Source organism: Flavobacterium branchiarum (assembly GCF_030409845.1).
Taxonomy (GTDB): domain Bacteria; phylum Bacteroidota; class Bacteroidia; order Flavobacteriales; family Flavobacteriaceae; genus Flavobacterium; species Flavobacterium branchiarum.
The window spans coordinates 2,191,514-2,249,184 of the sequence record NZ_JAUFQQ010000005.1 but is presented as its reverse complement, the minus strand read 5'-3'; the positions used below and the strand labels follow the sequence as shown (position 1 = coordinate 2,249,184).

Genomic DNA, 57,671 nt, shown 5'->3' with positions numbered 1-57,671 from the left:
TCTTTTATACTCTACTTTAAAAGAAAAACAACAGGAACAAACTTCAAAGGAATTGATTTATCGCTCTATTTTAAACAATATAGATACCGCTACTTTGATTCTAGAAAGAGACAACAACGATTGGAACATTTTCCTGATGAATGATTATTTCTCCTCCTTGTTTAATGTCCCTAAAGTAAGTCATTGGAATTACCTTAAAAATCACCTTCCATCACTTTGTGATGAGATTGAGAGTACTCATTTTAGCGAAATAAAAACAGCAATTAGTGTCAAAATTGAACAACAAGATTTGCAAACTTTCACGCTACAAACTTCGCTCACAAAATCATTAAACAAAGAATACTATATCATTTTACTAGATAGCATTCAGCGTGTTATTGACAAAAAAGAAAAAGAAGCTTGGATTACTTTAATGAAAGTTATATCTCATGAGTTGATGAATTCTTTAACTCCGATTCGCTCACTCTCGCAAAATTTACTTCAAATAATCGGTCAAGAAAAACTAGAAGAGGACGACTTTGACGATATTAAAAATAGCATATCTACTATCATAAACCGAAGCGATCATTTACAAGTATTCGTAGAAAACTACCGAAAACTAACCATGTTACCTACTCCAAACAAACTGCCTACATCTATCAATTCTCTTTTTGGCGATTGCATAAAAATCATGTCACCAATTTTAAAAGAACAAGGAATTGAATTAATAAACGATATCGACAGTTCCCGTAATATTCTGATTGATAAAAGTCAGATGGAGCAAGTAATCATCAACTTGATTACCAATAGTATTTTTGCTTTAAAAGAAAGACAGGAGAAAAAAATATTCTTATCAGCATTAACAGAGAACAATCGTTTTTTCATTACAATTTCCGATACCGGAAAAGGAATTGATCCTGAAATAAGAAATAAAATATTCCTTCCATTTTTCACAACCCGAAAAGAAGGGGCTGGTATCGGTCTGACACTTTCAAAGAATATTATTGAAGCTCACGGTGGCTACTTAAGTTATCAAACCGATGAGAATAGAACAAATTTTGTGATTTGCCTTATTTAGACTTCTTAGATTTTTAGACATACTTAGACTTCTTAGCTTCTTCAGTTTGCAGTAATCCTCAGCAGTGACAGCAGAGAACTTGAAAACTCAAACTGAATACTGAGACTGAATACTGAGACTGAATACTGAGACTGAATACTGAATACTGAGACTGAATACTGAGACTGAATACTGAGACTAAATACTGAGACTAAATACTGAAAACTGCGACTGAAAACCGAGACTAAATACTGAGACTAAATACTGAGACTGAAAACTGAAGACTAAAAATCCGGTTTCCAAAAGTGTTTTTCGAAATCGACTATTTGGTTGTCAACGACTTCAATGCCTTCGCTTTCGAGTAATTGTTGCATTAAGTTTGTTCCGTCAAAATGATGTTTACCACTAAGTAAGCCTTTTCTATTTACAACACGATGTGCAGGAACATCGTCCCTATTATGACAAGCATTCATTGCCCAACCCACCATTCTTGCTGAACGTGCTGTTCCCAATGCTTTTGCTATAGCGCCATACGAAGTTACTTTTCCGTAAGGAATCTGCCTTACTATCACATATACCCTTTCGAAAAAATTATCCTCTGCCATGGCTTTATTTTAAGTGAAATCTAAGCGAAATAATATCGTACGATATTGAAAAGTGTAATTATCGAAATTACACCTGTGATGCTTCCGATAATGATATTCATGTTTTTAAGTATATAATCTGTTTTCTGCTCTATCTTTTGGAAGAAAGCAATATAACAGTAAAAAACGGTAAACGATCCCAAAACGGATCCCGTTACAAACACCGATATAAAATAGTTTTCGAACACAAACAATTTATACGAAGCCAGTGTAACACTAACAAATACATAATACGGAATTGGGAAAAAATTAAGCGCTGAAAGTAACATTCCTAAAAAGAAACGGCTTTTCTTACTGTTATTTTTAATCTTATTTTTTTTCTTTTTAGGCTCTTTTGCAATCCAAAGAAAGTAGATTGTCAAAATAGCAAAGATTATAAATCCAATTTCGCGCAATAACAGTACAACATCAGGTCGCTGATCAATAATCCTTGCCGATAAAATCGCCAAATAAACTTGACAGAAGATAATAAGCACTGCGCCTACAACAAACCACAAGGCATTTTTTTTCCCTTCTTTTAAATTCACTTTGGCTGCCGTCATGTTTATTAATCCTGGCGGAATAATACCAATAAAAGCCGTAATAAAACCTAAAATTAAGGGAATAATAAATGTCATGCGCTACGTATCATGTATTAAAAAATGGGCATTGGGGAATGTAAAAAAGAACTACGCTTTAATTTTAAAACGAATATACGTAATTGCCTTATTAATTTCTAAGTATTGCTTCTCATAAAATGTTTGAAAAGCAGTTACCTCTTCTGGGCTTCCCTCGTTTACATACACATTATGGTTGGCATACAAAACCTCATGTCCTTCTCCATGTAACAACCCTAAGGTGTAACCATGCATAAATTCACTATCGGTTTTTAAATTTACAACACCATCTTTTTTAAGGATTTTTTTATACAACTGTAAAAATTCCGAATTAGTCATTCGGTGCTTTGTACGTTTGTATTTTATTTGTGGATCTGGAAAAGTAATCCAGATTTCATCTACTTCATTTTCGGCAAAAATATGGTTTATCAATTCGATTTGAGTACGGATAAAAGCAACATTATGCAAACCTGTTTCTACAGCAGTTTTTGCACCACGCCAGAAACGAGCTCCTTTTATATCGATTCCAATAAAATTCTTATTTGGATATCTCTCTGCTAATCCTACTGAATATTCTCCTTTTCCACAACCTAACTCAAGTACCAACGGATTATCATTCTTAAAGAAGTCTTTGTTCCATTTCCCTTTGTGAGGAAATAAATCGCCTACAACTTCTTCTCTCGTTGGTTGAAAAACGTTATCAAATGTTTCGTTTTCCTTGAATCTCTTTAGTTTATTTTTACTTCCCACTTTTTTACAAATATTTCGGCAAAATTAAGGAATATAAACGAATGAATCGCATCTGATTTCAAAAATGAAAAAAACCACATCAAATCCCTCTTTCTTGAACATCTAAAAACAAACTCTTTATTTACTTTTTCTTTAATTTAGTAATTAGAACATCTTCAATAGGAGCCTTAATTTTAATAATTTCATCCACATTATCATTCGGAATAGTCATAGACAGGACATAATGCTTTACTTTCCATTCTTTTCCTTCTTTTACCATAACTCCAGATCCACGACAAATTTTCATTTGAGTATCAAGTAACTCATCAAACCAAGCCGTTTTTCCTGTTGCATCAAAAAACACATGACGTTCTAATGCTGTAAAATTCCAAGCTTTGCCTTTATCAAAAAAAGGCTTCGCCCAAACTTTAAAATCGGCTTTGTTCCAATTCTCGGTAGCATCTGTACCTATAAAAATTGCATCATTTGCCATCAAAGCAAAATAAGGTTCAAAACTAGCATCTCCCGCAGCTTTGTGCCAAGCATCGAGCGTTTTATTAATTTTATCAGTGTCTGATGTTTGTGCTTCCGCAAAAGATGTAACGAATAACAGTAGAACGATTAATTTTTTCATAGTATTTAGTATAATTAGTTTTTAGTTTCTCTTTAGACTTCTTAGATACCTAAGCAGTCGCAGTATTCAGTTTTCAGTCACAGCCCAGAACTTGAAACAAAATAGCAGTCGCAGTATTCAGTCTCAGTTTCAGTTTGCAGTCACAGCCCAGAACTTGAAACAAAAATAAACAATATCAGTATTCAGTCTCAGTTTGCAGTCACAGCCCAGAACTTGAAACAAAATAGCAGTCGCAGTAATCAGTCTCAGTCTCAGTCACAGTTTGCAGTCACAGTCGAGAACCTGAAACAAATAGCAGTCGCAGTATTCAGTCTCAGTCTCAGTTTGCAGTCACAGTATAAAACCTTAAACTTAAATATTTTTACATTACCTACAATAATTTAATCACATAAAAAAAAATCATTCTAATCCTTTTAATCTGTGGCTAAACTTCTTTTTAACAAAGAGCTATTACAAAATTTATTAAAAAAACGAGTATATTTGAGAACTTTAAAATTACTTACTCATGAATTCGAAAATCTTTATAAGCTCGTTAATCATTTCTTCATTTCTTTTTGCTTCTTGCAAAAAAGAGTTAGAACCTCAAGAAAGCACTCCTGCTTCTGAATTGGTAAAATTAGGATTGGCTCAAGACACGACTAAAGCAAATTCGGTAGTTCAAGCTCCGGCACCAACAGCAAACCCAAACACCGTTATGGGTGCTACAGGAGGACTTAATCCTGCTCACGGGCAACCGGGTCACCGTTGCGACATTGAAGTTGGAGCTCCTTTAAATTCTGCTGCTCCAGCACAAGCAACACAGCAAATGACAACTACAACTCAAACTGCTCCTACAGCAGTAGTAACAAATACAGCAACTGCGCAACCAACAACAACTACTGCCAAAGGAATGAATCCTCCGCATGGACAAAAAGGACACCGTTGTGATATTGCTGTTGGCGCACCATTAAATTCCGTTGCTGCTACTCCAAAAGCAACAACACAATCTGAATCGGGTACGGTAAGTCAACAAATGGCTGTTCCACTTCCTGCACCAAATAGCGAGCCAACCGCACCAGGAATGAATCCACCACACGGACAAGAAGGTCACCGTTGTGATATTGCAGTAGGTGCAGCGCTACCAAAATCATAAACTAGCGATTTTAATCGGCTTAACATAAAACAAAAACCCGAATACACTTAAATGATGTATTCGGGTTTTGTCTTTTTATTCTGAAAGATATCCTTATTCGATTTCGAAAATAGCTTGAATTTCTACTGCTGAATTTACTGGTAAAGAACCTGCACCAATTGTTGCTCTTGCATGTTTTCCTTTTTCTCCAAAAACTAATGCTGTTAAATTAGAAGCCGAATTCATAATTCCTGCATGTCCTGTATATTCTGGAGTTGTATTAAAATATCCTGTTAACTGCACACATTGTTTTACTTTATTCAAATCGCCTCCACAAGCTACTTTCAATACTGCAATAACATTTAGCATTGTTTGATATGTTGCTTCCTTAGCTTGCTCATCGGTAACTGTTGTACCAATTCTACCCGGATGTAATATCTTTCCATCTTTTAACGCAACTTGGTTGATGTAAACTTTATTGTTCGAAATTGTATATGGAACATAATTTCCAACTGGCATTGGAGCTTCTGGAATCACGATATTATTATCTTTTAATACTTTATTGACATCAAAACCTACTTTAGTTTCTGCCGAAGTCCCTTTTAGCATTTTAGCACTTTCTGTATTTTTCAATCCCGAAGCAACTCTTGCCAAAGCTTTACCTTGTTCTTTAGCCAAATTCAATTCGCTAGCAGAAGGTCTTGTTCCTGTTGATCCAGCCAATGAAGTTGCTCCAAAAGGCGTGTTTCCTTGTGGAACTGTTTTATCCAAAGTTGCTGTTCCCATAATTCCTGTTGGTACAATTACCATTCCGTGTGATGCAAGGATGTTCCAAAAAGACAAAATCGCTGCTTCTTTTCCTGCTCCTGATCCAGCCGACATAAAAACTGTTGCTGGTTTTCCTTCTAAAACTCTTGATGTCCAAATCGGAATACTTTTACTGAAAAAGTAACTCATATCGGCACTGATATTAGCAAAGTGAACCGGACTTCCAAAAGCTATTCCGTCGTAATTAGCCAATTCTTCGATTGTTGCAATTGGCAATTTCTCAACCTCAGCTGTCAATTTTTCCTTTGGATTGATTGAAGGAACTCTTTTTATTGTTGCTTTTGTATTTGGATACTCCTGAATTCCCTCTGCCATTGCTTTTGCCATTTTATACGTTCCTCCACTTTGTGAATGTATAAGAACCAAAACGTTTGTATCTGGTGTTTTAACTTGTGCATTTGCACCAAAACCTATAAAAATTAGGGTTAACAATGCTAGTAATTGCTTTTTCATGAATTTATTTTAAATGATTTATTATTCGATATCTCAAAATTAAGTCGCTTATATCTTACATATAATACACTTCCTTTTTGGGACTACAAAATTACTTCTTACAATCACGAAAAGCGTTATTATTTTCTTAATTGATTTATAAAGTTTTGTTTTAGAAGATTAAAAACCTAACAAAGTCGTTTCAATCCTAAATATTAAAATACTAGGTTGTTGTTTTTGCCACTGATTAAAGGTTTAAAAAAGATTAATCAATCTAATCTGTGAAATCTGTGGCAAAAATTTATAACTTCGAAAAACAAATTTATCTATTATGAAAAAAGCGATTTTATACGGAGCAAGCGGATTAGTTGGATCTTATATTCTTGAGGATCTTCTTAAGAGTCCCAATTATGAGCAGATAACAATTGTTGTAAGGAAAGATTTAAACATTCAACATCCGAAACTAAAAACGCTTATAGCAGATTTTCATTCCTTACCCGAAGTTGCAAAAGATATCGCAGTAGATGAAATTTTTATTGCTCTTGGAAGTACCCAAAAGAAAACTCCCGATAAAAAAATCTATTATCAGATTGATCATGATTACCCTTTACTATCAGCAAAACTAGCAAAAGAGAATGGTGCAAAAGCTGTTTTTCTAGTTTCAGCAGTTGGAGCAAATCCTAATTCATCTGTTTTTTACACTAAACTAAAGGGAGAAACGGAACAAGATATTATTAGTTTAGATTTTGATCATACATTTATCTTTCGACCATCTATGATTTTAGGTAATAGAAAAGAGAATCGCCCTCTTGAAAAGGTTTTCATAACGCTATTTAAATTCATCAATCCTTTGTTCATGGGCAACCTAAGTAAATACAAAGGCATTGAAGCAAGTGATATAGCCAAAGCGATGGTAAATAGTATTAATCATCATGATGACAAGGTTAAAATTTTTCATTGGAAAGACATGAACGCTTTATTAAAATAAAAAATGGCATTATCTAAATTTAAGATAATGCCATTTTTAAATTATTGTAACCGTTATTTTAACACATAGGAACATAGCTTAACAAAGTCTAAAAAAAGACGTTTCACTTAAAATAAATACACATAAGCTATGCGAAAAAAATATTTTTCTTAAATCATCTTTGATTATCAATTCTATTCCAATACCTATCAGAACTATGTCTCTATGTGTTAAATAACATTTTTTAATTATTGTATATAAATTAATACTCTTTCATTTTTTCGAAAGCTGTAGTAAGTGATTTTTTAACTTTACTCAAAGCACCGTTAAAAGCTTTTTCAAGCGTATCGGCATGCTCAGTAGCTGTAATAGGCTGTAATTTTACTGGACGAACTTCAATCACACATTTTTTATCGTTCAGACTAAATTTCTCTCCGTTTTCGTCTCCAAAATGCACTTCGATGCGTGTAACCTTGTCTTCAAAACGTGCTAACGATTTATTTAATTCGCCAGAGAAATAAGCTTCTAATCTCTCGTGTCCTTCTATGTTTTTGTCGGTGTTGATTTGAATTTTCATCTTACTATATATTTAATGTTTGTTTCTCAAAGCTATCAAAATTTGAACAAAAAAACGAAGAAGTTAATAAAACATTAAGAAAATAATTCCATTTTTTTTCGCCCAATATTATCATTCCGACGAAGGAGAAATCACACAAGAAATGCTACAATAATAGATCTACTAAATTGTAAGAAATACATTTAATTGGCTCCCCTTTTTTTGATACCTTTGCAGTCCTAAACACAAAGATCATGAACTCAGAAAAACTTTTGCCCGTGCGGTACGGTGGCAGTATTGGAAACAACTGCAACGCTCTTTGTGGCGTAGGACATCTAACCTGTGCGGGTTTTATATTTCCTAAATACAAAGATTATGAGTACAAACACCCTTTCAAAAGAAACAGAATTGAGGTTAACTGAGTTTTTCAACAATTCAATTGCCCCTCAAGACATGGCAAAAACAATTAGACAAATAAATCACATGCTTTCGCTAAGTCTAATGCGAGAATGCGAAACCCTTCAACTCGAAAAATCAACCCTCGAAAATAGTTTCTATTGGTTAAATGAACTAGCCGAAATTTTAAATCCTTATCTGGATACCGAATAACAAAAAAAGCCACTGTGAAGTGGCTTTTTTTGCTTTATAATATTTTTCGTGTATTTTGTTATTCTGATATATAAAGATTTTCTCTTAGTAACTCCACAAAGATTGTGGAATTTCTTGTGGAGATTTCTCCTGCGTCGAAAAGACAAGATTGGGGAAGTATTTTGTAGAGTTAGTTGCTTGCAAATCTGCGCAGAATTGTCATTTCGAAGAATGAGAAATCTTCGCGAGTAACTCCGTAATAATTATCAAACCAAAGAATTAAAAATCGTATCAAGATGATATTCAAGAAATTCTTTTCGCGGTGTAATATGAGCAGATATTATTTTTTGATTTTCGATTTTACTAAAATATCTATCAAAAAATTCTGTTCCTTTTTTCTTTTTAATTCTATCAGAGAATATTATTTCGTGATTTAAATCTATCGCAATTAATCCTTTATCAAAAGCTTTATCATAAAGTGCCGAAAAACAAATTCCGTTTTCAGGATTTAACCGATGCTCTTCATTTTTAGACCAAGGTATTATATGACTAGCTAACAAAAGCTCTGGAACATCAATTCCTGTAATTGCACATTTATTATTGTAATTAGATAAAACCATTTGCCTAAAAACAGATTGATTTACTCTCGTCTTTACTACTCTAGTAACATCTTCTCCTTTTAAGTCTTTTACATCAAAAAGTATCTCTTCAAATTTCTTTTCGATTGTAACATTCTCTTTTTTGGCAAGAATTTGTTCACTCAAGAAAACCAATTCCTCTTGATTATTAAAAAATTCATTCCAAATAGGCTGTACTTGATTCATTCCGTTTTTCAAACCAGTAATTCCTCTATTAATATGAAAAGGGTCAATACTAGCAAAATTACCTAATCTCATTACAATTGAGGCAGGAGTTCTATTAATAAGATTTGCTAATTCAATTATTCGGGGATTACTTGAATGTGTTTTTCCAAAAGCAATTTTCAAGTATAAATTGAAAGCTAATATTAATTCTTCGCGTGTCCACAATTTTTTTGGATCCATTTTTTATTATGATGATTGCATTCAAATATAGATTTTATTATTCTTATTTGAAGTTGTTTTTTCATTTATAAAATACCCTTACTTATCTTTCCTCCCCCATTTTATTTTTATTTTCCCTCCTTCGTCTACGGCTAGTAAATGCAAAACGATTCCTCGGTTGCGAATGGCATCTCGCTCTTCTTTGGTAGCTAGTTTGGTATCATTTTTAGAATTTCGGAGTGGAACTGTCATCGCTAGCTTGGTATTGTTTCCGATGGAATAAACTCCTTCGACATCGAAATTTAAAACACTCGAACTCACTCTTAAATCTACCACATCAATATCATGTCCTCTAACAACTAGGTTTCCTGCCAAATCACTGAATGTAATATTTTTTACATCTCGAAACGGAAATGCAAACTTTCCAATTTTTACAATTGGTTCAAAGTTTACCAAAGCACCATTATTGACATTAAAACTAACATTTCCTGTTGCCGATTTTGGTACTAAATCTCCTTTAGCATCCATTAGCCCATCAATATTTGCTTTGGTTGTTAATTTTCCTTTTATATCATTTGCCTCAAATGACTTGATATCGAAGTTATTGAATGAAGTCAGAAAACTGGTAATATCTACATTATTTACCTGTGCATTTGACTGTAGCTTATACTTATTCCCGATTGGATTCAAGACTCCCGAGAAAGCAACCGTTCCTCCTGATGTTTTCAAAAATCCATTTTGGACTGTTACATTTGAATTGGTTAGTTTTATTGTTGCCTTGGCATTTGAAGCCGTTAGTTTTCCGTAAACCAACTTATCTAAATTTAGTTGCAATGCAACTTGACATTTATTTATAACTGTATGTAGCTGATCTGAAAAATTCTGATGATTGGCTGTGCTTTTTGCAACTTGTTTCTTTTGTTGCGTTGCAGCAATCACTCCTATAAACTGTTTTATATCGATACTTGGACTAGAAATCTTCCAATCGATTAACATCTTTTCGGGAGCATCATAATACAGATTCAAGAAGTTATCGACTCTTCCTTCTACATAAACGGTATTGTGTCGGTCTTTGAATGCAAATTTTTTAATTAAAAGTGCTTGTTCCGTAAAGTCCAACTGTATGTTTGTTTTTTCAAAATTAAGTCCTTTCGGAATATACTTTAAACTGGCATTGGCTACTCGAACGCTTCCTATAAATTTGGGTTTTCTAAAGTACAAATCGACGATATCACATTCGAATTTAAAATCGACTTTGGCTTGACCGTTTGAAAAACGCATTAAATTACTATCGATTATACTATTGAGATTTGTAACATCAAAATTGGCTTTTAATATCCCTGTTCCAACTGGTTTATCCAGATTATGTATCATTGCATCTGAAATCACAAAAGCCATTTTGTTATAGGCTCCTTTAAAATCTTTTATTATTATAGCCGAATTAGCATCTTCACAACCCAATTCTTCTTTGAATATATTCGTGAATTTTCCGTTGAAGCTACAATCTGAAATAGAACCATCTGGAATATGCAGTTCATTATTTTCTACTACAGCTGTTACATTAATTTTGGGATCTCCTTCAGAATCAAAATCTCCATCAAGAATACATCTTACATCAATTGGCTTTTTTAAATCGTAAAAAATTAGTTTTGAACTAATATTATTGACCAATAAATTGGTGGCATCTTTCCAAAGAATCTTTGTTTTTATGTCAATCAAGAAATTAGAAGTTCCCTTACCTACATCAAAACTGGATTTAACATCAAATTTATCTCCTCCTATTGCTAATCCATCAACATTGGCTGTGATTTTATTTTGATCTAATTTATAATCAACTGCTATGATTCCTCTAATTCGTTTGTCTTTGGCAAAGCTTCCTTTTTCTGTATTAAACGCCATGCTTTTTACATTTGTATCTACAAAAACATTGGTTTGCCAATTGTCGCCATCATAATTAATTTTGGCTTTTAGTGCCATTACCTCAAAATCAAACAACTTATTTCGCGGTTTGTTTTCGGAAATAAAATGCACATTGGTCATACTAATTTCATCGACCAATGTTGTTTTTGTACTTTCGTTTGTTTCTTTTTTCGGCTTCTTCCTAAAAATATCTGTGTTTGTTATTCCGTTTGGACCATTGTATAAATCGAGTGTTGCGCTATTTATTTCGATTTTATGAAAGTCAATTTTATCAGATAGCAAACTCATGACATTTAATCGTACTTCTATTTCTTTTGCTACTAGAAATGTTCTCTTGTGCTCTGCCCACAAACTGTCTTTTAGCTCAACATCTTTTAAGGCTAAAGTAAGATTTGGAAACCCCGTGAGAAACTTGTACTGAATATCTCCAATATGAATTTTCCCGCTGATGTTATCATTTATCTTATTGTTTATTTTAGAGACAATTTCGGCTTTGTTATTACTAAAGTAAAATGCTAATCCGCCTGACGCTATTAGCACCAAACCAATAAGTCCCAAGAAAAACAAAGCAACACGCTTGGCATACTTTTTAAAAGAGGCTGACTGAAGAAATTGTTTCATTGATATGTGGATTTGTAAAGTAGTATTAAAGATAACCTAAAACGGAAGAAACAACACTATTTACTTACATATATTGTGAGAAGAAAGAAGAAAGAGGAAAGAGAATAGAAAAAAGAGTAAAGAGGAAAGAGTAAAGAGGAAAGAGGAAAGAGAACTGATAATAGAAAAAAGAATAAAGATTCAAGATGTGAGATGAAAGATGAAAGATGTGAAAAGTAAGACGTGTGATGTGAGGTACAGAAGTCAGAAGAAAAATGAAATGTAAAATGGGAGATTGAGAGATGCAAACCTCAACATTCCACTCTTCTGTTTCAACCTCTACATACTACCCTTCTGTTTTAACATCTCATCTTTCTTCTTGCTTCTTTTCTCTTTTTTCTATTTTCTATTCTCTATTTTCTTTTCTCTATTTTCTTTTCTCTATTTTCTTTTCTCTTTTCTCTAAATTCTTTTAAAACTTCATCCATCACCCAATTAGTTCTTGAAGCCGAAACTCCATTAGACGGGCAACCCGGATTACCTAATAATTCTTGTACTACTGTTTCGATAAGTGGTTGCTGAATATGTATTGGGTTTTCTATCGGGAAGCTTTCAATTTTTCCATCTTTATCCTCGAATACTACTGGATCAGTACCAAAGGTTGAAAAGGAGATCTTTCCTTTATCGCCTACAATTTCGACTTTATCTTCTCGTTTGTAACTGGCAAAATTCCACAAACCAGTACCGTGAATTCCGTTTTCGAACAAAAACGACATTGAGACACTATCTTCGGCTGGATACGCCAAAAGTTGCGATGTAGCATGACCACGAACTGACTTAATTGGACCGAAAACAAAATCTAGAAAATCTAATGTGTGACACGCTAAGTCAACAAATATTCCTCCACCAGAAATATGCGGTAAAACTGTCCAAGGCAAATTAATTTCATCGTCGTATCTTGCTTCAAAAGAATGATATAAAACACAATTTACATGTCTTGGTGTTCCAATTGCTCCAGTATCGATTAGCTCTTTGATTTTTAAAAAACGGGGCAAACATCTGCGATAATAAGCCACAAACAAAGGCACATTGTTTTCTTTGCAAGCTTGTATCATTTCGTTGCATTCTTCAAAATTCATTGCCATTGGTTTTTCGACATATACAGGTTTTCCCACTTTGGCACATAAAAGCGTATATTCTTTATGCGATGATGGTGGTGTTGCAATATAAACAGCATCTACCTCTGGATCATTTATTAAATCTATTGCATCCGAATACCATTTGACTACATTATGACGCTTTGCATAGTCCTCGGCCAATTTTGCATCCCGACGCATTACTGCAACCAAAGCGGAGTTTTTTACTTTCTGAAATGCTGGCCCACTCTTAACTTCGGTCACATTACCACAGCCTATAATTCCCCATCTGATAATTTCCATTCTTTGTTTTTTTAGTTAATTCAAATTTAAGCGAAAAAGGTTTATTTAAAAAAGTTAGCCACTAATTCCCGAATTATTTTTTGCCACAGATTAAAGGATTAAATGAATTAATCTTTGAAAACCATCTTAATCTGTGGCAAGAAAAAAACTTTTTACAGAATTCTTTAAATCAAATATTGTACAAAAAAACACTCGAATTGACTCGAATTAAAACTTTACGAGTTTACCGGCTAATTTTTTGCCACAGATTAAAGTATTAAATGGATTAATCTGTGAAAATCATATTAATCTGTGAAAACCATATTAATCTGTGGCTGAAAAATAACTTTTTACAGAATTCTATAAATCCAATATTGCACAAAAAAACACTCGAATTGACTCGAATTAAAACTTCACGAGTTTAGCTGCTGAATTTTTTGCCACAGATTAAAGTATTAAATGGATTAATCTGTGAAAATCATATTAATCTGTGGCAAGAAAAAAACTTTTTATAGAATTCTTTAAATCCAATATTGCACAAAAAAAACACGGATCTCTCTAATTACTGCTAATTAGTGAAATCCGTGTTAGTATTAAATTAACCACAAATAAATTAATCTGTGAAAATCATCTTAACCTATGGCTAAAAATTATTTTTTAGGTAATTCTTTGAATCCCATATTGTACAATGTAAATGCCTGAATATCGACATTTTCTTGAATTGTAGCTGCTACAGATTTTCCTGCTCCATGTCCTGCTTTTACATCGATACGAATTAAAACTGGATTGTCTCCTGTTTGTTTTTCTTGTAATTCGGCTGCAAATTTAAAACTATGTGCTGGCACTACTCTATCATCATGATCTCCTGTAGTTACCATAGTTGCTGGGTAATGAACTCCTTTTTTTACAGTATGAACTGGTGAATATCCTTTGATATATTCAAACATTTCTTTGCTATCTTGAGATGTTCCGTAATCGTATGCCCATCCTGCTCCTGCTGTAAATGTATGGTAACGTAACATATCCATAACTCCTACTGCTGGTAAAGCCACTTTCATTAATTCTGGACGTTGTGTCATTGTTGCTCCTACTAATAATCCTCCGTTTGAACCTCCGCGAATTGCTAAGAAATCTGAAGATGTATATTTTTGAGCGATAAGATATTCAGCTGCTGCAATGAAATCATCAAATACATTTTGCTTTTGCATTTTTGTTCCTGCATCATGCCATTTTTTACCGTATTCTCCTCCTCCACGAAGATTTGGAACTGCATAAACTCCACCGTTTTCCATCCAAACTGCGTTAGCAATATTAAATGATGGCGTTAAGCTTGCATTAAACCCTCCGTAACCATATAAAATGGTTGGGTTTTTACCGTTTAATTTTAATCCTTTTTTATAAGTGATAATCATTGGAACTTTTGTTCCGTCTTTTGAAGTATAAAATACTTGTTTTGATTCGTAATCAGCGCTTTTGAAATCAACTTTAGGTTGCTGATAAACTACTGATTTTCCTGTTTTAACATCCAAAGAATAAATAGTTCCTGGAATTGTGTAATTGGTAAATGAGTAGTACACAACTTTATCGTCTTTTTCTCCACTAAAACCACCTGCTGTTCCTACCGCTGGCAATTTGATCTCACGGATTAATTTTCCTGTGTAGTCATATTGTTTTACTACAGAAACGGCATCTTTCATGTATTTTGCAAAGAAATAGCCTCCTCCTGTTGATGGTGACAATACATTATCTGTTTCTGCAATAAAGTTTTTCCAGTTTTCTGGTTTTGCATTATTTGCATCAACTGTTACAATACGTTTGTTTGGTGCATTTAAATCAGTTTCGATAAACAATTTTGATCCTTCGTTTTCGATTACTGAATTAGCGCTTTTAAAATTATCTACAATAGTAACAATTGGACTATTTTCTTTAGTTAAATCTTTAATGTACAACTCATTTCCGTAAGTAGAATTCGCCGCTGTGATAATTAAATATTTCATATCATCGGTTACAGAACCTCCAACATATCTTCTTTTTTGATCTGCTCCAAAAATAACTTTATCGTCTTTTTGAGGTGTTCCTAGTTTATGGAAGTACAATTTATGTTGATCTGTTTTAGCAGACAATTCACTTCCTTTTGGTTTCTCATAACTAGAATAGTAAAATCCTTCGTTTCCTTTCCAAGAGATACCACTAAACTTTACGTCTACCAAAGTATCTTCTAGAATTTTACGTGTTTGTGCGTTTATGATAATTACTTTTCTCCAATCGCTTCCTCCCTCAGAAATAGAGTATGCTGCGATGGTTCCGTCTTTAGTAAAATCTAATCCTCCTAACGATGTGGTTCCGTCTTTTGAGAATGTATTTGGATCTAAGAAAACCTCATCTTTACCATTTTCTCCTTTTCTATAAACTACAGATTGATTTTGCAAACCGTTATTTTTAGAATAATAAGTAGCTTTTCCTTTTACAGAAGGTGCTCCAATTTTTTCATAGTTCCATAGTTTCTCCATTCGTTTTTTTAATTCATCACGAAAAGGAATTTGGTCTAAATACGCATAGGTAACTTTATTCTGTGCTTTTACCCAAGCAGCTGTTTCTTCAGATTTATCATCTTCTAACCAACGATATGGATCGCTAATTTTTGCATCAAAATAAGTATCAACAACATCTCCCTTTTTTGTTTCAGGATATTTAATTGAACTTGATTTTTGACTTTGTCCAAACGCCACTGTAGTTGCGGTTATAGCCATTAGAATACTAATTTTTTTCATTTTTATACAATTTGGTTTTTAACAAAAATAGCTAATTTTTCTATCTAATTAATATAAAAAGCGCCAACTATATCGTTAGCGCTTTCAGTGTTCCTTTTTACAATTTATTCTCTTACAAATTAAAGTTAACTCCTAAAACAATGTTACGTCCTATATTAGGAATTCCGTCTGTTTTTAGTCGAGATAGGTGTGCGATGTATTTTTTATCGAATAGGTTATTTCCGTTTATATTCACATCAAAAGCAGTTTTACCAAATTTCACTTTTCCTCCAAAACCTAGATTAACTAATGAATATGATTTAGATGCTGTTTCAAAACCACTTACATTATCCTGATTAAATGTTGAACTCACATTTAAAGTTGCAAAACCATCTTGAAACCAGTTCTTGATATTAAACTCTGTTCTTATGGTATTGTTCCAATTGTTTGCAGGAATTAATGGTAGGTAATCTCCATTTTGTTTTTTTCCAGTAACCGTTTCAAAACTTGTTTCAAAATGCAACCAATCTAAAGGATGTGGATGAAAATGCAATCCTATTTCTCCACCATACAATTTGGCATTGTCCTGAATATAAGCAAAAACAGCATTGTCTTCAATAACTTCACCTGTTGGCGAAGTATAAATATAATTGTTTACGTGGTTATAAAATCCATTTACGAAAAACTCAAAATGGCTGTTTTTATATTCTAAGTTCAAATCGGTTTGTACGTTTTGTTCCGTTTTCAAGGCTGCGTTTCCAATTTCGTAACGATTTGTTCCTTCATGAACTCCGTTAGATGTTAGCTCAGCCAAGTTTGGCGCTCTAAATCCTGAAGCAACATTTAAACGCAAGGTTAAGTCATCGGCAAGATTAGTCTTGTAACCCAACGATGCATTAAAACTATCAAACGATTTGTCTAATGCCTGAAAATAGCCTTCTTCTCCTTCTATTCCGTGAGCAATCGAAGTAATCTTTCGGTTATCAAAACGCAAACCTGCTTGGATCACATTTGTTTTCCACTCATAATTTGCCGTTCCAAAAACACCAAAATCATTTGTAGTAGCATCTGGAATTAAAAATTCTTCCCCCGAATTTTTATTCGTTTGGTGCATTCCTTGAACCCCAACAATAGTTTCAATTTTACCCATTTTAGGCAAATGGTATTTTGCATTGTAATTAAATGTTTTCAATTTCATGCGCAATGAAGCATCATTACTATCTTCAAACTCACTTCTATCATTTGTGATATAACCCAAATCAACATCTAGTTTTGAATTTTGAAAAAAGAAAACGTTGTTTAAACTCAACAAATGGTTAAAAACTCCTTGTCTAGGAAACTCGGTATTCTTGGTAGTTGTTTGTTCTCCAAAACCTTCTTCGGGAATTCCTAAATCCAACTTATTGTAGTTGTAACGCAAAACACTTGAGAAACTTGAATTGCTATATCCTATTCCGGTTTTAAAATCGGTTTCGTTGTAACGCGTGTTTGTTACACGATCACTATCGCCAGCTTTATAATCAGAATGCGAATTAAAACTTCCGCGTGCTAAAAACTTCCAATTTTCTGTAGATGTTTTTAATCCTATCGAAGAGTTAGTTCCTTGTGTATTGGTGAAATATTTCTGATTGAAATTTGCTTTAAATTCGCCTGCATCTGCAAATTTTTCAGGGTTAAAATACAATACACCTCCCAAAGCATCTGAACCATATAATAAAGATGCTGGTCCTTTTATAACCTCAACACTCTCTACTCCTGAATCATTTAAGCCTAATCCGTGCTCGTCTCCAAATTGTTGATTTTCTAATCGAACCCCTTGTGAATATACTAAAACACGATTCCCACTTAATCCTCTAATTACTGGTTTACCAATAGAAGTTCCTGTAGAAATTTGAGAAACTCCTGGTATTGTTGCCAATCCTTCTATTAATGTTGAAGTCCCTTTTTGCTGTAATGTTTTAATCGTTTCATGCTCAACTTTCATTACATTTTGAGATTGTAATTTGCTAAATGCTGTTGATACAATTACTTCATCCATTTCAAAAGCGGCTTGCGTAAGCAAAATATCTAGTGTATTCTCTTTTAATAATTTTTCGATATTTTTATTCTGAGTTGTATAACCTACAAACGTAAATGCGATACGCAACGCTCCTTTTGGAAGATTATTTAAGCTGTACTTTCCGTTTTCGTCTGTTGTAGTTCCTTTATGTAATTCTGCTACATAAACCGAAACTCCAGGAACGGGTTGATTTTGTAAATCGGTTACGGTTCCTGAAACTGTATTTTGGGCATTAATCAAGCCCGAGAACCCTAAAATTAGGGCAATTATTATTTTTTTCATTGAAAATGATGCTATAGTTTAGATGATTTCTTCTTTTAAAAAACTCAAAAAAATGTATCAATACGCTCATTAACTCCGACAACTATCAGAATTAGTGAACCATTAGTACCATTCGAATTTATAAACAAAGACTTTGTTTGATTGTATGAAAATCAAAACTGGGTAAATACATAGTATTCCGTGAATATCGGATACAAAAAACTAAACTACGGGTGGACCTCGAAGAGAATATAAACTTCCAGAAAACAAAACAGGTTTTTCTGAAAAGGGAAAGAAATAAGGAATTTCATCCTGAAAAAAGGGCACCTGAAAAGTAAATTTTTCAGGAGTAATATAACTACTTAAAGCAAAATGACATACATAACAAAAATCGAAATTATGATGCTGATGCGTTATTTCGGTATTTGTTACGTTATATTCATGATGACATTGCTTTTCTGAAAATTCTTGTACAATATGCTCATAACTATGTACTGACTGAAACAACATTGAGAACAATATTGTCATAGCCAAAGAAAAACTAATTATGAATTGCTTCTTTTTCATGCACCACAAAGGTATAAAAAACATGTCACAGAAATAGAAACCATATTAATTTCATTAAAATATAGCGTTAATACACAAATAGTAATAAATGCATGTACGCAGAATAGCATCGGCTTGTATGCCCCTAAAATTTAAGAAAGCAGAATAATCACGATCAAATCACAACCGAAACGCTCAAAATCTTATATTTGTATGGTTTATATCAAAATGCAAAAATCACTCCTACTCTTGGAACAATCATTAAAACCAAAATCCAACATGCGATTATTTTTTAGTTGTTTATTTTTAATATCGTTTCTAAATGTTTTTTCTCAAGAAGAGAAAGCACCTGCTACCGAAGCGCCAAAAGTAAAAATTGATTCTCTGTACCGAGAAGATCAGTTTTATTTTGCTGTTACTTATAATGCATTGAACAATGCTCCTGAGGGATTATCACAGAAGAAGTTTTCTGCGGGAATAAACTTTGGTTTCCTGAGAGATATGCCTATTAACAAAAACCGAAACGTTGCCATTGCTACTGGTTTAGGTTTCAGTTACAAAAATTACTTTCAGAATATTGCTATTACTGGAACAAAGGATGCTCCTATATACAATGTGATAAATTACTCTAATGTAAACTCGAACAAATTCACTCAATATTTAGTAGAAGTTCCTCTTGAATTTAGATGGCGAACTTCGACTTTCGAAAGCTATAAATTTTGGAGAATATATGGTGGAATAAAATTCAGTTATGTTCTTTTTGACCAATCTGTTTACAAAGACTCCGAACAAAAAGTAACCATTAAGAACAATTCCGATTTCGAAAAGTTTCAATATGGCGTATATATGTCTGCAGGATTCAATACTTGGAATGTCTATGCTTATTATGGTTTAAAACCTTTATTTAAATCAGCAAAAGCAGGCACTGAGGATATCGATATGAGAACAATGAATATTGGTGTTATCTTCTATATTCTATAGCCAAAAAACCAAAAAAAGCAATTGCGGAATTATTCCTATTAGTAGCCCGATAAGGAGTTCCTTATTGGTATGCGCATTCATTTCTAGACGAGAAGAAGCAACAAATCCATTCATCAATATAAAAAACGCAACCCAATACAGCATACTCGGCAACTCAAGATGACGACTCAATCCTATTGCAAAAATTGTTAATCCGCTAATAGCCATCATGTGCAAACTAGCTTTTATCTTAAAAAAAGACAGTACTAGTGCAATTATAGTACTAAACAATACGCCTAAAAAGAAGAAATGCAACTCTGGATATCGCATATATACCACACTGCGCTTGACTAACAAAATAATCAGAAAGCAATGAAGCACCAGCGGAATCCTACGTTGTGATGTTTCATGAATCATAATCGAATCTGCATTTCCTGTTGAGCGAAGCAGTAAGAAAAACAATATCGGCACCAAAACCGTGATAATTACTATCTGAAAAAGAATAAAAAATTTCTCTTCATTGGCAAACGCATCTTCTTTAAAAAAAAGATAAAATACACTCGCATACATCGATATAAATAAAGGATGGAATAGATAAGAAATTATTGGAAGAATCTTTTTCAACTGCTTGATTTTATTGTCTTCAACAAATATAAAAAAATATATGGCTGTGTATAATATGTTCTAAAAATTAACAGTTCTTAAGATAGAATACGGATAACGCAGATTTAACGCACAGTTTCGATAACTATAGAGACATCGATTTCTTGCCACAGATTAAAGGATTAAAAAAGATTAAAAAACGTTGAGAGTAATTATTTTAACACATAGAGACATAGCTATCGGAACATAGTTTTTTTTGCCACAGATTAAAGGATTAAAAAGATTAAAAAACGTTGAGAGTAATTATTTTAACACATAGAGACATAGCTATCGGAACATAACTTAACAAAGTCTAAAAAAGACGTTTCACTTAAAATAAATCACATAGCCTATGTGGAAAAAAACTTTTTTCTCTTAAATCACCTTTGTTCATCAATTCTTATTCCGATAGCTATCATAACTATGTCTCTATGTGTTAAATGCTATTTTTGCAAATTTTACCCAACAAGTTAAATAAGTAAGATTTATAGAATCTTGCTCATTTTTAAGAAAATATTAAAAACTCTTTTTCTACCTTTAATGCTTCAAATTACGTCATGGTTTTCTAATTCATCACAACCACCATTTCATTTTTTTAATAAAACATTTTACACAAAATATCCAACATAAAATAGTTCCCAACGCAATGCCTATAAATCTTAAAAATATAATTCAAACGCTTCATGCAAAATGGTTTGGAGGCAACTCCGACATCAACATCGACCATATTTCTATTGATAGTCGTTCTTTACAAAACGGACCTAAAACATTGTTTTTTGCTTTAAGCGGGCCTAACAATAATGCTCACGATTATATTCCTGACTTGATCGAAAAAGGCGTTCATAATTTTGTGGTAACCGAAATTCCTGAAAAATATACCCAAAGGGCTAATTATATAGTTGTCGAAAATCCGCTAGCAGCTTTACAAGAAGTTGCAGCATATTATCGTGGTCTTTTTAATTTTCCTATTATCGGATTGACCGGTAGTAATGGTAAAACGATAGTAAAAGAATGGCTTAATTTCTTGCTAAGTCCCGATTATAATATAATCAGAAGCCCTAAGAGTTACAACTCACAAGTTGGCGTTCCGTTATCGGTTATCGCAATTAACGAAAAACACAATCTGGGTATTTTTGAAGCTGGAATTTCTACCGTTGCTGAAATGGACAAGCTAGAAAAAATTATAAAACCCACTATCGGATTGCTTACCAATATTGGATCAGCACACGATGAAGGCTTTTTAAATCTGGTTCAAAAAATAGACGAAAAACTACTTCTATTTAAAGAATGCCCTGTAATTATTTATCAGAAAAATGAGGTTGTGCATTCTTGCTTGACTCAATTTGCTGCTGAATATATGCTGGAGTCAAGACAGTTATTTTCTTGGAGTTTTACAGATAAAAAAGCTGATGTTTTAGTTTCGACAAAAGAATCTCATAACGAAAGTACCGCAATACAATACCAATATGAGAACGAAATAAACGATTTTACTATTCCGCTTCAAGATGATGCCTCTATAGAAAATGCCATTTCTTGTCTGATGGTTTTATTGTATTTAAAATACGATTCGGCTACAATTCAAAACAGAATGCATTTATTGTATCCTGTAGAAATGCGTTTGGAAGTAAAAACCGGAATCAATAATTGTAGTATCATCGACGATAGTTACAGCTCCGATTTCCAATCCTTAAAAATTGCATTGGATTTCTTGGAAAGCCAACATAAATTCAAAAAGAAAACGGTCATTTTATCTGACATTCTCCAGAGTGGTTTTTCTAATGACGAATTATACACAAAAGTAGCCCAACTTATCGAATCTAATAAAATAAGTCGCGTAATTGGTATTGGCTCTACGATTTCAAAATTTGCCGATAAATTTTCTAATTGCATTACTTTTCCTGATACTGCCGAGTTCATTGCTCACTATGAATCATTAGATTTTGCAAACGAAACCATTCTTATAAAAGGCGCACGCACATTCCATTTTGAAGAAATTGTTGCGCTACTTGAGGAGAAAACGCACGAGACAATTCTTGAGATTAACCTCAACGCAATTGGACATAATCTTAATTTCTTTAAATCCAAAATAAATCCAAACACCAAAATGATGGTGATGGTAAAAGCATATAGCTATGGAAATGGAGGACTTGAAATTGCCAAATTACTCGAACACCACAAAGTAGATTATCTAGGTGTGGCTTTCGCCGATGAAGGAATAGTTCTTAAAAACGGAGGTATAAAATTACCTATTATGGTACTTAATCCCGAAACCACGACTTTTTCGGCTATTATTCAGCACCAATTAGAACCAGAAATTTATAGTTTAAAAGGATTAAATGCCTTTTTAAAAATTGCCAAAGAGAAAAAGTTACATCATTTCCCTATTCATATAAAACTAGATACGGGAATGCATCGATTGGGGTTTGAAGCCAATACACTCGATGAATTAATTGCTACGCTAAAAGGCAATTCAACTGTTGAAGTAAAAAGTATATTATCTCATTTGGCAACTAGCGATGAAGAAAAACATTTTGACTTTGTGCTTTCGCAAATTGATTTATTCGAAAAGCTATCTTCTAAATTAATGACTGAGTTAGCTATTAATCCCATTCGTCATATTTTGAATACTTCAGGAATTAGCAATTTCCCGCAAGCACAATATAATATGGTGCGTTTAGGAATTGGTTTATACGGCGTTTCTAATGATCCAGCTGAACAAAAATACCTAGAGAACGTAAGCACATTAAAATCAATTATATCTCAGGTAAGAACCATTCCTGCTAATGATAGTGTAGGTTATGGACGCAAATTTATGGCAGAAAAAGAAACTCGAATTGCTACAATTCCTATTGGATACGCCGACGGAATTGCCCGACTTTGGGGTAACGGAGTTGGTTTTGTAACCATAAAAGGAAAAAAAGCACGAATTGTTGGAAATGTTTGCATGGACATGCTCATGGTCGATGTAAGTGCTATAGATTGCAAAGAAGGTGACGATGTGGTAATCTTTGGCGAAAGCCCAACTGTAATAGAAATAGCTCAGGAATTACGCACTATTCCTTATGAAATCCTTACCAGTATATCGCAACGTGTGAAACGCGTATTTTTCCGTCAATAATATTTTAGTCGCTATTTGGTTAAAATATCCGAAATATTACTTATTTTCGAGTAAGAAAAAATTTTAAACTAAAACAAAATCAAATATGGGAATGTTATCTGAATTTAAGGAATTTGCAATGAAGGGCAACGTGGTCGATTTAGCTGTCGGTGTCATAATTGGTGGAGCTTTTGGTAAAATTGTAAGCTCATTTATCGAAGATGTAATTACTCCGTTGCTATTAAAGCCTGCATTAGATGCTGCGCATTTATCGACAATCGAAGAACTAACCGCTTTTGGAGGTGTAAAATATGGTTTGTTTATCTCGGCAGTAATTAACTTTTTAATTGTTGCTTTCGTATTGTTTATTATCATCAAAGGTATAAACCATGCTAAGAAAAAAGAAGTTGCCCCTCCTGCTGCTCCAGCTGGACCAACTCAAGAAGAATTATTGACTCAAATTAGAGATTTATTAAAAAAATAATCCGCTACACTATAGTCTAACTAAACCGTTCAGAATCTGAACGGTTTTTCTTTTATGTTACAAATATAACTTTTTGTTATTTTTTGTTAAGCCGATTGTTTTCATAATCATTATCACTATTTTTGCACTTAAAATTAATATATTCATAATAAAAAATATAAAGATGAGAATAGCAATTGTAGGCGCTACCGGAATGGTTGGCGAAGTAATGCTAAAAGTATTGGCAGAAAGAAATTTCCCAGTTTCTGAATTAATTTTGGTTGCATCTGAAAAATCAGTTGGAAAACAAATCGAATATAAAGGAACAAATTATACCGTAGTTGGCTTGCAAACTGCAGTTGACATGAAAGCTGACATTGCAATATTCTCTGCAGGTGGCGAGACATCATTAGAATGGGCTCCAAAATTTGCAGCAGCTGGAACAACAGTTATTGATAATTCATCGGCGTGGAGAATGGATCCAACCAAAAAATTAATCGTTCCCGAAATTAATGCTTCTACCCTAACTAAAGAAGATAAAATTATAGCAAACCCAAACTGCTCGACTATTCAAATGGTCTTGACTTTGGCTCCATTACACAAAAAATACAACATTAAAAGAGTTGTTGTTTCTACTTACCAATCTATTACTGGAACGGGTGTAAAAGCAGTAAAACAACTTGAAAACGAATATGCTGGTGTAAAAGGTGAAATGGTTTACAAATACCCTATTCACAGAAATGCAATTCCTCATTGTGATAGCTTTGAAGAAAATGGATACACTAAAGAAGAAATGAAACTGGTTCGCGAAACTCAAAAAATCCTTGGTGATAAAACTATTGCTGTTACTGCAACTGCCGTTCGTGTACCTGTTGTTGGTGGACATAGCGAGGCTGTAAATGTTGAGTTTACAAATGATTTTGATGTTAATGAAGTTCGTGAAATTTTACATCATACAGACGGTATCGTTGTTCAAGACAACCTTGACACTTTTACATACCCAATGCCTCTTTATGCTGAAGGCAAAAACGATGTTTTTGTAGGTCGTATTCGTCGTGACGAAAGTCAACCAAACACTTTAAACATGTGGATTGTTGCCGATAACTTAAGAAAAGGTGCCGCAACAAATACAATTCAAATTGCTGAATATTTAGCAGCTGCAAAATTGGTATAAAACCTCTATTTATATTTTAATAAAAGCCGTAATCACGAAAATGATTGCGGCTTTTCTGTTGAAAAAATAACATTCTCAACAATAAAAAAGCCATATCTTAGCTGTCAAAAATTCAAACGCATGAACTTCGAAAACTATAAGGTAATTCCAAATTACAACACGCACAGAACCGACTTATTTCTTGCTGATGATGAAGACATTCAGGCTTGCGAGCAAACACTAAACATAACTTTTGACAACAATTACAAAGAATATGTTTTAACGTATGGAAGCGGCATTCTTGGCGGAACCTACGTAAGAATCTATCTTCCTGAAACTATAGTACTAACTATTACTGAATGGAAAAAGAGAATTAATGAATATTGGTTTTGGGATGAAGGCGCAGACGTTTTAACAAAAGAACAAGTTTTAGACTCCGTTAGAATCGGAGATACATTTGATGGAGATGAAATCATTCTTTACAAAAAGGAATATTACGTTTTACCACGAAATAGCGAAAAGATATACAAAATTGGTAAAACACTCGAAGAAGCTATAAACTGGTTGTGTTCATCAGGAATTTTAACTGAGCCTTTCTCAGAACGAGAATTTGAACCTTTTGACCCAAAACAATGGGCCGATAAATTATAATAAAACAATAGCATCTAATTAAAATGGCAGAAGAACAAGACAAATATGTCAAAATAGTTTTTAAATTTTTCAGTAAGATTCTTAACGAACCTGCTGTAGAAACATTATGGGCAACAACTATTAATGAAGAAAATGGATTGTACAAACTGGATAATATTCCGTTTTATGCTCCTGTTTCTTTTGAAGATGTAGTATTTGCAACATTTGACGAAGACGAACAAAAATTGGTTTACAAACAAACTATTGAACATTCTGGAAACTCAACAATTCAGGTTATCGTTTTAGACAAAACTACACCTATAGATGATTTACGTGAACTATTTACGGAGCTTGGTTGCGAGTCAGAAAAATTCAATAAAGACTATTTTGTGATACAGATTCCATCAACACTAAAATACGATGCAATCCGACAAAAATTAATTGAATTAGAAGAAGCAAAAATTATAAATTACGCAGAACCTGATTTATCTGATAATCACTGGTATTAATAATTGTGAAATGTAAATTGTGAAATGATTGAATCTAGAGTCAATATTTGGGAAGAGTTTGCAAAAAAATCAGATGGAATTTTTATTGAAGGTAACTCTTGGGTTTCTGATAAAACTGAATTTGAACACAATAACTTCAAAATTATCTTTGACAATTTTACTATTTGGTCAGGTAAATACAGTACTGAAACAACTCGAATAATTGTCCCTTTTATTTCTAACGATAATTTTAGATTTGAAATTTACAGGACAGGTTTTGTTCGAGCAATAGAAAAGTTATTTGGAGCACAGGATGTCACAATTGGCCGTCGTGATTTTGATAAAGAATTTATAATCAAAACAAACAATGAATTCAAAGTAAAATCTTTCCTTCAAAATCAAAAAATACGAGATTTAATAACATCCCAAAAAGAAGTAAATATTGAAATATCAGATCAAAAGGGTATTTGGGAAGAAAAGCTTCCAGAAAAAAATCTCGAATTGTCATTTTATGCAAATGATGAAATAAAAGATATCGAACGTTTAAAATTATTATTGCATCTTTTCAAAGAAATGACTGATTCACTATTTAAAATGAAATCAATAATACCAATTACAATAAAACAGAATAAATTATAAATTACACAGATTTTTTTAAGAATAATGCTTAGTCTAAAACAGCATTATTCTTAAATCTCAAAGGTCATTTATAGCCTTATTACCTCATATAGCTTTGTTTAATTTCCCCTGAACACATAAAAAAAAACAGGTTTAATTTTATAAAAATCACTTTTTTTATATAATTTCGCTGTACGAATACTCCCTTTACTCCCCCCCTTTTTATACAATAATCAAATCCCTATGTGTTAGAAATAACAACATCAAGGATTATTTATTAATTTAGATATCAAAATCAATTGCTATTGATGCATATTCATTCCCATAAGGTATAGCATCTTATAGAGGAGAATAAAAAACATGCTGTACATGAGTAGAAAAACAAACCAGAAAACAATCCATATTAGTACTACAATGAAAAAGAATATTTCAATACTATTATTTTTATTCTTTCTGTCCAATACCATCGTTTTCGCCCAAACATATACTAAACAGCAGATAGATAGTTTGGTCAGCCTAGGTGAGAAACATATTTATAATATGGATATCAAAACAAAACCGCTGGCTTTGGAGATTATAGAGCAATCTAGAAAAGCTCAATATATTCGTGGAATTATTGATGGTTACCAATTGATAATTGCCTATTATTGTTTTTTAGGAGAGTTTAAAACGGCACAAGAATATATCGCTATTGCAGAAAAAGAGTTACCCGAAGAAAAAGATAGCCCCTCATTTATTGACATAATACGCCTAAAAGGAGATTGTTATAATAGAACAGGACTTTTTCAAAGAGCGCGAAAAGAATTCAATAGATGTCTTACTATAGCAGATAAAATACAGGATAAAAATATTAAACACGGTATCAAAGCAAATGTTTATAATTCTATTGCAATGACCATAAGCAAACAAGACAAAACAAATGATTCCTTATTTTACTATTACAGAAAGTGCATTTCTGAGTTTCAGCAAAGAACCGGTCAAGAAGAAGGAAAAAATAGAGCAATAGCACAAGCTAATATAAATATCAGTACTTCTTTCATACAGATTAAGAAATATGATTCTGCGGCTTATTACGTTCAAAGAGCACTTAAAATACTACATAAAAACGACACCTCCATTCTCAAATTAAATGCTTATAAAAATTTAGGAGACATTCATTTAGGCAAAAGAAGGTATGACTCTGCAATTTATTACTATGAATCAATATTAAAAAAAACCGAAGCAGCCAACCAATCCTATATTTTAAGTAATGTATACTCTAAGCTATCAAATATTTATTCAGTTCTCAATGACGACAAAAAATCTAAAGCATATCAAGATCAATACATAACCATAAACAAAAAGATTAGCAAATTAGAAGAAGAAGCCCTAGAAGCCTCTATAGAGAGCATGGGGCAAAAAAACAAGGCTGAACTTGAAACTTCTCGAACCATTTTTAATATTATTATTGGTTTTATGATACTTACTTTCGGTACTATAGCGTACCATTTTATTAAAAAATTTAGAAAAGTAAAAGCAGATAAAAAAAAGAAGGGAGAACTACTTTATGAGAAGGAAGAAGAACTAGAACGTTTAACTGATTCTAACAAACCTACTTTACAAGAAGTATTACAATTAGCTATCAATAAAGACCCCTCTTTTAATACTAAATTTCAGGAACTAGAACCAGACTTTTACGACAAATTAAATCAAAAAGCCAATTCTGCTCTTAACTATAATGATTTAATATTTTGCGCTATGATACGTCTAGGATTCATAACAAAAGAAATAGCTCAAAATCTAAATTCTACAGTAGGTGCTGTTGAAACTCGAAAGTATAGATTAAGAAAAAAATTGAATCTTGCTTCTTCAGATGAGGATCTTACAATCTGGATGATGAATCTTTAAAAACTACCTTCAACCCATTGGCTGTAATTATTACAACACCTTGTTCCTGTAGCTATCGAAACAAGGTCTCTATGTGCTAAACATCATTATTACTACACAAGCGAAGCCAATTGACGAAATAATTATACCCATCACAGATTCCCTTTATATTTTACACGCCGTTAAACAGTATAATTTAGCGCAAATTAAACGGATTCGTTATCATGAAGACTCAGATTTATTTGTGTTGTATTTTAAAATACAATAACACCTAACAAAGTTTTACTCTACCCTTTTATCTTTACAAAAATAATGATCTAAAGGCGGGTACTTACATTTAAAACAACCCAAAAGCACCTATTTTTTTTTCATTTTTCAATTAATTATTCATTCCTTCTTGATTTATTTAACAAAAAAAAAGAAAAGGAGAGCCAATATAAATTTTAACTATAAATGTTTAATTATCAAGTTGTTGAATAAAAAAACACCCCCTTGTGATAAATAGTGATATGCAAAAATATTCCCAAATAATTAATTCATTATACTTTTGCAAAAGTTATTTAAACAATTGCTGTATTACTTCCAAAGTCATGAAATAAGCTTGTTCATTATCTACTTAACCTACAATTTAGCATTCAGTATTAATTAGTATACAGTCATGTTTAGTATACAGTCGCAGTTTGCAGTCACAGTAATCAGATTGAGATTTGGTATACAGTCGTGTTTAGTTTACAGTCGCAATTTACGGTCACAATAATCCTATTGAGATTTAGTAAGCTGTATTGTTTAGTAAGCAGTTGCCGTTTGCAGTAATCAGATTGAGATTTAGTTTACAGTCAAAATAAGTCAGAGTGCAAACTGAACACTGAGACTGAAAACTATAAACAGAGAATATTAAAAAATAAAGTAAAAAAGATGATAAGGAAAAGAATAATGTTGATGCTATTTTTAGTTTATAATTTTAGTACATGGGCACAGAATATAACTATTTCATTTGAAAAGTTCCCATCAAAAAAATATACTTTAATTGGATATCGTGGAACAAAAACAGATACGCTAACAAAAGGGCATTTAGACAAGCAAGGAAATGCAAAATTACAACTACCAACCTCGGTTAAAAAATATCAAGGTGTGGCATCACTGGTTATAGATGATGATGCAAAAATGGATATGATTCTGAACAATGAAAACTTTTCAGTTGCATCTATTTACAGCTATCCCGATACACGTACGTCTCAATTTAATGGCTCCGAAGAAAATCAGTTTTTTAAAAATTATCTTTTAGGAGATGAAGTAATTATTAAACCTAATTTATATGCCACGCAATTGAAGAAGGAAATGGATTATCTCAATCGGATTTTAGTAGTAGCAAGCGCTTCAGATTCGGAAATTGAAAATCTACGCTCAGAGTTTTTAAGTGCAAATATGACTGTGTTTTATCATTCTCCGTTTTGGAAAACAATGCTTACTTACTGGGTAACCATGTACAACAACCGAATAAAAGATGATGATAAGTTAGTCGCAGATGCACTACAAATCATGAAAAACATAAAGCAAGAACCAATAGTAAACGAGTTTGCAAACAACTTGATTGATATTTGTGAGCAATACGGTTGGGAGTATATAAAAAATCAATTAGTCCTACACATTTATAACTCGGGAATAATCAAAGCTCCCACACGTAATCTAGCTATCCTTTTAAAAAGCAGAGGCGTGCAAATAGGAGAAACGCCACCTGATTTTTTAATAGATAAAAAAACAAAACTGAGTTCCTTATTTAACGATACGGTTCTATTGCTTTTTTACGACAGTACGTGCTATAAATGCAGTAATGAAATAAAAGAATTGAAAACCTATTCAGGAAAACTTGAAGCAAGTAAGATAAAAATAGTAACTATTTCACTAGACGCCACCCAAAAAGAATTAGAGGAAAATACTAAGGGTTTTTCATGGAAATACAAACTAAACGACCCAAATAACAATCTTTTTTACCCGTATGGAGTAATCATGACACCAACCTATTTTGTAATAGAAAAAGGAAAAATAACAGGCAGATACGCTCAATTGGAAGACACAGGATTGAATAAATAATTTTTTCCTAAAAAATATTGCAATTAATTAAAATTAACAAATATTATATTTATTATGAAAACTAGAATTCGTTTTTTAATAGTCTTACTATTATTCCTACCAGTAGTAGCAATAGGACAGGCTGTTATTGGGTCAGTTTTAACACCCAAAAGTTATTCATTGCTAGAATTGTCTACAACAACAGTTAAAGGAGGCATACGAATGCCACAGTTAACAACAGTAGAAAGAAACAATCTTACAACACCCGATTTTATGAGTGATGTAAGAGCTAAGGGACTTACAATATACAATACCGATTCTAAGTGTATGGAGTATTGGAACACGCATAAATGGGTAAGTTTATGTTCTGGAAGTGCAGATATAGGCTTTTTACCAAAAGATCCTTCGGATTTAGTTCATCCGCCTGAAGGTGGAACAGTAGGCCCTTTTACACCAGTAGAAACGCCACCATGTACAGGAAAAGAACCGTATACCTACGTTGCAATAACAGGAGATGATTTTATCTCTATTGATATTACAGACCACAATACAGGGGCGTTTAAAGTCAATATGAGTCCTAACACTACAGCCGTTTCTCGTACAGCAATTGTACGTGTTACGAATAATTGTACAGGGGAGTATAAAGAATTTTTATTTAATCAAGACGGAGATAATGACTTGTGCGATGTAACAGTAGCAAAACCCATTATAACTATGAGTAACGGTGGTGTACTTTGTATAGGAGGGGATGTTTTTATGGAAATAACAAACGTTCATCCTGGAGCAAATTACATCTGGACAATTAACAATATAGTACGAGGACAAGGAACAAACTTTAGAGCAACTCAATCAGGTATTTATAAAGTATATGTAGGTGGAATAGGTTGTGATAAAATAAATCCAAACAGTGCTTCTGATAACATAACAGTAACCCTAGGTGCAGGTACAGCCCCTAATAACTCTACCGTTTTATATGCTACTAATAATGGGGTATTATGTGGAAATACAGGAGAAGTTACGCTTACTGTTTATAATTTTGCTGAACTTAGTGAACTTGCATGGTATAAAGACGGTAAAAAAACAAATAAAACAGGAGATGTAATTACTCTTAAAGCAGCAGATATAGGAGTTTGGACTGTTCTTATAGAACGCGATGGTTGTACCTCTTTACCAAGCGAAAAAGTCACTGTTTCTGTAGATGATTCAAGCAGTCCGCTTAAAAAACCAAAGATTTCGATTAATGGAAAACCGTTATCCGAATTAAGTGAATTTTGTAGTAATGGACGTTTAAAACTTTCATTAAGTAACCCACCTAGTGATTACACATCTGCAGTTACCGTTAAGTGGTATAACGGACTAGAATACTTAGGTGAAGGAAAAGACCTTACGATAACAGCACCCTCTAGTGGAAATAATATTATATTACGCTGTATCGTTTCAGACAATACAGGCGTGCTTTGTACAGCAGAATTTACTGAGACAAAAAAATTACAAGGAGTAGCACCTGCAACTCCAGCAATAGTTGCAAACCCGCCACTTATTTGTGGTAGTGTAGAAGCACAGTTAACAGCGTCTGTAACAGGTGGCCCATTTACTTTTCAATGGTATAAAGAAGGAGTACTTATGGAAAACGAAGTAAATCAAACACTTGCTGTTACTAAAATAGGATCGTATCAAGTAGAAGCTATTAATGTATCAGGTTGTATTAGTCCCTTATCAGCAGCTCTTTTAATATCTTTATCTGATTTTCCAATTTTAGAATGGAAGGCCGTTTATGATAAAGCCGAGCTAAAACAAACAAAAATATTTCAGGTATCAGATACTTTTAATCCTACCTCGTACACTTGGACAGCAGATAATGGAGCTGTTATAGAAAATGGGCAGGGCACCAATACAGCTCAAATAAAATTTCCTAACACAGATACAGTTGTAAATGTAACGATAGAAGCTGAAAATGATTGTGGAATTAGTAACAAACTCACGCAACAAGTTACTGTAGCACCAGCTTGTGTAGCAGTAGCAGTAAAAAAGACAACTATGTTCCCTACAGGATCGATACTTACAGGTAACTCCGTGACCATGTCTGTACTTGCAGAAGGATCAAACAATGATGAACATCCTATTACCTATCAATGGAAGTTTAACGGAACTCCAATTTCTGGAGCGACATTGGCTAGCTATACAATAAACGATGCAAAAACAACAAATAGCGGTAACTATACTTGTGTGATAAATAACTGTAGTAATACACCTGTAGAAACTACAGCAGGAACAATAGAAGTTATAGATGAGGCAACGCTTCCAAAAGGGAATGGTACTTTAGCAGGAGAAGATTGTTTTGATATTGCCTCTGCATCAAGCAATAATGCTAAATGTGGATTGCTTACGGTTCGTGAAGCTCACAGAGCCGATTTTAATAAATCGTACACGTATACATTTACAAGTGTTGGTAATGTCAATACAAATTTACGCTTTGTTATTAACGACCCAGAAAAAGCAATAGAAAGTTATGAAATACAAAAAGACATGCCAACTGCTTTAGCAAATGGAGGTAAATATACCGTTACTATTAAATACAAGCAATCTCTAATGACTACTGCAGTAGGAAGAGACAATGATAATCCGTTTAGAGTTACACTAGTGGCGCTTTATAAAACGGGAGGAGTAGATGGAAAGTCGAAGTTTGAAATTACGATTAAAGATTGTTCTTGTTGCTCTGAAGCTGTAGATCTTGATGGAAATGTATATACAGCAAAAATTTTCGGAGACGCAGGTTGTTGGATGACCCAAAACTTGCGTACAACTGTAAACAAAAATGGAAAGTATTTAAGTACTCCATATTTATATGCAGAATCATCAAAAACAGCTATTCATAGTAAAGCTTATCTAAATACGGGTACTGTGTGGTATACTGTAAATAATGTCGGTACAATTGAGTCTCGTGCTGATTTTGCATCAAAATTTGGCTTATTGTACAAAAATACTGATTTTGCTTCTGAACCTTGTCCAGAGGGATGGCATATACCCACTTATCTGGAATGGGCTAATCTGATTCAGACCTTTTCAGAGAATAACGCTGGGAAAGAAATGAAAGCAAATAACAATACATATAAGGGTTACGCTTGGGCGGGATATCCTGTTGGTGATAGCAAAAATTCTGGATTTAATGCTTACCCATCTGCATATCAATACAAATCAGGGGTGTCTGGTGCCGCTCAAAATTTTGGAGTTTATTCAGTAATGGCGGTAGCTGACTACATTGGTTATGCTATGGTATTATCAAATACTTCCGCCGGGGCAACTGTGAAGGGTGCTGGTGATACCTATTTTTATACCGCTATACGATGTGCCAAAAATTAATCTTTTAGTGTAAAAGCAGTAAAACAGCTGTTTGCTACAGTTACTAATAATGGCTAAATCGTATAGTAAACGACAACTATGAAAACTAGTTATTACTATCAAGCTGGGCTAAGTCGAGGTTATTTATAACTTCATGACTTAGTCCAGCTTTTTTACTTTAAAAAGAGCTGAGTCTGAGTAGTAACGAATCACGCGTAATATTCAGACCGAAAGGCATAAAACTTCAAAAACTCATAATTGTTTTTTTATTATATTTGGTTAAGCATCGATTTAACTTCCCCACTAATCAAAAACCTATTTCGTATTTTCACTTATACCAATTACAACCCACACGTTTTTTAGTGATTAAAAATTAAACATTCATGAAAACCATTAAAATTGAAAAAGTAACAGTTGCCGACATTGAAAAACTGCAAAAAATAGGGAGACAAACGTTCTTAGAAACTTTTTCAAAACCAAATACAGAAGAAAACATGAACCTCTATTTATCAAATAGTTTTGCATTTGACAAACTTAAAAAGGAAATAGAAAATCCAAATTCAGAGTTCTATTTTGCAATAGCAAATGATACAGTCATCGGCTATTTAAAAACAAATACAGGAAATGCACAAACAGAATCCGAAGACGTAAAAGCACTTGAAATAGAGCGTATTTATGTATCACAAGAATTTATAGGCAAAAAGGTTGGACAACTTTTATACGATACAGCTTTAGAAATTGCAAAGCAAAAAAACGCAACCTATGTTTGGCTTGGCGTATGGGAGGAAAACCACAGAGCCTTGGCCTTTTATAAAAAAAATGGATTTGTTGCCTTTGACAAACACATCTTTAAATTAGGAAATGATCCACAAACAGATATAATGATGAAGTTACTCATCAATTAGACATACCAGAGATAAGACCAATTTAACCCGTTATAAGTAATTATTTCGTCACACCTTACCAGAAACCTTGCGAACCTTGCGATAATTTTTTTTATCACCCCCAGCATCAACCTTGCGAGCCTTGCGAACCTTGCGAACCTTGCGGTCAACTTTTTTAGCCACTCCCAATCAACCTTGCGAACCTTGCGCTTTAACCTTGCGGACCTTGCGGTCAAAAACATCAAAAACATCAAAACGATTAAAACCTTACAAACTTTGCGGTCAATTTTTTCAGCCACAGATTCAAAAGATTAAACAGATTTAAAACCTTGCGAGCCTTGCGGTCAACTTTTTTCAGCCACTCCCAATCATCATTGCGAACCTTGCGTAAACCTTGCGAACTTTGCGGTAAATCCTTTGCGGTAATTTTTTTTTAGCCACAGATTTAAAAGATTAAACAGATTTAAAACTTTGCGAGCCTTGCGGTCAACTTTTTTAGCCACTCCCAATCAACCTTGTGCGTAAACCTTGCGAACTTTGCGGTCAAAAACATCAAAACGATTAAAACCTTACAAACTTTGCGGTCAATTTTTTCAGCCACAGATTCAAAAGATTAAACAGATTTAAACTTTGCGAACCTTGCGTAAACCTTGCGAACTTTGCGGTAAATCCTTTGCGGTAATTTTTTTTTAGCCACAGATTCAAAAGATTAAACAGATTTAAAACTTTGCGAGCCTTGCGCTTTAACCTTGCGAACCTTGCGGTCAAAAACATCAAAAACATCAAAACGATTAAAACCTTACAAACTTTGCGGTCAATTTTTTCAGCCACAGATTCAAAAGATTAAACAGATTTAAAACTTTGCGAGCCTTGCGCTTTAACCTTGCGAACCTTGCGGTCAAAAACATCAAAAACATCAAAACGATTAAAACCTTACAAACTTTGCGGTCAATTTTTTCAGCCACAGATTCAAAAGATTAAACAGATCAAAACTTTGCGAACCTTGCGCTTTAACCTTGCGAACTTTGCGGTAAATCCTTTGCGGTAATTTTTTTTCAGCCACAGATTCAAAAGATTAAACAGATTTAAAACCTTGCGAGCCTTGCGCTTTAACCTTGCGAACCTTGCGGTCAACTTTTTCAGCCACTCCCAATCAACCTTGCGAACCTTGCGCTTTAACCTTGCGAACTTTGCGGTCAAAAACATCAAAACGATTAGAACCTTACAAACTTTGCTGTAAATTTTTTCAGCCACAGATTCAAAAGATTAAACAGATTTAAAACTTTGCGAGCCTTGCGCTTTAACCTTGCGAACCTTGCGGTCAAAAACATCAAAAACATCAAAACGATTAAAACCTTACAAACTTTGCGGTAAATTTTTTCAGCCACAGATTTAAAAGATTAAACAGATTTAAAACTTTGCGAGCCTTGCGCAATCCCTTGCGAACTTAGCGGTCATTTTTTCAGCCACAGATTCAAAAGATTAAACAGATTTAAAACTTTGCGAGCCTTGCGCTTTAACCTTGCGAACCTTGCGGTAAATCCTTTGCGGTAATTTTTTTTCAGCCACAGATTTAAAAGATTAAACAGATTTAAAACTTTGCGAGCCTTGCGTAATCCCTTGCGAACTTTGCGGTCAAAAATATCAAAACGATTAAAAACTTTGCGAACTTTGCGCTTTAACCTTGCGAACCTTGCGGTCAATTTTTTCATCATCCGCTAACATCAAAATCACGAACTTTGTAATTTAAAACAGAAACAAAAATGAGCTTAGAACTAGATAATTTCTACCTAAAACAAGAAGAACCCAACAAAGGATGTTTACTTGCGTTACGTGGAATTATTCTTTCACAAGATTCAGAAATCACGCATACATTAAAATACGGAATGCCATTTTTTTGTTATAGAGGGAAAATGTTTTGCTATTTATGGATCCACAAAACGAATAACAAGCCGTATATTGGCATCGTAGAAGGAAAGCATTTTGATAATCCCGAATTGCTATCAGAAAAACGTTCACGAATGAAAATCATGTTTTTAGAACCTCATCAAGACATACCAATTGATACTATTAGAGCAATTATAGAAAAAGCAATCGGACTTTATAAAAGTGGCGTAATCAAAATAAAAAACAAGAATTAATTGAACAAGTAAAGGGAATAATTATGCCATTTGTTAGAATAAGTTTACCAAAAAGATTATCACAAGAAACCAAAAATAACATCTCAATCTCGGTACACGAGTCATTAATTCAGGAATTCAATATTCCGCAAGACGATTATTTTCATGTAATTGAAGAACTCGAAACGACACAAATTAAATTTCCGAAAAACTATCTTGGCATAGCACATACAGAAAACATTATTTATCTTCAAATAACAGCAGGACAAGGAAGAACAAAAGAACAAAAAGAGAGATTATATGCTCAAATTGCAACTAGAATCTCCAATACCACCGAAATTCAAAAAAGTGATATTATCATAATTTTACTTGAAAACAATGGAAATGAAAATTGGTCATTTGGAAATGGAGAAATACAAGAACCAAAGCATTTAAAAAATAAGTAACAAACAATAAAATGGACAATTACCTAAGACAATTAATCACAATCGAATTTGAAGACCGAAAAGAAATCTTCTCCGGTTTTCTAATTGATTATACAAACGATTGGATCTTAATCAAAAACAATCCCGTTGACTTCATAATAGATGGTTATGTGATATTGAAAAACAAAAACATCAAATCTATCACTCGCGATGGAGATAATGCGTTTACTGAAAGTGTGATTAGGCTGAAAGGTTTAAAAACCAATTCAGACGAGATAATTCCGCTTAGAGATTTATCATCTATCCTTACTTTCATAACAAACAAATATGGGATTTTTCAGATTGCAAAAAAATCAGAAAAAGCAGTTTATCTTGGTAAGTTAATAAAGCTAGACGATGAAGAATTGGTAATTGATTTTCTAGAAACAAGAGGGAAATTTGGTGGCGAGCTAAGCTTTAACCCAAACAAAATAAGAGTAATAGAATTTGATACCGATTATATCAATTCGTTAAAACTTCTTGTAGACGAAAGAAACAAATAAAATTTACACCTGACGGCTTTTTAATTTTTGAACACCATGAAATTAAACTTATATCAAATAGATGCGTTTACAGATAAAATATTTGGAGGAAATCCAGCCTGCGTTGTTCCGCTAGAAAACTGGTTACCTGATGAAATCCTTTTAAAAATTACGCAAGAAAATGCCGTTGCCGAAACCGCTTTCTACGTTGTTAATGGCAAAAGAATTCATTTACGTTGGTTTACACCCGAAATTGAAATGGACTTATGCGGTCATGCGACACTCGCAACAGCTCACACTTTAAAATCAATACTGAACTATCCAGAAGACACGATTGTATTTGATACTTTGAGTGGTGAATTAATTGTAACAGTCGATAATGACCTATACACATTAGATTTTCCATCAAGAAAACCTGTTCCCACTGAACTCCCAGAAATCATCAAAAATTCGCTTAACCTACAACCCAAAACAGTTTTAAAATCTAGAGATTATGTTTTAATATACGAAACCGAGCAAGAGATTAAAGACCTTGTAATCGACAGACAAACTTTTGACAAAATAAACCTTGATCTTGGTGGTGTAGTAGTAACTGCAAAAGGAGACCATTGCGACTTTGTTTCAAGATATTTCACCTCGCAATCTTCTATTTTAGAAGATCCCGTTACAGGTTCTGCCCATTGTTCGTTAATTCCATATTGGAGCGAACAACTAGGAAAAAAAGAAATGCATGCGAAACAAATATCAGAAAGAAAAGGCACTTTGTATTGCGTTGATAATGGTGAAAGAGTATTAATAAGCGGAAAAGCAAGAACCTATTCTACAGGAACATTCTGGACAGAATAATAAAATAATTAAACAATCATGGAAATCACAATACGTCAAGAAAACGAAAATGATTACCCTAAGGTTTTCAAAATCATCGAAGAAGCATTTAAAAATGAAGAATACAGCGATCATAAAGAACAATTTCTAGTTGAAAAACTACGGAAATCAGATGCTTTTATTCCCGAATTATCGCTTGTTGCTGAAGTCGATAATGAAATCGTAGGGCATATTTTGCTAACCAAATTACAAATCGAAAACAAAGACCAAACCTTTGAATCTTTAGCTTTGGCACCTGTTTCTGTAAAACCAGAATTTCAAGGCAAAGGAATTGGTTCAAAACTGATTCTTGAAAGTCATGCAATAGCAAAAAAATTAGGTTATAAATCGATTATCCTTTTAGGACACGAAAACTATTATCCGAGATTTGGCTATGAACAAACTAGCAAATACAATATCGAAATGCCTTTTGACGTTCCTGCTGCAAACTGTATGGTTATTTCATTAACCGAAAACGGATTAAATGGCGTAAGCGGAACAGTAAAATATCCTGCTCCGTTTTTAGAATAAGCTCCGTTTTTCATTAAATATAAAAGCAAATAAAATGGCAAAACAATCTAATTTCAATCAGATAGATTCAGACAATTTTGTTTTACAAGATTATTTGGATAGAATTCATTTTGTTGACGATATAAAATCAAATATCGAAAGCATTGCTAAGTTAATGCAATGCCAGTTATTCACCGTTCCTTTTGAAGACTTAGATGTTCAGGCTGGAAAAACAATTTCTTTAGCAGGAAATGATATTGTCGATAAAATCATTAATCGCAATCGCGGAGGCTATTGTTATGAGCTCAATGGCTTATTTGCCATGGCACTTCAAAAAATGAGTATTCCGTATCGATTTATTGCGGCACGTCCGTTAGTAAATCCTATTGAGAATCCTAAAACACATATGGCAATTATTGTAACAGTTGAAGGCGAAGACTATTTAATCGATTTGGGCTTTGGTGGCAACGGAATAAGAGAACCATTAAAACTAAACGACACTACAGCTGTAAAACAAGGCACTGAAACTTTTGCTTTGGCAAAAACAGAAAACGGAGAGTATCTGCTACAAACTTTATTACACAATGAATGGAAAGACTTATATTCTTTTGATTTATCTCTTCAAAAATGGATTGATTTTAAACCTGCCAATCATTTCAATTCAACACATCCCGATTCCTTTTTCACACAAAACCTAGTTGTTGTTTTACAGAATCCATTGGGTAAAAAAATACTATTTAAAAACACCTTCAAATCTATTGAAAACGGAAAAGCGCATGGATATACTTTCGAAAAAGAAAAACTAAACGATATTTTAGCAACTGAGTTTAATCTAGAAAGTTAGAATAACACGTTGGTTACAATTACTTCGTCAAGTAGCTAACACAAAACATTTTTTTTCAAAGCATCATGCATTGCCCCAGTCTTATCCTCCTGAGGAACGAAGAGCAGAGCGAGAGTAAATAGGCAATCTCACCTAATGGCTCGACAATCTAGGAATACTTTACGTTAGTTTCTTGCGGAGATTCTTCGTTCCTCAGAGGGACTAGATTGTGGTTAAACTTTGCGAGCTTTGCGGTAAAACCTTTCACCACTCACTATCAACCTTACGAACCTTGCGTTTTAACCCTTGCGAACTTTGCGGTAAATTCTTTCACCACTCCATATAAAAATTGCGAACCTTGCGTAAACCTTGCGAACTTTGCGATTAATTTTTTCATCACCCCCTATCATAAACCTTGCGATAAAACCTTTCACCGCCCCCTATCAACCTTACGAACTTTTCAATTAAACAATCATACCCAAAGTTTTTTAATCCTCTAATCTGTGGCAAAAAAAAACAAAAAACACAAAAAACACAATTCGAAAAATATACTTAATTTTGTAAAAATTGATTCGTCGCTATTCAAAACAAAAAAGAAGATTAAAAACAATGTTATGAAATTAACATCCGAAGAATTAATTGTAATTATTGATCCACAAAAGGACTTTACTGATCCTAATGGCGCTTACGCGAAAAGACATTCTGACACGAGTACTATAACCGAAGTCAAAGCAAGAATAAACCAATTAACGAAACGAATAAACAAAGATAAATTTGTAATTATCTATTCAAATTATCAAAAAGACCAATTCGGAATCGGACTATCAATGTGCATTGAAAACACTACTGGTCATGAAATTGACATCGATTTTGACGACAGTACAAAGTTAATTCCTAAAACGCAACATAGTTGCTTTAGCTCAAATGGATTCGAAAACTTCTTAAAAACCAACAACATACAAAAAATTACCCTCTGCGGTTTCCTAGCCGAATATTGCGTAAAAGAAACTGCGATTGACGGACTCACTAAAGGTTACAAAGTTGCATTAGCATCAAAATACATCGGAACTGGTGATGATGTTCAACATAGAAAGCATGAAACACTACTCGATTTAGAAAGCAAAGTAGCCGTAATAATTAGTACCCTTTTTGATTAAGTAATCTTAATTATAAAACCATGCAAGTTTTACCACCAAAAGAATTATCGCCATATATTAAACATTATCTTTTTTTAGAGAATAAGGGAAGTGATGCTCAAAAACTGCGTTTATTTTCTGATGGCAATACAGGCGTTGTATTCTCTTTAAAAAGCAAACTCATTTCTGGTTTCAACAATTACGAAGCACAAAACTACTTACCAACTTCATTTTTATATGGCCAGCTAAATGGATTTAAAGACATTTACTCAGGTAACGAAATGGCTATTGCTATTGTAGTTTTTCAGCCCAACGGAATCAACCAATTATTAGGAATTACCAGTAGTGAATTACGGGATACTATCGTCAACATCGATGCAGTTTTTGGACAAGAAGGAATCGAACTTCAAGAAAAATTAGCAGAGCAAGCTACTATTCAGGATAGATTGAATCTTTTGAATCATTTTTTTAAAACGCTTGAAGCGAAAAAACCAACCTCAAATCAGCTAATAGCCAATGCATCATTGAATTTCATCCTAAAAACAAAAGGGCAATTTTCACTCAAACAATTGGTTGACTATACAGGTTATACCGAAAGACATATCGAACGAAAGTTTACAGAGTGTGTTGGGCTAAACCCCAAGAAATTTGGCAATATTGTAAAGATTCATGGTTTCTTAAAATTGCTAAAGAACAAAGCCGAAGACACAAATCTCACTACCATTTCCTATGATGCCGGATTCTCGGACCAATCGCATCTTATACGAGAATTTAAAAAACACACCGGAATGACTCCAAAGGAATATTTGCATAATGCGGGAAAACTAACAAACAACTTCATCAAAACAATTCCTGCAAAAGCAACGTAGTCCTAGCGTATCTACAATAAAACCCGAATGGCACTGATTATTGCAAAGAGCAAAAACAAATTTTAAATTACAACACACCGCTTTGCGAACCTTGCGTATCCCCACAACAGCAAACCTTGCGCACTTTGTGATAAACTTTTTTAGCCACAGATTAAAATGATTAAAAAGATTTTTTTTTCAGCTACTAAAAATCAACACATCACTTTGCGAACCTTGCGCATCCCCACAACAGCGAACTTTGCGCTCTTTGCGGTAATTTTTTTTTGCCACAGATTAAAATGATTAAAAAGATTTTTTTTTCAGCTACTAAAAACCAACACAGCACTTTTCGAACCTTGCGCATTCCCACAACAGTGAACCTTGCGCACTTTGCGATAAACTTTTTTACCACAGATTAAAATGATTTTCTCACCCACTAAAATACAACACAGCACTTTGCGAACCTTGCGCATTCCCACAACAGTGAACCTTGCGCACTTTGCGATAAACTTTTTAGCCACAGATTTCACAGATTAAAATGATTTTCTCAGCCACTAAAAACCAACACAACACTTTGCGAACCTTGCGCATCCCCACAACAGCGAACTTTGCGCACTTTGCGGTAATTTTTTTTTGCCACAGATTAAAATGATTAAAAAGATTTTTTTTTCAGCTACTAAAAACCAACACAACACTTTGCGAACCTTGCGCATTCCCACAACACCAAACCTTGCGAACCTTGCGGTAAACTTTTTTACCACAGATTCCACAGATTAAAATGTTTTCACACCCACTAATAATCAACACATCACTTTGCGAACCTTGCGCATTCCCACAACAACGAACTTTGCGAACCTTGCGGTAAATTTTTTCAGCCACAGATTCCACAGATTCCACAGATTAAAATGTTTTCACACCCACTAATAATCAACACATCACTTTGCGAACCTTGCGCATTCCCACAACAACGAACTTTGCGAACCTTGCGGTAAATTTTTTCAGCCACAGATTCCACAGATTCCACAGATTAAAATGATTTTCTCAGCCACTAAAAATACAACACAACACTTTGCGAACCTTGCGCATTCCCACAACAGCGAACCTTGCGCACTTTGCGGTAAACTTTTTAGCCACAGATTCCACAGATTAAAATGATTTTCTCAGCCACTAAAATACAACACAGCACTTTGCGAACCTTGCGCATCCCCACAACAGCGAACTTTGCGCTCTTTGCGGTAATTTTTTTTTGCCACAGATTCCACAGATTAAAATGATTTTCTCAGCCACTAAAATACAACACAGCACTTTGCGAACCTTGCGCATTCCCACAACAGTGAACCTTGCGCACTTTGCGGTAAACTTTTTAGCCACAGATTCCACAGATTAAAATGATTTTCTCAGCCACTAAAATACAACACAGCACTTTGCGAACCTTGCGCATCCCCACAACAGCGAACTTTGCGCTCTTTGCGGTAATTTTTTTTTGCCACAGATTAAAATGATTAAAATGATTTTCTCAGCCACTAAAAATAAACACAACACTTTGCGAACCTTGCGGTAAATTTTTTCAGCCACAGATTCCACAGATTAAAATGATTTTTTTCAACCACTAATAATCAACACAACACTTAGCAAACCTTGCGCATTCCCACAACAACGAACCTTGCGCACTTTGCGATAAACTTTTTTAGCCACAGATTAAAATGATTAAAATGATTTTCTCAGCCACTAAAAATACAACAGCAACCTTGCGCACTTTGCGGTAAACTTTTTAGCCACAGATTCCACAGATTAAAATGATTATCTCAGCCACTAAAATACAACACAGCACTTTGCGAACCTTGCGCATCCCCACAACAGCGAACTTTGCGCTCTTTGCGGTAATTTTTTTTTGCCACAGATTAAAATGATTAAAAAGATTTTTTTTTCAGCTACTAAAAACCAACACAACACTTTGCGAACCTTGCGCATTCCCACAACACCAAACCTTGCGAACCTTGCGGTAAACTTTTTTACCACAGATTCCACAGATTAAAATGATTTTCTCAGCCACTAAAAACCAACACAACACATAGCGAACCTTGCGCTTTCCCACAACAGCGAACTTTGCGAACCTTGCGGTAAATTTTTTCAGCCACAGATTCCACAGATTAAAATGATTTTCTCAGCCACTAAAATACAACACAGCACTTTGCGAACCTTGCGCATCCCCACAACAGCGAACTTTGCGCTCTTTGCGGTAATTTTTTTTTGCCACAGATTCCACAGATTAAAATGATTTTCTCAGCCACTAAAATACAACACAGCACTTTGCGAACCTTGCGCATCCCCACAACAGTGAACTTTGCGCACTTTGCGATAAACTTTTTAGCCACAGATTTCACAGATTAAAATGATTTTCTCACCCACTTATAATCAACACAACACTTTGCGAACCTTGCGCATTCCCACAACACCAAACCTTGCGAACCTTGCGGTAAACTTTTTTACCACAGATTCCACAGATTAAAATGATTAAAAAGATTTTTTTTTCAGCTACTAAAAACCAACACAACACTTTGCGAACCTTGCGCATTCCCACAACACCAAACCTTGCGAACCTTGCGGTAAACTTTTTTACCACAGATTCCACAGATTAAAATGATTTTCTCAGCCACTAATCATACCTTCAGTCCCACAAGCAACTTCAAAATGTCGGTTTTATACAATTTGTAAATTATCATGCCCGTTATTTTTGCCTAAAATATTAATATCGTAGAACATGAAAAATCTAAAAATAGCCACTGCTCAATTTGAAAATAAAAGTGGCGATAAAAACTATAATTTATCCGTAATCGAAAAGCTTTCGCGAAAAGCATCAAGCGAAGGTTGTGATGTAATTGCGTTTCACGAATGCTCCATCACAGGATATACATTTGCAAGGCACTTATCAAAAAAACAAATGCTAAACCTAGCAGAAGTCATCCCGAGCGGAGAAAGCATCTTAAAACTAACAGAAATAGCCAAAAACAACAACATAGTTGTATTAGCAGGACTTTTTGAAAAGGATGAACATGATAATTTATTCAAAGCCTATGTTTGTGTTGATAAAAATGGTTTGGTTGCAAAATACCGAAAACTACATCCGTTTATAAATCCGTACCTAACAGCTGGAGACAGCTATTGCATCTTTGAAATCAATGGTTGGAAATGCGGCATCCTAATTTGCTATGACAACAACATAATCGAAAACGTTCGAGCAACAACACTTTTAGGCGCCGACATTATTTTTATGCCCCACGTCACAATGTGCACGCCTTCTACCCGACCTGGTGCTGGTTTTGTGGCACCTCAACTTTGGGAAAACCGCGAAGCCGACCCAACTTCACTACGATTGGAATTCGACGGAATGAAAGGGCGCGATTGGTTAATGAAATGGCCACCTGCAAGAGCATACGATAATGCAATTTATGCCGTTTTCTCCAATCCAATTGGTATGGACGATGACCAACTAAAAAATGGTTGCTCAATGATTATTGATCCTTTTGGAGATGTAATTGCCGAATGCCGATCATTTGAAGACTCTTTTGCAACAGCAATTATTACTCCCGAAAAATGCATTCAAGCAGGAGGAAATCGCTACATAAAAGCAAGAAGACCAGATTTATATCGAGATATCATTGGTCAAGATCACAAATCGGAACAGAATGTAGTTTGGTTGAATACGGACGAAAAAAGTAAAAGCTAACTAGTTAGCTTTAATTATTTCAACACATAGTCCCGATAGCTATCGGGACATAGATTTTAAATCGATAATCAAAGATGATTCAAGAAAAATATTTTTTTCGCATAGCGCTATGTGATTTATTTTAAGTGAAACGCCTTTTATAAAGTTTACAAAACTATGTGTCTATGTGTTAAATATAATTTTTACAGACATAAAACAAATGAACACTCTAACGACACAAATCTTCCGTTAAAATAAAAATAGGTATCTGACAAGCAAATTTTAGATGTTTCCAAAAAGAAAGATTTACCTTTGAAGGATTGATTAATCTACAGAATAAACACTATAATGGAATTTTTTAAAACTACAAATGAAGATATCGATGCTGTTTTCGATATTTATAATGAAGCTACATCGTACCAAAAAACTGTTAATAATAAAAGCTGGAGAGGTTTTGAAAGAGCCTTAATAGAAAAAGAAATCTCCGAAGACCGTCATTTTGTAATCAAAGAAGATGGCGAAGTTGCCTGCACTTTTGTGCTTACTTTTAATGATTTAATTATTTGGAAAGAAGCCAGCGCAGATCCTGCTGTTTACCTACATCGAATTGCGACGAATCCTAAATTCAGGGGTCAATCGTATGTCAAAAAAATTATCGAATGGGTAAAAATATATGCCAAAGAGAATAACAAATCTTACATAAGATTAGACACTCATAGCGGCAACGAAAGAATAAACAAGTACTATATGAGTTGTGGTTTTGATTTCAAAGGCGTTAGCGTTATCGAGTGGACAAACGAATTACCCGAACATTACAAAGAAGGTTCTTTTAGCTTGTTTGAAATTAAATTGTAAAGAAAATTAATCCGAACAAGGTCATCAAAACCGTATCTTATAAAATTGAGGTTTTTTACTAAAATATATTTTCCTTTAAGAATTTTAAATATCTTTGAAATATGAGCACAGCAACAAAACCAAAACATATTGGCAAAAATATTAGCCGAATTAGAGAACTTAAAGGCATGAAACAAGAAGCGTTGGCTTTTGCAATTGGCTTATCTCAACAATCTGTTTCTAATATTGAAGCAAGCGAAAATGTTGATGAAGAAAAGCTTATTGAAATTGCAAAAGTGCTGGAAGTTTCTGTTGAAGCAATTAAAAATTTTACAGAAGAAAACGTGATTAATTATTTCAACACTATTTACGATAACGACTTTAGCCACAGTAATGGAGCTATACAATCAAATCATTGCACATTCAATCCATTAGATAAATTGATGGAAGCTGTAGAAGAAAACAAAAAACTCTACGAACGTTTATTACAGTCTGAAAAAGACAAAAACGAATATTTGGAGAAATTACTAAAAGGCGAATAACCTTTTATGAAACATAATTTATTTTAAGAGAGACCGATATGGTCTCTTTTTTTGTTCCATTTTTTTTTAAACCCCAAACTTGTCTTTCTGAGGAACGAAGAACCTCCACGTGCTACTAACAAAGACTCTTCGTTCCTCAGAGTGACAAGATTGCGATTGTTTAATGCGTAAAATAATAGCCGTAAAGACACTATCAAGACTTAACAATACTGGAAGCATTTCCCATTTATTGACCTGAGATCATTAGCTTTTTCAAATTATTAAACAACTAACAGGTCGAAGCTATAACTATAATCTATTAATGCTTTTTCTTTAACATTTTCAGTCCATGCCTTTTCTTTATGACTTTCATTCATAATTTGCGAAGCATTCATGCCTTTAAAAAAATCCGCAATAACAGATAAAACTTTAATTTCAGATTCATTAAACAGCTCTGAGTTAAATTTTTTATGCTCAGTTGGACAAAATCTTTCGCCAATAACACCATTGCCATAATCTTCACATTTAAATTCTATCAATTGTTGGTCAGCCATGTATTCATAAATAGTTCTAAACTTAACAGGAACTGGTCCATAATTATGTGCCATGTATGATGACCCACTTATTGAATAGGCAGTTTCCTTATAATGTAAAAAATCAGAATAAAACAAAAGCTTATTCATTGCTGTAACTGTTGGTTGCATTTTTTCAGTAAAAAATAAAACCATTTCAGACAACTTATGTATGTTCGTTTTTTTATAACCAGTCATCTTACCTGGCACCAAATTACCACAAGATAGATTTAAATACTCTTCTATAGCGTAATTTTCATCATTCCCTTTTGATTCTACGGATTCAATTCTAGCTAAAATTTTAACTTTATCTGAATCTTTCAACTCTTTATTCCATTCCACTAATTGTTTAAAAACATTATGATTTACAATGATAGATTGAATTAAATTAGCAATAACTAAACTAGGAATTTCTCCTTTTTCATAATGTCTGTAACTATTGGGCCCTAAACCCAACAATAAAGACATTTTATTTGCTGATAAATCGTATTTCTTTCTAATATTATAAATCTCATCAGGAAAAGGTATATTATGTAAATCTCTATATTGATTATAAACCTGATTAATATTTAATTCATCTAATTCTGTTGTTGTAATTTTTTCTTCTGTTTCCTTACACCAATAATAATGAAACACATATTGAAATTCTTTATTACGAAATACTAAACTACTTTTTTCGTTCAGTAAAATCATTTCTTCATTAGTAAATGGGCTTTTCATCTTATTTGACTTTTAAGGGATAATTCATTGTATCTTCTGCAATATGAAATGAAATACAAATTACGTGGTTACTATCTTTGTTAACAGTTAATTTAATATAAACTTCCGTTTTTTTAACTACTTTACCGAACACCCACATTGCCGTTCCATTTTGCTGTGTTTCACTTAATGGACCTTGGGAATAATCTTCTATTTCTAAGTCTAGGATAATTTCCAGACGTCTTTTCGCTGTAATACCAATATCTGCAAGGTTTTGCAAACTATTTTTGGGTCTATGCAAAAATACTATAGGCCAGATCTTTAAGAACTGCTTTAGCTCACTTAAAAAAATTTTAACTTCTCTTTCTAAAACCATAAGCATTGAATTGCGTACAAATATACATAAAGACACAAAAAAAACAACTATAAAGTTGCATAATTAACCATAAACAACACATTACACAACTTTAAAATAAAAAAAATCGAACAAAAAAACTAACACATCGCATTTCTCAGCCCTGCCCTAACTTTCTTTCTTAAGAAGGAAAGTTAGGGCAATAGCGAATAGACGAAGAAACTCCACGAGCTACTAACGAAGACTCTTCGTTCCTTAGAGTGACAAGATTGCGATTGTTGATTGCGTAAAATAATAGCCCAAAGAAACTAAGACAAAGCTTTTCTTTGCCCAGTCTTGTCTTTCTGACGGAGGAAGAACCTCCACGAGCTACTAATGAAGACTCTTCGTTTCTCAGAGTGACAAGATTGCGATTATTGATTGCGTAAAATAATAGCCGTAAAGAAGCTAACACAAAGCTTTTCTTCGCCCAGTCTTGTCTTTCTGAGGAACGAAGAATCTCCACGAGCTACTAACGAAGACTCTTCGTCCCTCAGAGTGACAAGGTTTTGAAGTGGTGTTACAAATCAATCATAAGTAGGCTTTTGTAAGTTATATCAATCCCAAAGATAATTTAATGGAAACAGGTTGGGTTATGAAGAAGTATTTAGATAAGATTAAATAAAAAACTTAATTTTGAAGAAATAATATTTTATTATTAAGTCTTCAATAAATTACTAATAAGAATACATGAGCCAATTTAAACTTCCTATATAACCATTTAAACAAGACGTTGAGACTAAAATAGTTCTTAAAAAATTAGCTGTAGCACATCGAGCACTTGCTGAACTTAACGGAGTAGCCGAGACAATCCCTAATGAAGTTATTGTACTCAACACTTTATCTTTACAGGAAGCAAAAGATAGTTCCGCTATTGAGAATATTATTACTACACATGATGAGTTATTTTCAAGTGACAGTATTGCACAACAGTTTGCAAGTACAGCCGCAAAAGAAGTTTTTAATTATGCCACAGCTTTAAAAGAAGGATTCAAGTCAGTCCGTGAAAATAAAATCTTAACTAGTAATCAAATAATTGAAATCCAAGGAATATTAGAAGAAACGAAAGCAGGATTTAGAAAATTGCCTGGAACAGAATTAAAAAATGGTCAGACTGGTGAAGTAGTTTATACTCCTCCACAAAACCATGACGATATAGTAAGTTTGATGCGTAATTTGGAACTTTTTATTAATGATGATGAATTAACGGATTTAGACCCATTAATTAAAATGGCAATCATTCACCATCAATTCGAAAGTATCCACCCTTTTTACGATGGGAATGGGCGTACAGGTAGAATTATCAATATTTTGTACCTAGTAAAAGAAGATCTATTACATTTACCTATCCTTTATCTAAGTAGGTACATTAATCAAAACAAAGCTAATTATTATCATTTATTACAAGAAACTCGAATAACTCAAGATTGGGAACCTTGGATTCTTTTTATACTTGAAGCCGTTGAACAAACCTCAAAACAAACAACAGCAATTATCCGAGGAATTAAAAAACTAATGATGGAGTATAAAAAAGAAATTCGTGAAAACTTACCCAAAATTTATTCTCAAGATTTAATTAACAATCTGTTTAAACATCCCTACACAAAAATTGATTTTATTGTTGAAGATTTAGGGATTACAAGACAAACGGCTTCAAAATACTTGGATCAATTAATAGAATTAAAACTGATTACTTTGCATAAAATAGGTAAAGAAAACTTTTATATTAATATTGCGCTTTATAACTTTTTACAAAATGCGCCACAAAAACTCAAGTTTAAATAATTCAATTTTGTTGACACGTTTATCTTATCATGTTAAAAAAACAGAAAAAAGTTAACACGTTATCACAGTCATGTTAAACAAATCAATAAAAATTAACCTATTTAAAATATAATTACCATTCAAATATTAGATAAAAAAAGCCAACTGTTCAGTTGGCTTTTTTATAATAATCTATAAAACATCTCTTTACAATCTTACAAAACTGGGTATGAAATTGGGTACAAAAATCACATCAGCCTAAAAAACAGATAATATTGCAGAGAGGATGGGATTCGAACCCACGATATGTTGCCATATACACGCTTTCCAAGCGTGCGCCTTCAGCCACTCGGCCACCTCTCTAATTAGGATTGCAAATAACACGAAAAAAACTGAACTATTAAAATAAAATCAACTAATCCTTACATACTTTTCCTAAATTCTTCTACAAAAAGCTTTACTGCCTTTTTTTGGTATGCTCCTCCTATCGTTAACATAAACGAATCTCTCTTGGTGGCTACTCCCGTTATCTGAATTGCTTTAAGATTATCCCAGCCTTTTAGGGCTTTTTCTGTTACTACTGTCGCCCAATGTCCTCCTTCTACCAATCGAAATAAGGCATGTATTGCATTTAACTCTATAGAAACTCGAGGTTTCATATTATTCTTTATAAACAAATCATCCAAAAATTCTCTGGAATTAAATCCTCTTGCTGGTAAAATAAGCGGAATATTTTCAATTTCTTTAAAGGCAATTGTATCTAAAGTTGCCAATTCATGCGATTTAGAAACCGCCATGACCAGATTAGAAGTAAACAATGGAACTTTATGAAATGGCTCTTCTATTTCATATGAAGAAATTAATAAAACCAAGTCTAGCTCATTATTCAATAGTTTTTTCTGCATGGGTTCTGTAGTTCCATATTCAACTACAATCTTTAAATTCGGATATGTCCTGGCAAATAAATTGACAATTGGCAAAACCAAAAGTCCGAAAATATAGGTTACTCCAATTCGTAATTCGCCACCAATCATTTCGTTTAAATCATCAATCGCCTGCTTGCTACTCTGCACACTTTCTATTACCTGCTTGGCATGAATCAAGAAAACAGAGCCAGCTTCGGTGAGTTGCACCTTTTTTCCAATCCTTACAAACAAAGGCATTCCGAGTTCTTCTTCGAGTTTTTTTATTTGTTGTGACAATCCCGATTGGGTTACAAAACACAACTCAGCCGCTTTAGTAAAGTGAAGTACCTCGGCTGTTTTAATAAAATATTGCAATTGATAAATTTCCATATCGATAAGTTATACTAATCATTATCAGTAAAATTATTAATTTTTCTAATGAAATCATAATTCCGACCTTTGTAAAAAATATTCAGCATCATGTTTAAAGCGTTAAAATCAAAAAACTTCAAATTATTCTTTTACGGACAATCAGTATCGGTAATTGGGACATGGCTTCAAAAAACAGCCGTGAGTTGGATGGTTTATAGCATATCTGGATCGGTATTTTTATTAGGATTGGCTACTTTTTTAAGTATGATTCCTTCTTTGTTTCTAGCTCCTTTAGCCGGAAGTATTATTGGCCGTTACGACAGACACCGTAGCATGATTATTTTGCAATCTTTGGCAATGTTTCAGGCTGGTGCATTGGCTTTGCTTATTTATCTAAAAATATACAACATCAACTACATCTTAGCATTGAGTCTTTTTCAGGGAATAATAAATGCATTTGACATGACCTGCAGACAAACAATGATGATTGACATTGTTGATAATAAAGAAGATTTACCAAATGCTGTAGCCCTAAATTCAACTCTGAATAACTTTGCCCGAATTGCAGGTCCTGCTTTGGCTGGAATTATTTTGCATCAATATGGTGAAGACATCTGTTTTATTGGAAACTTCCTAAGTTATATTCCGGTTATAGTTTCTTTATTAATGATGAAGATGACGCCTCACATTAAAGCAACTGATAAACTCAAAATGCTTGAAGACTTTATCGAAGGTTGGGATTATGTAAAAAAAGAAAGAGAAATGGCAAGAATGCTTTTGATGTTAATGTGCAGTAGCTTGTTTGTTATTTCCTTCAATACACTGATGCCTGTTTTTGCGAAAGACATTTTTAGTGGTAATGCCGAAACGTTTAGTTGGTTTGAAAGCGCTGCTGGTATTGGTTCTATCCTATCGGCAATTTACCTTGCCAATTTAAAAACGGCAAAAAACATGAATAAAATAATGATAGCGGCCAGTCTTTTAATGGGTTTTAGTATTATTATTCTAGCGTATTCTAACAGCTTAACGATAGCGCTCATTTGTATGGGATTAAGCGGTGTCGGGATGATGGCCCAAACTTCATCGATAAATATATACATCCAAACTCAAAGCACAGTTAATATGCGTTCTAGAAGTATTAGCTACTACCTAATGGCTTATCAAGGAATGATTCCTGTGGGAAGTTTAATAATTGGGTATGTTTCTCACACACTTGGAGTACGCCACACGGTTGCAATACAGGGAATAATATGTATTATTTCGGTGATTGTTTATGTATACTACAAAAGTCACAAGGTATCAGAAGATATAGAAACTTGCTCTGTACGTTATAAATCGTAAGCTCTTTTGAAACATCTCAGTTAGGAAAATTAAATTACTGAGATTTTTCTAATTCAATTTAAAATTATTTTTAACACATAGCAACATAGAAAAAAAATAGACTAAAAAGTCGTTTTACTTCTACATAAAAACACATAAGCTCGCTATGTAGTAAAGTAAGCTTTTTATGAATTCAAAAAAAAATTCAAAAAACTATATCTCTATGTGTCAAGACAAAGATTTAAATAGAGATTTCGCCTCGCAAAGCGGTTTCGAAAACGGTCTTGAAGTTTTTTGGTTCAATTCCGTGTCCCAACAAATACATTAGTTTTGTAATTGCAGCTTCGGTTGTGATATCTTTTCCAGAGATAATCCCCAGTTGCTTCAGTTCCGTACTTGTTTCGTATTGTCCCATATTCACACTTCCGCCTGAACATTGAGTTACATTTACGATATGTATACCTGCGTGAATTGCTTTTTTAATGGCATTCAGGAACCAATCTTCTGTTGGTGCATTTCCAGATCCATACGTTTCTAAAACAATCCCTTTTAAGCCTGGAATTGTTAGTATTCCTGCAAAAACAATTTCGCTCATTCCAGGAAACATTTTTATGATAGCGACATGATTGTCTAGTTTTTTATGAACTATCAATTTGGCATCTGTTTTTATAGGAAGAAACAAATGTCTGTTTAATTTTAAGTGCACTCCAGATTCAACCAATTCAGGATAATTTGGAGCCGTAAAAGCTCTAAAATGTTCCGCGTTTACTTTAGAAGTTCGGTTACCGCGGTATAATTTGTATTCAAAATACAAGCAGACTTCATTAATTACAGGTTTTCCATCTTGCTGCAATGAAGCAATCTGAATTGCTGTAATTAAATTTTCTTTAGCATCTGTTCGTAAATCACCAATTGGCAATTGCGATCCTGTAAAAATGACTGGTTTTGCTAAGTTTTCGAGCATAAAGCTCAGTGCCGATGCCGAATAAGACATGGTATCCGAACCGTGTAAAACCACAAATCCATCAAAAGAATTGTAATTCTCCTCTATGATTGTGGCAATTTCTGTCCAATGCTCCGGATTCATATTCGATGAATCAATAGGATTGTCATAAGAAACCGTTTCGATTTCACAATCCAATTGTTTCAGCTCCGGAATTTTCTGTAATAATTTATTAAAGTTGAAGGCTTTGAGCGCTCCAGTCTCAAAATCTTTACTCATACCGATAGTTCCTCCGGTATAAATTAAAAGTATTTTGGCTTTAGATGGCATCTCCGTATTTTAATTTATTTACAACTGGATTTGCATACATTGCCAAAATCCCTTGCACAGCAATTGGATTATCATTTCCAATACGCATTTCTAAACGACGCTCGAATAATGATTTTTCGCTTTCTTTATACAAATGCGAAAACTTATCTGTCTTATTTACGATGTCGTATGCAATATAATTAGTTGGCCATAATTTATAGTTCTTCAATATTGAATCATCTATAACCTGTGCCAATGCTTGAATTTGTTTATTTACACTGTCATTCTCTGAGGCAATTTGATCAATTTCTTTATCCAAAACATCACCAACAGAAATATGTATTCTTTTTTTAGTTCCCATGATACCACTTAAAATGGTCATGAAATCTTCATTTTTCTCTTTAATGTAAATCTCGTTATTTGCTTCTGCCATTAATTGTGGCATCTTTAAAGCATCAGTCGGATCATATTCATACGAAATAGAAATAGGAACTATTTTCATTTTCTTGAAATAATCCATCAGGTTAGCTTCGTCTGATCCCATTCCTAACATTTTTAAAACACCAGGATTTGTAACATCATTACCGTCTTTAGTTCTTCCTTCACGTTGTGCGATCCAAACGGAACGGTTTTCACGGAACAATAAATGCCCGATATACTCCGATAATAACTTAGAACTTTGTAACATTTCACGAGGTGAAAGTCCACGAAGAACTAAGAAATTACGATTTAATTTAGCCAATATGTTTAAGAATGACTTTTTAACTAAATTATCTCCAATTGCCGAAGCTGTCATTACTAAACCGTGCTCGAATAAGCAAACATTTAATAATGTGGTATCTAAAAGTATGTCTCTATGATTAGAAACAAATAAATAAGAAGTGTTTTTTTCAAGTTTCTCAAATCCCGAAGTCGTTAATCCTTCTGAGCTTCTTTCAAGAACTTTTTGAATTGTCTGATAAATAAAATTGCACTGAAAATCACGAATAGAGTGAGTTCTCTTCAATTGTTCCTTCCAAACTTCGTCTTCTAACTCTGGAAATGAAAAATTCATCATGGCTTTCATAATCGGGTGATTTGCCACGCCATGAAGGGCTTCATTTACTTCTGAATCATAAAACGGTCGAATTGCATCAAATTTCTGCATTATTAATATCTATATTTAAGTGGACAAATGAACAAAAAAAAAATTAAAGTATCATATGTTCTAAGTTAAATCCCAAAAACATCTTTTGAGTTCTGGGTTGTTATTGTTGCTATTTCTTCTTCTGAAACGTCGTATATATCGGCTAATTTAGCCACAACGTTCACCAAATAGCTACTTTCATTTCGCTTGCCGCGAAAAGGAATCGGTGCCAAATAAGGAGAATCTGTCTCTAACACTATATGTTTTAAATCAATTTGATTCAAAAACTGATCGATTTTTCCATTTTTAAAAGTTACTACACCACCAATTCCAAGCTTCATATTATAAGATATCGCTTGTAATGCTTGCTCATAAGTTCCTGTAAAGCAATGAAAAATCCCAAACAAATCATCTGATTTTTCTTCTTCCAAGATTTCAAAAATAGGATCAAATGCCTCGCGACAATGAATCACAATTGGCAATTTATATTGTTTTGCCCATTGAATTTGTGTTCTAAAAGCAATTTGTTGCTCCTTAAGATGTGTTTTGTCCCAATACAAATCGATTCCGATTTCTCCAACCGCATAAAACTTTCGTTTGGCTAATTCTGTTTCTACATGTTTTAGCTCTTCTAAATAATTATCTTTTACATAAGTAGGATGCAATCCCATCATTAGGAAAACATTATCTGGATAATTTTGTTCCAAATCGTACATAGATTGTGTACAAGCGGCATCGATTGCAGGTATAAAAAAACGAGAAACACCTGCATTTATTGCTCTTTGAATCATTTCATCACGATCTTGATCGAATTCTTCGGAGTACAAATGGGTATGTGTATCGGTAATAATTGTATTTGGATTCAATTGTATAATTTTAAAAGGCCAAAATTACGACAATAATAAAAACTTTCCCAATTTGATTACAATTACTAAAGAAAGAACAATAATTCTCACTTTACTATTTTACTTGTCATTGCTTTAGACAAAATATTGCCTTTCTAATAAAGGAAAATTATATTTAAAAACAAACTTACATAAATTAAAACACTGATAACGAGTCTGTCTAATTTGTGCCAAATTATATTTGTTTTGAATTATACCCAAAGATTTATTTTTAATCCAACTCATTCAGTAATTCTTGTACATCATCATATCCTTCATAATCTTGAGAAATCGCCTCTAAATTTTCTTTACAAGCAATATAATCTTTCTGTTTTAATTTCAACAATGCCAAATTCCACAATGCCTTGTCTTTATAAGGCGATGTTCCCGATTTTAATTCATTAAAAACTGCTTCGGCTTTTACAAGTTGATCGTCTTCTAATAAAGAAATACCATAGAAACATTGAATTTCTGGTGTTTTAGTATTTTTTAAAGTTTCTTCAAAAAGCGGAATTGCATCTTTATATTTTCTTGCATTAAATGCTATTTCAGTTTCTTTTAAAGTTACACTCGCCCCTCCTCTTTCACTAAATGTAGCTTCTTCTTGATGATTAAAATCTTCAAAATCTGGATTTGAATCGTAATTAAAATAAAACAAAGCGATTAAAACTACAACCGAAGCGACTACTGCATAATACCAAGGCCTTAATGAAGTAGCTTTGTTTTTCTTCTTCTTTTTATCTGAATCAGAAACACGTTTTAGTTTTTCATTTTGAGCTACATGTTCTTGTTCGTATCCAAATTTAGTTTCCAACTGAAGGTTTGTAGTTTTGAAATTTTCAAATGCTAAAGCAAAATCGGAGTCTTCAGATAATTTTTTCTCAAAAGCGTTTCTTTCCTCAACATTCATTTTACCTTGAAGATATTGATCGAATACTGTATGGTTTTGTTCGTTCATGACTACTTTTTTTAGAAATTTATTTTATTGATCTAGCAAATCACATCCAGCATCAGCATCCTTAAAACACTTATCTGATTAGCTAATTTAAAGAAAATCCTTAAATAAAAACATAACAAATAGTAAATCAACATAGTACACAAATCTAAAACAAACCAAATTATCTTTTCAATAGTCTCATTTTACGTATTATGATTCAATCTAAGCCTA

Annotated in this window: 48 protein-coding genes and 1 tRNA gene (1 of these 49 cut by a window edge); 28 read left to right on the top strand and 21 right to left on the bottom strand. The window is 33.4% G+C overall.

The genetic code is table 11. The features are described from left to right. On the top strand, positions 1–1,057 hold the 3' portion of the coding sequence (locus tag QWY99_RS21705; protein ID WP_290268070.1) for a sensor histidine kinase. It extends 269 nt beyond the left edge of the window; the window shows 1,057 of its 1,326 coding nt (coding positions 270–1,326); the start codon falls outside the window, past its left edge; the stop codon is at positions 1,055–1,057. A 263-nt stretch (positions 1,058–1,320) separates the two neighbouring features. Here the strand turns inward: QWY99_RS21705 and QWY99_RS21700 are convergent, their stop codons facing one another. The 4 genes from QWY99_RS21700 to QWY99_RS21685 all read right to left on the bottom strand — a co-directional run bounded on the left by QWY99_RS21700 (position 1,321) and on the right by QWY99_RS21685 (position 3,639). Then, positions 1,321–1,641, bottom strand: a complete 321-nt coding sequence (locus tag QWY99_RS21700) for an MGMT family protein (RefSeq protein ID WP_290268068.1) — start codon at positions 1,639–1,641, stop codon at positions 1,321–1,323. 20 nt (positions 1,642–1,661) lie between these two features. Beyond that, complete coding sequence (locus tag QWY99_RS21695) at positions 1,662–2,297, bottom strand: LysE family transporter (protein ID WP_290268065.1); 636 nt, start codon at positions 2,295–2,297, stop codon at positions 1,662–1,664. Positions 2,298–2,348: 51 nt separating this feature from the next. After that, positions 2,349–3,026: a tRNA (guanosine(46)-N7)-methyltransferase TrmB gene (gene trmB, locus QWY99_RS21690; protein WP_039113764.1), complete on the bottom strand. Its 678-nt coding sequence runs from the start codon at positions 3,024–3,026 to the stop codon at positions 2,349–2,351. Positions 3,027–3,147: 121 nt separating this feature from the next. Then, positions 3,148–3,639, bottom strand: coding sequence for a nuclear transport factor 2 family protein (locus QWY99_RS21685; RefSeq protein ID WP_290268060.1), 492 nt, complete (start codon positions 3,637–3,639; stop codon positions 3,148–3,150). 505 nt (positions 3,640–4,144) lie between these two features. On the opposite strand from QWY99_RS21685, the gene QWY99_RS21680 reads away from it, so the two are divergent. Continuing rightward, positions 4,145–4,771 carry a hypothetical protein gene (locus QWY99_RS21680; protein WP_290268059.1) on the top strand — a complete coding sequence of 209 codons (627 nt, stop codon included), beginning with the start codon at positions 4,145–4,147 and terminating at the stop codon, positions 4,769–4,771. Between the two features lie 93 nt (positions 4,772–4,864). Here the strand turns inward: QWY99_RS21680 and wrbA are convergent, their stop codons facing one another. Beyond that, complete coding sequence (gene wrbA / locus QWY99_RS21675; RefSeq protein WP_290268057.1) at positions 4,865–6,031, bottom strand: NAD(P)H:quinone oxidoreductase; 1,167 nt, start codon at positions 6,029–6,031, stop codon at positions 4,865–4,867. A gap of 310 nt (positions 6,032–6,341) precedes the next feature. Between wrbA and QWY99_RS21670 the strand changes: the two genes are divergently transcribed. Next, complete coding sequence (locus tag QWY99_RS21670) at positions 6,342–6,998, top strand: oxidoreductase (RefSeq protein WP_290268054.1); 657 nt, start codon at positions 6,342–6,344, stop codon at positions 6,996–6,998. A 241-nt stretch (positions 6,999–7,239) separates the two neighbouring features. Here the strand turns inward: QWY99_RS21670 and QWY99_RS21665 are convergent, their stop codons facing one another. Beyond that, complete coding sequence (locus QWY99_RS21665) at positions 7,240–7,554, bottom strand: HPF/RaiA family ribosome-associated protein (RefSeq protein ID WP_290268052.1); 315 nt, start codon at positions 7,552–7,554, stop codon at positions 7,240–7,242. 354 nt (positions 7,555–7,908) lie between these two features. On the opposite strand from QWY99_RS21665, the gene QWY99_RS21660 reads away from it, so the two are divergent. Then, positions 7,909–8,142, top strand: a complete 234-nt coding sequence (locus tag QWY99_RS21660; RefSeq protein WP_290268050.1) for a hypothetical protein — start codon at positions 7,909–7,911, stop codon at positions 8,140–8,142. Positions 8,143–8,387: 245 nt separating this feature from the next. Here the strand turns inward: QWY99_RS21660 and QWY99_RS21655 are convergent, their stop codons facing one another. The 6 genes from QWY99_RS21655 to QWY99_RS21630 form a co-directional block, all read right to left on the bottom strand. After that, positions 8,388–9,164: an HNH endonuclease gene (locus tag QWY99_RS21655; RefSeq protein ID WP_290268048.1), complete on the bottom strand. Its 777-nt coding sequence runs from the start codon at positions 9,162–9,164 to the stop codon at positions 8,388–8,390. Between the two features lie 78 nt (positions 9,165–9,242). Next, positions 9,243–11,684 carry an AsmA family protein gene (locus QWY99_RS21650; protein WP_290268046.1) on the bottom strand — a complete coding sequence of 814 codons (2,442 nt, stop codon included), beginning with the start codon at positions 11,682–11,684 and terminating at the stop codon, positions 9,243–9,245. 392 nt (positions 11,685–12,076) lie between these two features. After that, the gene (locus QWY99_RS21645) at positions 12,077–13,102 is read right to left on the bottom strand and encodes a Gfo/Idh/MocA family protein (protein ID WP_290268044.1); all 1,026 of its coding nucleotides are present in this window, start codon (positions 13,100–13,102) and stop codon (positions 12,077–12,079) included. A gap of 629 nt (positions 13,103–13,731) precedes the next feature. Beyond that, complete coding sequence (locus tag QWY99_RS21640; RefSeq protein ID WP_379690420.1) at positions 13,732–15,831, bottom strand: prolyl oligopeptidase family serine peptidase; 2,100 nt, start codon at positions 15,829–15,831, stop codon at positions 13,732–13,734. 133 nt (positions 15,832–15,964) lie between these two features. Continuing rightward, complete coding sequence (locus QWY99_RS21635; RefSeq protein WP_290268040.1) at positions 15,965–18,172, bottom strand: TonB-dependent receptor; 2,208 nt, start codon at positions 18,170–18,172, stop codon at positions 15,965–15,967. 201 nt (positions 18,173–18,373) lie between these two features. Then, positions 18,374–18,718: a hypothetical protein gene (locus tag QWY99_RS21630; protein ID WP_290268038.1), complete on the bottom strand. Its 345-nt coding sequence runs from the start codon at positions 18,716–18,718 to the stop codon at positions 18,374–18,376. A gap of 192 nt (positions 18,719–18,910) precedes the next feature. Here QWY99_RS21630 and QWY99_RS21625 point away from each other — a divergent pair, with 192 nt between their 5' ends. Further along, a complete protein-coding gene (locus tag QWY99_RS21625) occupies positions 18,911–19,678 on the top strand; it encodes a porin family protein (protein WP_353960589.1) in 768 nt (255 codons plus the stop codon). On the opposite strand, the gene QWY99_RS21620 is transcribed toward QWY99_RS21625, so the two are convergent. Then, complete coding sequence (locus tag QWY99_RS21620) at positions 19,673–20,281, bottom strand: hypothetical protein (protein WP_290268036.1); 609 nt, start codon at positions 20,279–20,281, stop codon at positions 19,673–19,675. The two genes, QWY99_RS21625 and QWY99_RS21620, sit on opposite strands and share 6 nt — an antisense overlap. 664 nt (positions 20,282–20,945) lie before the next feature. On the opposite strand from QWY99_RS21620, the gene QWY99_RS21615 reads away from it, so the two are divergent. The 21 genes from QWY99_RS21615 to QWY99_RS21515 all read left to right on the top strand — a co-directional run bounded on the left by QWY99_RS21615 (position 20,946) and on the right by QWY99_RS21515 (position 47,236). Further along, entirely contained in the window at positions 20,946–23,417 is a 2,472-nt protein-coding gene (locus QWY99_RS21615) for a bifunctional UDP-N-acetylmuramoyl-tripeptide:D-alanyl-D-alanine ligase/alanine racemase (protein ID WP_290268034.1), read from the top strand. An 85-nt stretch (positions 23,418–23,502) separates the two neighbouring features. After that, positions 23,503–23,880, top strand: a complete 378-nt coding sequence (gene mscL, locus QWY99_RS21610) for a large conductance mechanosensitive channel protein MscL (protein ID WP_290268032.1) — start codon at positions 23,503–23,505, stop codon at positions 23,878–23,880. A gap of 163 nt (positions 23,881–24,043) precedes the next feature. Further along, the gene (locus QWY99_RS21605; protein WP_290268030.1) at positions 24,044–25,033 is read left to right on the top strand and encodes an aspartate-semialdehyde dehydrogenase; all 990 of its coding nucleotides are present in this window, start codon (positions 24,044–24,046) and stop codon (positions 25,031–25,033) included. Between the two features lie 120 nt (positions 25,034–25,153). After that, on the top strand, positions 25,154–25,663 hold the full coding sequence (locus tag QWY99_RS21600; RefSeq protein WP_290268028.1) for an SMI1/KNR4 family protein: 510 nt from the start codon (positions 25,154–25,156) through the stop codon (positions 25,661–25,663). 23 nt (positions 25,664–25,686) lie between these two features. Next, positions 25,687–26,151 carry a DUF4265 domain-containing protein gene (locus tag QWY99_RS21595; protein WP_290268026.1) on the top strand — a complete coding sequence of 155 codons (465 nt, stop codon included), beginning with the start codon at positions 25,687–25,689 and terminating at the stop codon, positions 26,149–26,151. Positions 26,152–26,175: 24 nt separating this feature from the next. After that, a complete protein-coding gene (locus QWY99_RS21590; protein ID WP_290268023.1) occupies positions 26,176–26,769 on the top strand; it encodes a hypothetical protein in 594 nt (197 codons plus the stop codon). 348 nt (positions 26,770–27,117) lie between these two features. After that, positions 27,118–28,635: a tetratricopeptide repeat protein gene (locus QWY99_RS21585; RefSeq protein WP_290268021.1), complete on the top strand. Its 1,518-nt coding sequence runs from the start codon at positions 27,118–27,120 to the stop codon at positions 28,633–28,635. 894 nt (positions 28,636–29,529) lie between these two features. Continuing rightward, positions 29,530–30,705 (top strand): peroxiredoxin family protein, encoded by a 1,176-nt coding sequence (locus QWY99_RS21580; RefSeq protein ID WP_290268019.1) that lies wholly within the window; start codon positions 29,530–29,532, stop codon positions 30,703–30,705. Positions 30,706–30,759: 54 nt separating this feature from the next. Beyond that, positions 30,760–34,044, top strand: a complete 3,285-nt coding sequence (locus QWY99_RS21575) for an FISUMP domain-containing protein (protein WP_290268017.1) — start codon at positions 30,760–30,762, stop codon at positions 34,042–34,044. A 362-nt stretch (positions 34,045–34,406) separates the two neighbouring features. Next, on the top strand, positions 34,407–34,928 hold the full coding sequence (locus QWY99_RS21570; RefSeq protein WP_290268015.1) for a GNAT family N-acetyltransferase: 522 nt from the start codon (positions 34,407–34,409) through the stop codon (positions 34,926–34,928). Between the two features lie 1,742 nt (positions 34,929–36,670). Beyond that, positions 36,671–37,048 carry a DUF1801 domain-containing protein gene (locus tag QWY99_RS21565; RefSeq protein ID WP_290268013.1) on the top strand — a complete coding sequence of 126 codons (378 nt, stop codon included), beginning with the start codon at positions 36,671–36,673 and terminating at the stop codon, positions 37,046–37,048. Between the two features lie 23 nt (positions 37,049–37,071). Beyond that, positions 37,072–37,473, top strand: coding sequence for a tautomerase family protein (locus tag QWY99_RS21560; protein WP_290268010.1), 402 nt, complete (start codon positions 37,072–37,074; stop codon positions 37,471–37,473). An 11-nt stretch (positions 37,474–37,484) separates the two neighbouring features. Next, the gene (locus tag QWY99_RS21555) at positions 37,485–37,994 is read left to right on the top strand and encodes a hypothetical protein (RefSeq protein WP_290268009.1); all 510 of its coding nucleotides are present in this window, start codon (positions 37,485–37,487) and stop codon (positions 37,992–37,994) included. 36 nt (positions 37,995–38,030) lie between these two features. Next, a complete protein-coding gene (locus QWY99_RS21550) occupies positions 38,031–38,819 on the top strand; it encodes a PhzF family phenazine biosynthesis protein (RefSeq protein WP_290268007.1) in 789 nt (262 codons plus the stop codon). A gap of 18 nt (positions 38,820–38,837) precedes the next feature. Continuing rightward, positions 38,838–39,368, top strand: a complete 531-nt coding sequence (locus QWY99_RS21545; RefSeq protein ID WP_290268005.1) for a GNAT family N-acetyltransferase — start codon at positions 38,838–38,840, stop codon at positions 39,366–39,368. A 34-nt stretch (positions 39,369–39,402) separates the two neighbouring features. Then, positions 39,403–40,191: an arylamine N-acetyltransferase family protein gene (locus QWY99_RS21540; protein WP_290268003.1), complete on the top strand. Its 789-nt coding sequence runs from the start codon at positions 39,403–39,405 to the stop codon at positions 40,189–40,191. Positions 40,192–40,784: 593 nt separating this feature from the next. Continuing rightward, entirely contained in the window at positions 40,785–41,327 is a 543-nt protein-coding gene (locus QWY99_RS21535; RefSeq protein WP_290268002.1) for a cysteine hydrolase family protein, read from the top strand. 20 nt (positions 41,328–41,347) lie between these two features. Beyond that, the gene (locus tag QWY99_RS21530) at positions 41,348–42,175 is read left to right on the top strand and encodes a helix-turn-helix domain-containing protein (RefSeq protein WP_290268000.1); all 828 of its coding nucleotides are present in this window, start codon (positions 41,348–41,350) and stop codon (positions 42,173–42,175) included. A 2,740-nt stretch (positions 42,176–44,915) separates the two neighbouring features. Beyond that, positions 44,916–45,881, top strand: a complete 966-nt coding sequence (locus QWY99_RS21525; RefSeq protein ID WP_290267998.1) for a nitrilase family protein — start codon at positions 44,916–44,918, stop codon at positions 45,879–45,881. A gap of 327 nt (positions 45,882–46,208) precedes the next feature. Next, positions 46,209–46,715: a GNAT family N-acetyltransferase gene (locus QWY99_RS21520; RefSeq protein ID WP_290267996.1), complete on the top strand. Its 507-nt coding sequence runs from the start codon at positions 46,209–46,211 to the stop codon at positions 46,713–46,715. A 101-nt stretch (positions 46,716–46,816) separates the two neighbouring features. Next, on the top strand, positions 46,817–47,236 hold the full coding sequence (locus QWY99_RS21515) for a helix-turn-helix domain-containing protein (RefSeq protein ID WP_290267994.1): 420 nt from the start codon (positions 46,817–46,819) through the stop codon (positions 47,234–47,236). A gap of 260 nt (positions 47,237–47,496) precedes the next feature. Here QWY99_RS21515 and QWY99_RS21510 read toward each other — a convergent pair whose 3' ends face one another. After that, positions 47,497–48,507, bottom strand: a complete 1,011-nt coding sequence (locus QWY99_RS21510; RefSeq protein ID WP_290267992.1) for a type II toxin-antitoxin system antitoxin SocA domain-containing protein — start codon at positions 48,505–48,507, stop codon at positions 47,497–47,499. A 1-nt stretch (position 48,508) separates the two neighbouring features. After that, positions 48,509–48,862 carry a type II toxin-antitoxin system MqsR family toxin gene (locus QWY99_RS21505; protein WP_290267990.1) on the bottom strand — a complete coding sequence of 118 codons (354 nt, stop codon included), beginning with the start codon at positions 48,860–48,862 and terminating at the stop codon, positions 48,509–48,511. A gap of 762 nt (positions 48,863–49,624) precedes the next feature. On the opposite strand from QWY99_RS21505, the gene QWY99_RS21500 reads away from it, so the two are divergent. Next, a complete protein-coding gene (locus QWY99_RS21500) occupies positions 49,625–50,665 on the top strand; it encodes a Fic family protein (protein ID WP_290268275.1) in 1,041 nt (346 codons plus the stop codon). Between the two features lie 257 nt (positions 50,666–50,922). Here QWY99_RS21500 and QWY99_RS21495 read toward each other — a convergent pair. Continuing rightward, a tRNA-Ser gene (locus QWY99_RS21495) sits at positions 50,923–51,007 on the bottom strand. Between the two features lie 59 nt (positions 51,008–51,066). Further along, complete coding sequence (locus QWY99_RS21490) at positions 51,067–51,939, bottom strand: LysR substrate-binding domain-containing protein (protein WP_290267989.1); 873 nt, start codon at positions 51,937–51,939, stop codon at positions 51,067–51,069. Positions 51,940–52,029: 90 nt separating this feature from the next. On the opposite strand from QWY99_RS21490, the gene QWY99_RS21485 reads away from it, so the two are divergent. Beyond that, positions 52,030–53,262 carry an MFS transporter gene (locus QWY99_RS21485; RefSeq protein WP_290267986.1) on the top strand — a complete coding sequence of 411 codons (1,233 nt, stop codon included), beginning with the start codon at positions 52,030–52,032 and terminating at the stop codon, positions 53,260–53,262. A gap of 220 nt (positions 53,263–53,482) precedes the next feature. Here the strand turns inward: QWY99_RS21485 and QWY99_RS21480 are convergent, their stop codons facing one another. From QWY99_RS21480 to QWY99_RS21465, 4 genes are all read right to left on the bottom strand, one after another. Then, on the bottom strand, positions 53,483–54,514 hold the full coding sequence (locus QWY99_RS21480; protein WP_290267984.1) for an asparaginase: 1,032 nt from the start codon (positions 54,512–54,514) through the stop codon (positions 53,483–53,485). Then, positions 54,504–55,640, bottom strand: a complete 1,137-nt coding sequence (locus QWY99_RS21475) for a 1-acyl-sn-glycerol-3-phosphate acyltransferase (protein ID WP_290267982.1) — start codon at positions 55,638–55,640, stop codon at positions 54,504–54,506. The genes QWY99_RS21480 and QWY99_RS21475 overlap by 11 nt, the downstream gene beginning before the upstream one ends. A 65-nt stretch (positions 55,641–55,705) precedes the next feature. Further along, on the bottom strand, positions 55,706–56,485 hold the full coding sequence (locus QWY99_RS21470; protein ID WP_290267980.1) for a TatD family hydrolase: 780 nt from the start codon (positions 56,483–56,485) through the stop codon (positions 55,706–55,708). A gap of 250 nt (positions 56,486–56,735) precedes the next feature. Then, complete coding sequence (locus QWY99_RS21465; protein WP_290267978.1) at positions 56,736–57,461, bottom strand: tetratricopeptide repeat protein; 726 nt, start codon at positions 57,459–57,461, stop codon at positions 56,736–56,738. Positions 57,462–57,671 lie beyond the last annotated feature (210 nt).

Bases quoted from the DNA above. Each gene is read 5' to 3' on its own strand.
- QWY99_RS21700 (WP_290268068.1), bottom strand. From the start codon at position 1,641: ATGGCAGAGGATAATTTTTTCGAAAGGGTATATGTGATAGTAAGGCAG.
- QWY99_RS21695 (WP_290268065.1), bottom strand. From the start codon at position 2,297: ATGACATTTATTATTCCCTTAATTTTAGGTTTTATTACGGCTTTTATT.
- QWY99_RS21685 (WP_290268060.1), bottom strand. From the start codon at position 3,639: ATGAAAAAATTAATCGTTCTACTGTTATTCGTTACATCTTTTGCGGAA.
- QWY99_RS21680 (WP_290268059.1), top strand. From the start codon at position 4,145: ATGAATTCGAAAATCTTTATAAGCTCGTTAATCATTTCTTCATTTCTT.
- wrbA (WP_290268057.1), bottom strand. From the start codon at position 6,031: ATGAAAAAGCAATTACTAGCATTGTTAACCCTAATTTTTATAGGTTTT.
- QWY99_RS21670 (WP_290268054.1), top strand. From the start codon at position 6,342: ATGAAAAAAGCGATTTTATACGGAGCAAGCGGATTAGTTGGATCTTAT.
- QWY99_RS21665 (WP_290268052.1), bottom strand. From the start codon at position 7,554: ATGAAAATTCAAATCAACACCGACAAAAACATAGAAGGACACGAGAGA.
- QWY99_RS21660 (WP_290268050.1), top strand. From the start codon at position 7,909: ATGAGTACAAACACCCTTTCAAAAGAAACAGAATTGAGGTTAACTGAG.
- QWY99_RS21655 (WP_290268048.1), bottom strand. From the start codon at position 9,164: ATGGATCCAAAAAAATTGTGGACACGCGAAGAATTAATATTAGCTTTC.
- QWY99_RS21650 (WP_290268046.1), bottom strand. From the start codon at position 11,684: ATGAAACAATTTCTTCAGTCAGCCTCTTTTAAAAAGTATGCCAAGCGT.
- QWY99_RS21645 (WP_290268044.1), bottom strand. From the start codon at position 13,102: ATGGAAATTATCAGATGGGGAATTATAGGCTGTGGTAATGTGACCGAA.
- QWY99_RS21640 (WP_379690420.1), bottom strand. From the start codon at position 15,831: ATGGCTATAACCGCAACTACAGTGGCGTTTGGACAAAGTCAAAAATCA.
- QWY99_RS21635 (WP_290268040.1), bottom strand. From the start codon at position 18,172: ATGAAAAAAATAATAATTGCCCTAATTTTAGGGTTCTCGGGCTTGATT.
- QWY99_RS21630 (WP_290268038.1), bottom strand. From the start codon at position 18,718: ATGAAAAAGAAGCAATTCATAATTAGTTTTTCTTTGGCTATGACAATA.
- QWY99_RS21625 (WP_353960589.1), top strand. From the start codon at position 18,911: ATGGTTTATATCAAAATGCAAAAATCACTCCTACTCTTGGAACAATCA.
- QWY99_RS21615 (WP_290268034.1), top strand. From the start codon at position 20,946: ATGCCTATAAATCTTAAAAATATAATTCAAACGCTTCATGCAAAATGG.
- mscL (WP_290268032.1), top strand. From the start codon at position 23,503: ATGGGAATGTTATCTGAATTTAAGGAATTTGCAATGAAGGGCAACGTG.
- QWY99_RS21605 (WP_290268030.1), top strand. From the start codon at position 24,044: ATGAGAATAGCAATTGTAGGCGCTACCGGAATGGTTGGCGAAGTAATG.
- QWY99_RS21600 (WP_290268028.1), top strand. From the start codon at position 25,154: ATGAACTTCGAAAACTATAAGGTAATTCCAAATTACAACACGCACAGA.
- QWY99_RS21595 (WP_290268026.1), top strand. From the start codon at position 25,687: ATGGCAGAAGAACAAGACAAATATGTCAAAATAGTTTTTAAATTTTTC.
- QWY99_RS21590 (WP_290268023.1), top strand. From the start codon at position 26,176: ATGATTGAATCTAGAGTCAATATTTGGGAAGAGTTTGCAAAAAAATCA.
- QWY99_RS21585 (WP_290268021.1), top strand. From the start codon at position 27,118: ATGAGTAGAAAAACAAACCAGAAAACAATCCATATTAGTACTACAATG.
- QWY99_RS21580 (WP_290268019.1), top strand. From the start codon at position 29,530: ATGATAAGGAAAAGAATAATGTTGATGCTATTTTTAGTTTATAATTTT.
- QWY99_RS21575 (WP_290268017.1), top strand. From the start codon at position 30,760: ATGAAAACTAGAATTCGTTTTTTAATAGTCTTACTATTATTCCTACCA.
- QWY99_RS21570 (WP_290268015.1), top strand. From the start codon at position 34,407: ATGAAAACCATTAAAATTGAAAAAGTAACAGTTGCCGACATTGAAAAA.
- QWY99_RS21565 (WP_290268013.1), top strand. From the start codon at position 36,671: ATGAGCTTAGAACTAGATAATTTCTACCTAAAACAAGAAGAACCCAAC.
- QWY99_RS21560 (WP_290268010.1), top strand. From the start codon at position 37,072: ATGCCATTTGTTAGAATAAGTTTACCAAAAAGATTATCACAAGAAACC.
- QWY99_RS21555 (WP_290268009.1), top strand. From the start codon at position 37,485: ATGGACAATTACCTAAGACAATTAATCACAATCGAATTTGAAGACCGA.
- QWY99_RS21550 (WP_290268007.1), top strand. From the start codon at position 38,031: ATGAAATTAAACTTATATCAAATAGATGCGTTTACAGATAAAATATTT.
- QWY99_RS21545 (WP_290268005.1), top strand. From the start codon at position 38,838: ATGGAAATCACAATACGTCAAGAAAACGAAAATGATTACCCTAAGGTT.
- QWY99_RS21540 (WP_290268003.1), top strand. From the start codon at position 39,403: ATGGCAAAACAATCTAATTTCAATCAGATAGATTCAGACAATTTTGTT.
- QWY99_RS21535 (WP_290268002.1), top strand. From the start codon at position 40,785: ATGAAATTAACATCCGAAGAATTAATTGTAATTATTGATCCACAAAAG.
- QWY99_RS21530 (WP_290268000.1), top strand. From the start codon at position 41,348: ATGCAAGTTTTACCACCAAAAGAATTATCGCCATATATTAAACATTAT.
- QWY99_RS21525 (WP_290267998.1), top strand. From the start codon at position 44,916: ATGAAAAATCTAAAAATAGCCACTGCTCAATTTGAAAATAAAAGTGGC.
- QWY99_RS21520 (WP_290267996.1), top strand. From the start codon at position 46,209: ATGGAATTTTTTAAAACTACAAATGAAGATATCGATGCTGTTTTCGAT.
- QWY99_RS21515 (WP_290267994.1), top strand. From the start codon at position 46,817: ATGAGCACAGCAACAAAACCAAAACATATTGGCAAAAATATTAGCCGA.
- QWY99_RS21510 (WP_290267992.1), bottom strand. From the start codon at position 48,507: ATGAAAAGCCCATTTACTAATGAAGAAATGATTTTACTGAACGAAAAA.
- QWY99_RS21505 (WP_290267990.1), bottom strand. From the start codon at position 48,862: ATGGTTTTAGAAAGAGAAGTTAAAATTTTTTTAAGTGAGCTAAAGCAG.
- QWY99_RS21490 (WP_290267989.1), bottom strand. From the start codon at position 51,939: ATGGAAATTTATCAATTGCAATATTTTATTAAAACAGCCGAGGTACTT.
- QWY99_RS21485 (WP_290267986.1), top strand. From the start codon at position 52,030: ATGTTTAAAGCGTTAAAATCAAAAAACTTCAAATTATTCTTTTACGGA.
- QWY99_RS21480 (WP_290267984.1), bottom strand. From the start codon at position 54,514: ATGCCATCTAAAGCCAAAATACTTTTAATTTATACCGGAGGAACTATC.
- QWY99_RS21475 (WP_290267982.1), bottom strand. From the start codon at position 55,640: ATGCAGAAATTTGATGCAATTCGACCGTTTTATGATTCAGAAGTAAAT.
- QWY99_RS21465 (WP_290267978.1), bottom strand. From the start codon at position 57,461: ATGAACGAACAAAACCATACAGTATTCGATCAATATCTTCAAGGTAAA.